General features: G+C 74.8%; 47 protein-coding genes, 4 pseudogenes and 2 riboswitches (1 of these 53 only partly in view). Of the genes and pseudogenes, 27 read left to right on the top strand and 24 right to left on the bottom strand.

All coding sequences use genetic code 11. From position 1 onward, the window contains the following. A protein-coding gene (locus tag C5N14_RS00805; RefSeq protein WP_117664856.1) for an SIS domain-containing protein crosses the window boundary here: on the bottom strand, positions 1-747 show its 5' portion. It extends 183 nt beyond the left edge of the window; only the first 747 of its 930 coding nucleotides appear in the window; it begins with the start codon at positions 745-747; its stop codon lies off the left edge, out of view. 197 nt (positions 748-944) lie between these two features. Between C5N14_RS00805 and C5N14_RS00810 the strand changes: the two genes are divergently transcribed. The 9 genes and pseudogenes from C5N14_RS00810 to gvpK form a co-directional block, all read left to right on the top strand. Continuing rightward, a complete protein-coding gene (locus C5N14_RS00810) occupies positions 945-1,730 on the top strand; it encodes a DeoR/GlpR family DNA-binding transcription regulator (protein ID WP_117664857.1) in 786 nt (261 codons plus the stop codon). Positions 1,731-1,887: 157 nt separating this feature from the next. Further along, positions 1,888-2,838 carry an ATP-binding cassette domain-containing protein gene (locus C5N14_RS00815; protein WP_371685780.1) on the top strand — a complete coding sequence of 317 codons (951 nt, stop codon included), beginning with the start codon at positions 1,888-1,890 and terminating at the stop codon, positions 2,836-2,838. After that, the gene (locus C5N14_RS00820) at positions 2,835-3,857 is read left to right on the top strand and encodes an ABC transporter permease subunit (protein WP_117664859.1); all 1,023 of its coding nucleotides are present in this window, start codon (positions 2,835-2,837) and stop codon (positions 3,855-3,857) included. The genes C5N14_RS00815 and C5N14_RS00820 overlap by 4 nt, the downstream gene beginning before the upstream one ends. A gap of 124 nt (positions 3,858-3,981) precedes the next feature. Next, positions 3,982-4,467 (top strand): DUF3263 domain-containing protein, encoded by a 486-nt coding sequence (locus C5N14_RS00825; RefSeq protein WP_117664860.1) that lies wholly within the window; start codon positions 3,982-3,984, stop codon positions 4,465-4,467. Between the two features lie 88 nt (positions 4,468-4,555). Next, positions 4,556-5,527, top strand: a complete 972-nt coding sequence (locus C5N14_RS00830; protein WP_117664861.1) for a hypothetical protein — start codon at positions 4,556-4,558, stop codon at positions 5,525-5,527. A 170-nt stretch (positions 5,528-5,697) separates the two neighbouring features. Next, the gene (locus tag C5N14_RS00835; RefSeq protein WP_117664945.1) at positions 5,698-6,207 is read left to right on the top strand and encodes a GNAT family N-acetyltransferase; all 510 of its coding nucleotides are present in this window, start codon (positions 5,698-5,700) and stop codon (positions 6,205-6,207) included. Positions 6,208-6,687: 480 nt separating this feature from the next. Then, a pseudogene (locus C5N14_RS34035) lies at positions 6,688-7,040 on the top strand (gas vesicle protein). Positions 7,041-7,184: 144 nt separating this feature from the next. Continuing rightward, the gene (locus tag C5N14_RS00845) at positions 7,185-8,042 is read left to right on the top strand and encodes a GvpL/GvpF family gas vesicle protein (RefSeq protein WP_117664862.1); all 858 of its coding nucleotides are present in this window, start codon (positions 7,185-7,187) and stop codon (positions 8,040-8,042) included. 158 nt (positions 8,043-8,200) lie between these two features. Next, positions 8,201-8,284: pseudogene (gene gvpK / locus C5N14_RS33910) on the top strand (gas vesicle protein GvpK); the annotation flags it as partial. Positions 8,285-8,361: 77 nt separating this feature from the next. Here the strand turns inward: gvpK and C5N14_RS00855 are convergent. The 6 genes from C5N14_RS00855 to C5N14_RS00880 all read right to left on the bottom strand — a co-directional run bounded on the left by C5N14_RS00855 (position 8,362) and on the right by C5N14_RS00880 (position 16,657). Continuing rightward, on the bottom strand, positions 8,362-10,674 hold the full coding sequence (locus C5N14_RS00855) for an AAA family ATPase (RefSeq protein WP_117664946.1): 2,313 nt from the start codon (positions 10,672-10,674) through the stop codon (positions 8,362-8,364). A gap of 205 nt (positions 10,675-10,879) precedes the next feature. After that, on the bottom strand, positions 10,880-11,638 hold the full coding sequence (locus tag C5N14_RS00860) for an ATP/GTP-binding protein (protein ID WP_207892570.1): 759 nt from the start codon (positions 11,636-11,638) through the stop codon (positions 10,880-10,882). Further along, a complete protein-coding gene (locus C5N14_RS00865) occupies positions 11,616-12,107 on the bottom strand; it encodes a DUF742 domain-containing protein (RefSeq protein WP_117664863.1) in 492 nt (163 codons plus the stop codon). The genes C5N14_RS00860 and C5N14_RS00865 overlap by 23 nt, the downstream gene beginning before the upstream one ends. After that, positions 12,104-12,577 carry a roadblock/LC7 domain-containing protein gene (locus tag C5N14_RS00870; protein ID WP_117664864.1) on the bottom strand — a complete coding sequence of 158 codons (474 nt, stop codon included), beginning with the start codon at positions 12,575-12,577 and terminating at the stop codon, positions 12,104-12,106. Before C5N14_RS00870 ends, C5N14_RS00865 begins: the two co-directional genes overlap by 4 nt. After that, on the bottom strand, positions 12,574-15,435 hold the full coding sequence (locus C5N14_RS00875) for a nitrate- and nitrite sensing domain-containing protein (RefSeq protein ID WP_117664865.1): 2,862 nt from the start codon (positions 15,433-15,435) through the stop codon (positions 12,574-12,576). Before C5N14_RS00875 ends, C5N14_RS00870 begins: the two co-directional genes overlap by 4 nt. Next, positions 15,422-16,657: a hypothetical protein gene (locus C5N14_RS00880; RefSeq protein ID WP_117664866.1), complete on the bottom strand. Its 1,236-nt coding sequence runs from the start codon at positions 16,655-16,657 to the stop codon at positions 15,422-15,424. Before C5N14_RS00880 ends, C5N14_RS00875 begins: the two co-directional genes overlap by 14 nt. A 373-nt stretch (positions 16,658-17,030) precedes the next feature. On the opposite strand from C5N14_RS00880, the gene C5N14_RS00885 reads away from it, so the two are divergent. Further along, positions 17,031-19,901 carry an alpha/beta fold hydrolase gene (locus C5N14_RS00885; protein ID WP_117664867.1) on the top strand — a complete coding sequence of 957 codons (2,871 nt, stop codon included), beginning with the start codon at positions 17,031-17,033 and terminating at the stop codon, positions 19,899-19,901. Beyond that, a complete protein-coding gene (locus tag C5N14_RS00890; protein WP_117664868.1) occupies positions 19,901-20,773 on the top strand; it encodes an ABC transporter permease in 873 nt (290 codons plus the stop codon). Before C5N14_RS00885 ends, C5N14_RS00890 begins: the two co-directional genes overlap by 1 nt. An 872-nt stretch (positions 20,774-21,645) precedes the next feature. Here the strand turns inward: C5N14_RS00890 and C5N14_RS00895 are convergent. Then, a complete protein-coding gene (locus C5N14_RS00895; RefSeq protein WP_117664869.1) occupies positions 21,646-22,017 on the bottom strand; it encodes a VOC family protein in 372 nt (123 codons plus the stop codon). Positions 22,018-22,104: 87 nt separating this feature from the next. Between C5N14_RS00895 and C5N14_RS00900 the strand changes: the two genes are divergently transcribed. Next, positions 22,105-23,061 carry a YafY family protein gene (locus C5N14_RS00900; RefSeq protein ID WP_117664870.1) on the top strand — a complete coding sequence of 319 codons (957 nt, stop codon included), beginning with the start codon at positions 22,105-22,107 and terminating at the stop codon, positions 23,059-23,061. Between the two features lie 79 nt (positions 23,062-23,140). Here the strand turns inward: C5N14_RS00900 and C5N14_RS00905 are convergent, their stop codons facing one another. Together C5N14_RS00905 and C5N14_RS00910 are read right to left on the bottom strand one after the other, a co-directional pair. Beyond that, positions 23,141-23,839: a hypothetical protein gene (locus C5N14_RS00905; RefSeq protein ID WP_117664871.1), complete on the bottom strand. Its 699-nt coding sequence runs from the start codon at positions 23,837-23,839 to the stop codon at positions 23,141-23,143. 85 nt (positions 23,840-23,924) lie between these two features. Continuing rightward, complete coding sequence (locus C5N14_RS00910; protein ID WP_128763499.1) at positions 23,925-24,389, bottom strand: hypothetical protein; 465 nt, start codon at positions 24,387-24,389, stop codon at positions 23,925-23,927. Between the two features lie 187 nt (positions 24,390-24,576). Beyond that, positions 24,577-24,708: riboswitch (SAM riboswitch) on the top strand. A gap of 12 nt (positions 24,709-24,720) precedes the next feature. Here C5N14_RS00910 and thrC point away from each other — a divergent pair. Both thrC and C5N14_RS00920 read left to right on the top strand, forming a co-directional pair. Continuing rightward, the gene (thrC, locus tag C5N14_RS00915; RefSeq protein WP_117664873.1) at positions 24,721-26,007 is read left to right on the top strand and encodes a threonine synthase; all 1,287 of its coding nucleotides are present in this window, start codon (positions 24,721-24,723) and stop codon (positions 26,005-26,007) included. A 371-nt stretch (positions 26,008-26,378) separates the two neighbouring features. Then, a complete protein-coding gene (locus C5N14_RS00920) occupies positions 26,379-27,398 on the top strand; it encodes a GNAT family N-acetyltransferase (protein ID WP_117664874.1) in 1,020 nt (339 codons plus the stop codon). A gap of 28 nt (positions 27,399-27,426) precedes the next feature. Here C5N14_RS00920 and C5N14_RS00925 read toward each other — a convergent pair whose 3' ends face one another. Continuing rightward, the gene (locus C5N14_RS00925) at positions 27,427-27,918 is read right to left on the bottom strand and encodes a hypothetical protein (RefSeq protein WP_117664875.1); all 492 of its coding nucleotides are present in this window, start codon (positions 27,916-27,918) and stop codon (positions 27,427-27,429) included. A gap of 88 nt (positions 27,919-28,006) precedes the next feature. Between C5N14_RS00925 and paaN the strand changes: the two genes are divergently transcribed. Next, entirely contained in the window at positions 28,007-29,680 is a 1,674-nt protein-coding gene (gene paaN / locus C5N14_RS00930) for a phenylacetic acid degradation protein PaaN (RefSeq protein ID WP_207892572.1), read from the top strand. Between the two features lie 90 nt (positions 29,681-29,770). Here the strand turns inward: paaN and C5N14_RS00935 are convergent, their stop codons facing one another. Beyond that, on the bottom strand, positions 29,771-30,364 hold the full coding sequence (locus C5N14_RS00935) for a GNAT family N-acetyltransferase (RefSeq protein WP_117664877.1): 594 nt from the start codon (positions 30,362-30,364) through the stop codon (positions 29,771-29,773). Positions 30,365-30,588: 224 nt separating this feature from the next. Here C5N14_RS00935 and C5N14_RS00940 point away from each other — a divergent pair, with 224 nt between their 5' ends. From C5N14_RS00940 to groL, 3 genes are all read left to right on the top strand, one after another. After that, positions 30,589-30,792, top strand: coding sequence for a cold-shock protein (locus C5N14_RS00940; protein ID WP_117664878.1), 204 nt, complete (start codon positions 30,589-30,591; stop codon positions 30,790-30,792). Positions 30,793-30,927: 135 nt separating this feature from the next. After that, entirely contained in the window at positions 30,928-32,025 is a 1,098-nt protein-coding gene (locus C5N14_RS00945; RefSeq protein WP_117664879.1) for a hypothetical protein, read from the top strand. Positions 32,026-32,341: 316 nt separating this feature from the next. Beyond that, positions 32,342-33,964, top strand: coding sequence for a chaperonin GroEL (gene groL / locus C5N14_RS00950; RefSeq protein ID WP_117664880.1), 1,623 nt, complete (start codon positions 32,342-32,344; stop codon positions 33,962-33,964). A 75-nt stretch (positions 33,965-34,039) separates the two neighbouring features. Here groL and C5N14_RS00955 read toward each other — a convergent pair whose 3' ends face one another. The 3 genes from C5N14_RS00955 to C5N14_RS00965 form a co-directional block, all read right to left on the bottom strand. Continuing rightward, positions 34,040-34,285 carry a hypothetical protein gene (locus tag C5N14_RS00955; protein WP_165878008.1) on the bottom strand — a complete coding sequence of 82 codons (246 nt, stop codon included), beginning with the start codon at positions 34,283-34,285 and terminating at the stop codon, positions 34,040-34,042. 101 nt (positions 34,286-34,386) lie between these two features. Continuing rightward, positions 34,387-35,325: a GNAT family N-acetyltransferase gene (locus tag C5N14_RS00960; protein ID WP_117664881.1), complete on the bottom strand. Its 939-nt coding sequence runs from the start codon at positions 35,323-35,325 to the stop codon at positions 34,387-34,389. A 111-nt stretch (positions 35,326-35,436) separates the two neighbouring features. Next, complete coding sequence (locus C5N14_RS00965) at positions 35,437-37,869, bottom strand: S8 family serine peptidase (RefSeq protein ID WP_117664882.1); 2,433 nt, start codon at positions 37,867-37,869, stop codon at positions 35,437-35,439. Between the two features lie 27 nt (positions 37,870-37,896). Here C5N14_RS00965 and C5N14_RS00970 point away from each other — a divergent pair, with 27 nt between their 5' ends. After that, complete coding sequence (locus tag C5N14_RS00970) at positions 37,897-39,765, top strand: glycerol-3-phosphate dehydrogenase/oxidase (RefSeq protein WP_117664883.1); 1,869 nt, start codon at positions 37,897-37,899, stop codon at positions 39,763-39,765. A gap of 112 nt (positions 39,766-39,877) precedes the next feature. Here C5N14_RS00970 and C5N14_RS00975 read toward each other — a convergent pair whose 3' ends face one another. Further along, on the bottom strand, positions 39,878-41,278 hold the full coding sequence (locus C5N14_RS00975; protein ID WP_117664884.1) for an FAD-binding oxidoreductase: 1,401 nt from the start codon (positions 41,276-41,278) through the stop codon (positions 39,878-39,880). 36 nt (positions 41,279-41,314) lie between these two features. Here C5N14_RS00975 and C5N14_RS00980 point away from each other — a divergent pair, with 36 nt between their 5' ends. After that, on the top strand, positions 41,315-41,581 hold the full coding sequence (locus tag C5N14_RS00980) for a DUF4031 domain-containing protein (RefSeq protein ID WP_117664885.1): 267 nt from the start codon (positions 41,315-41,317) through the stop codon (positions 41,579-41,581). A 117-nt stretch (positions 41,582-41,698) separates the two neighbouring features. On the opposite strand, the gene C5N14_RS00985 is transcribed toward C5N14_RS00980, so the two are convergent. Further along, a complete protein-coding gene (locus C5N14_RS00985; RefSeq protein ID WP_117664886.1) occupies positions 41,699-42,361 on the bottom strand; it encodes a metal-dependent phosphohydrolase in 663 nt (220 codons plus the stop codon). A 66-nt stretch (positions 42,362-42,427) separates the two neighbouring features. Here C5N14_RS00985 and C5N14_RS00990 point away from each other — a divergent pair, with 66 nt between their 5' ends. Continuing rightward, entirely contained in the window at positions 42,428-43,687 is a 1,260-nt protein-coding gene (locus C5N14_RS00990; protein WP_243639029.1) for an aromatic acid exporter family protein, read from the top strand. A 7-nt stretch (positions 43,688-43,694) separates the two neighbouring features. Here C5N14_RS00990 and C5N14_RS00995 read toward each other — a convergent pair whose 3' ends face one another. Then, positions 43,695-44,954: an aminotransferase class V-fold PLP-dependent enzyme gene (locus C5N14_RS00995; RefSeq protein WP_117664888.1), complete on the bottom strand. Its 1,260-nt coding sequence runs from the start codon at positions 44,952-44,954 to the stop codon at positions 43,695-43,697. 48 nt (positions 44,955-45,002) lie between these two features. Continuing rightward, positions 45,003-45,122: riboswitch (SAM riboswitch) on the bottom strand. 24 nt (positions 45,123-45,146) lie between these two features. On the opposite strand from C5N14_RS00995, the gene C5N14_RS01000 reads away from it, so the two are divergent. After that, positions 45,147-46,637, top strand: coding sequence for a PrsW family intramembrane metalloprotease (locus tag C5N14_RS01000; protein WP_165878009.1), 1,491 nt, complete (start codon positions 45,147-45,149; stop codon positions 46,635-46,637). 18 nt (positions 46,638-46,655) lie between these two features. Here C5N14_RS01000 and C5N14_RS31920 read toward each other — a convergent pair whose 3' ends face one another. Together C5N14_RS31920 and C5N14_RS01005 are read right to left on the bottom strand one after the other, a co-directional pair. Beyond that, positions 46,656-46,823, bottom strand: coding sequence for a hypothetical protein (locus C5N14_RS31920; RefSeq protein WP_165878010.1), 168 nt, complete (start codon positions 46,821-46,823; stop codon positions 46,656-46,658). A 134-nt stretch (positions 46,824-46,957) separates the two neighbouring features. Continuing rightward, positions 46,958-47,305, bottom strand: a complete 348-nt coding sequence (locus C5N14_RS01005; RefSeq protein ID WP_117664889.1) for a co-chaperone GroES — start codon at positions 47,303-47,305, stop codon at positions 46,958-46,960. Between the two features lie 142 nt (positions 47,306-47,447). Here C5N14_RS01005 and C5N14_RS01010 point away from each other — a divergent pair, with 142 nt between their 5' ends. Next, positions 47,448-48,806 (top strand): AI-2E family transporter, encoded by a 1,359-nt coding sequence (locus tag C5N14_RS01010; RefSeq protein WP_117664890.1) that lies wholly within the window; start codon positions 47,448-47,450, stop codon positions 48,804-48,806. Positions 48,807-48,879: 73 nt separating this feature from the next. Here C5N14_RS01010 and C5N14_RS34040 read toward each other — a convergent pair. Further along, positions 48,880-49,566, bottom strand: a pseudogene (locus C5N14_RS34040) (ATP-dependent DNA helicase); the annotation flags it as partial. 114 nt (positions 49,567-49,680) lie between these two features. Beyond that, positions 49,681-51,042: pseudogene (locus C5N14_RS34045) on the bottom strand (ATP-dependent DNA helicase); the annotation flags it as partial. 137 nt (positions 51,043-51,179) lie between these two features. Here C5N14_RS34045 and C5N14_RS01020 point away from each other — a divergent pair. After that, positions 51,180-51,686 carry a DUF402 domain-containing protein gene (locus C5N14_RS01020; protein WP_117664891.1) on the top strand — a complete coding sequence of 169 codons (507 nt, stop codon included), beginning with the start codon at positions 51,180-51,182 and terminating at the stop codon, positions 51,684-51,686. A 22-nt stretch (positions 51,687-51,708) separates the two neighbouring features. Here C5N14_RS01020 and sigJ read toward each other — a convergent pair whose 3' ends face one another. Next, positions 51,709-52,674, bottom strand: coding sequence for an RNA polymerase sigma factor SigJ (gene sigJ / locus C5N14_RS01025; RefSeq protein WP_117664892.1), 966 nt, complete (start codon positions 52,672-52,674; stop codon positions 51,709-51,711). Between the two features lie 220 nt (positions 52,675-52,894). Here sigJ and C5N14_RS01030 point away from each other — a divergent pair, with 220 nt between their 5' ends. The 3 genes from C5N14_RS01030 (at position 52,895) to C5N14_RS01040 (ending at position 55,644) form a co-directional block, all read left to right on the top strand. Further along, the gene (locus C5N14_RS01030; protein WP_117664893.1) at positions 52,895-53,851 is read left to right on the top strand and encodes a PPK2 family polyphosphate kinase; all 957 of its coding nucleotides are present in this window, start codon (positions 52,895-52,897) and stop codon (positions 53,849-53,851) included. 154 nt (positions 53,852-54,005) lie between these two features. After that, on the top strand, positions 54,006-54,632 hold the full coding sequence (locus C5N14_RS01035) for a DUF47 domain-containing protein (protein ID WP_117664894.1): 627 nt from the start codon (positions 54,006-54,008) through the stop codon (positions 54,630-54,632). Positions 54,633-54,636: 4 nt separating this feature from the next. Beyond that, complete coding sequence (locus tag C5N14_RS01040; RefSeq protein WP_117664895.1) at positions 54,637-55,644, top strand: inorganic phosphate transporter; 1,008 nt, start codon at positions 54,637-54,639, stop codon at positions 55,642-55,644. A 45-nt stretch (positions 55,645-55,689) separates the two neighbouring features. Here C5N14_RS01040 and C5N14_RS01045 read toward each other — a convergent pair whose 3' ends face one another. Beyond that, positions 55,690-56,658: a Gfo/Idh/MocA family protein gene (locus C5N14_RS01045; RefSeq protein ID WP_117664896.1), complete on the bottom strand. Its 969-nt coding sequence runs from the start codon at positions 56,656-56,658 to the stop codon at positions 55,690-55,692. Positions 56,659-56,701 lie beyond the last annotated feature (43 nt).

The following is a 56,701-nucleotide window of genomic DNA, read 5'->3' on the forward strand; positions in this document are numbered from 1 at the left end:
GGCGGCCCCGGTGGCGGCGACGTCCTCCGCCAGCCCCTCGGGGATTTCGCCGAACGCCCAGACCAGCCGGCCGGGGGCGGCGATCGAGATCGGACCGTGCCGGTAGTCCATGGCCGGGTACGCCTCGGCCCAGAAGGTGGCTGCCTCGCGGCACTTGAGTGCGGCCTCCTGGGCCAGGCCGACCGTCCAGCCCCGGCCCAGGAAGGTGACCTGCTCGACGCGGGCCGGGTCGATCGGCAGCGGGGCCCGGACGGCGACCTCGGCGTCGGCGGAGAGCGCGGCGAGGTTGTCGCCGAGGTGGGCCCGGAGCAGGGCCAGCGCGGTGGTCGCGAACCGGGTCTGCACGACCGAGCGCTCGTCGGCGAACGGCATGGTGACGGCGGCGGAGGCGAGCGCGACGGCCGGGGAGCCGGGGTCGCCGACGATGGCGGTGGTGGGGAGTTGGTCGCGCAGCGCGGCGAGCAGCTCCAGCACCTCCGTGGTGGTGCCGGACCGGGTGATGGCGATCAGCCGGTCGTAGCGGCGGCCGGTCGGGAACTCGGACGCCTGGAAGGCGTCGGTCTCGCCGTGGCCGGCGGCCTCGCGCAGCCCGGCGTACGCCGCCGCCATGAACCACGACGTGCCGCAGCCGACGACGGCCACCCGCTCCCCGGGGCGCGGCAGGTGCTCGGCGACCGTGGGGGCCAGCAGCGCCGCCTCCCGCCAACAGTCGGGTTGACTCGTGATCTCCGCGTGGACGAACGCCATGAGAACTCCTCGCCGGGGAGGCCGTGCGCAATACGGCGCATTATGGCCGTCTTTCGCGCGTTATTCTGCGTGAAACACTGCGGCCCTGGCAACCGGCTGCCCGATCGCGCAGGGTTGGGTTTTGCGCCATCGTAGTTTCGCGCACTACTGTGCACGCAATCAATCACCCTTCGTGCAGAGTCAGTGGAGGCCCCTCGGTGGACCGGTACGCCCGATGGAACGCGCTGCTGGAGATGCTCACCGACAACGGCCGGGTGAGCGTCGAGGAGGCCGCGGGGCGGCTGGACGTCTCCCAGGCCACCATCCGGCGCGACTTCGACCAACTCGCCCAGCAGCAGATGATCACCCGGACCCGGGGCGGTGCGGTGGCCAACGGCGTCTCGTACGACCTGCCGCTGCGCTACAAGACCGCCAAGCACTCGGCCGAGAAGCAGCGGATCGGCGCCGCCGCCGCCGCGCTGGTCACCCCGGGCACCGTGGTCGGCCTCAACGGCGGCACCACCAGCACGGAGGTGGCCCGGGCGTTGGCCGTCCGGCCGGACCTGAACACCAACGCCGAGGGTGCCCAGCTCACCGTGGTCACCAACGCGCTCAACATCGCCAACGAGCTGCTGGTCCGGTCCCGGATGAAGGTGGTGGTGGCCGGCGGGGTGGTCCGGCCCAAGTCGTTCGAGCTGGTCGGCCCGCTGGGTGGGGCGCTGCTGCGCGAGGTCACCCTGGACGTGGCCCTGCTCGGCGTGGACGCGATCGACCCGCAGCTCGGGGCGGCCGCCCACCACGAGGGCGAGGCGGCGATGAACAACCTGATGGTGGCCCGGGCGAAGCGGGTGGTGATCATCGCGGACTCGTCCAAGCTGGGCGGGCACGCGTTCGCCCGGATCTGCCCGGTGGACCGGGTGGAGACGCTGGTGACCGACTCCGGGGCCAATCCCGAGGTGGTCGACGCGTTCCGCGCGGCGGGCGTGCACGTGATCTGCGCCTGACCGGCCGACACGCCGGCCTGCATACCGGGTATTGCCGCCCGGTGCATACCGCGTATGGTGTGCGTCGTCACCTGCACTCATCGGGGGAGGCGCAGCTTTGCCGGCTGTCCTGGAAATCGAAGGTCTGCGTAAGACGTACAAGAGCCGACGCCGGGGCGTGCGACACGCCCTGGACGGCTTCGACATGGTTGTCGAGCAGGGCCAGGTGCACGGCTTCCTCGGCCCCAACGGTTCGGGGAAGACCACCACCCTGCGCACCCTGCTCGGCCTGATCCGGCCGAACGGCGGCCGGATGGCGATCCTCGGCCAGGAGGTGCCGGCGGCGCTGCCCGCCGTGGTCGGCCAGGTCGGCGCGATCGTGGAGAGCCCGCAGTTCTTCCCGAACTTCTCCGCCCGCGACACGCTGTCGCTGCTCGCCGGGGCCGGCGGGGTGCCGCAGACCCGGGTCGACGAGGTGCTGGAGTTGGTCGGCCTGCGGGACCGGGCCGGCGAGCGGGTCAAGACGTACTCGCTGGGCATGAAGCAGCGGCTCGCGGTCGCCTCGGCCCTGCTCAAGAACCCGAAGCTGCTCATCCTGGACGAGCCGGCCAACGGCCTCGACCCGGGCGGCATCCGGGAGATGCGCAGCCTGACCCGCGACCTCGCCGCCTCCGGGATGACCGTGCTGCTCTCCAGCCACATCCTCGGCGAGATCCAGCTCATCTGCGACTCGGTCACCATCATCTCGCTCGGCCGGCGAGTCGCGTTCGGCCCGGTCGACCAGGTGCTCGCCGAGCACTCCGGCAGCGCGGTGCGGGTCCGCCTGGAGGCGGCCACCGACCTGCCGAGGGCGGCCGACGCGCTGGCCAGGGCGGGCCTGGCGGTTACCGCCCAGCCCGACCACCTGATGCTCGCCGGGGTCGACAAGCCGGCCATGGTGAGCCGCCTGCTCGCCGAACACGGCCTCTACGTCAGCGAGCTGGCCCCGGTCACGGTCGACCTGGAGAGCGTCTTCCTGGAGCTGACCGCGACCGCCCCCGTGCCCGGGCAGCACCGCCAGGTCGACCAGTCCACGAAGGTCGGTGGCGCGGGCCAGCCCGGCGCCGCCGGAGGAGGTTGGGGCGCATGAGCCTCTATCGCACGGAACTGCGCCGGCTGGGCAAGCGGCGCTTCACCCGCTGGGCGGCGCTGCTCGGCCTGCTGGTCCTCGGAGCGGTGCTCGTCGGGGTCTTCTTCACCAACCAGAAGATCGGTCCCGACCAGCAGGCCGCCGCGCAGCGCCAGGCCGAGCAGCAGTACCAGGAGCAGGTGCGCTGGGCCGAGCAGGAGCGGACGGTCTGCGAGCAGGCCAAGGCGTCCGGGCAGGCGCAGCCGGAGGGCCGGTTCCCGGCGGACTGCAACATGATCGAGCCGCCGCCGCCGGGCAGCATCGACCCGCAGTGGTTCCTGCCGTCGACGTTCGACTTCCGCACGTTGTTCGGGGAGATGATCACCACGTTCACCGCGATCATGGCGGTGATCGGGTTCGTGGTCGGCGCCTCCTTCGTCGGCGCCGAGTGGAGCTCCGGCGGGATGATGAACCTGCTGCTCTGGCGTCCCCGTCGGCTCACCGTGCTGCTGACCAAGCTGGCGGCGCTGCTGACCGGGCTGGTAGCCGTGACCGTGGCCGCCGCGGCGGTCTGGACCGCCGGGTTCTGGCTCGTCGGCACGCTGCGCGGCAGCACCGCGAAGATGACCTCCGGGGCGTGGCAGTCGTTCGGGCTGACCGGGCTGCGCGGGCTGGTGCTGATCGTGGTCGCGGCGACCCTCGGGTTCGCGCTCGCCTCGCTCGGCCGGCACACCGCGATGGCCCTCGGTGGGGCGATCGGGCTTGCCGTGGTCGGCCAGTTCGGCGTCGGCATCCTGCTGGCGATGGCCGGAGCCCGGTTCATCGAGGCGTGGCTGCTGCCGACGTACGCGTTGGCCTGGATGCAGAAGAAGGTGACCCTGGAGGACTGGCAGTCCTGCAACAGCGTCACCTACTACGGGGAGTGCAAGCCGGACACCCTCGACCTGACCTGGCAGCACGCCTCGATCCTGCTCGCCGTCGGGCTGGTGGGGGCCCTCGGCGCGGCCCTGGTCACCATGCGTCGCCGCGACATCGCCTGACCGGGCGTTGCCGGGGTGACCCGGGCCGCGCGTCTGATGCGGTCCGGGTCGCCCCTGGTTAGGCTGGTGATCCCCTGGTCGGCGCGCCTCTGCCGGCCCTTCGCACGCCTGCGTGAGGAGCGCCATGCCGCCTGCCGACGCCTCCCCGGCCGCCACCGACCGGCCCGAGCCGGCGCACCCCGGCGACGGCGACCGGGCGACTCCGGGCGCGGCGGCTCCGGAGGGCGCGGGCGGCCGGGAGCAGGTCGTCCCGCTGCCCCGGTCCGCGCCCGAGTCCGTCGCGCCCGAGTCCGTCGCGCCCGAGTCCGTCGTGCCCGAGTCCGTCGTGCCCGAGTCCGTCGCGCCGGCGTCCGCGCCACCCGCACCGACCCCGGGTGCCGCCGGCCTCACCGAGCGCGAGCGGCACATCCTCGCCTTCGAGCAGCAGTGGTGGCGGCACGCCGGCGCGAAGGAGCAGGCGATCCGGGACGGCTTCGGCCTGTCCGCGACGCGCTACTACCAACTGCTGAACGCGTTGCTGGACAATCCGGCCGCGCTGGCCGCCGAGCCGGTGCTGATCGGCCGGCTGCGTCGGCTGCGCTCCTCGCGGGCCCGCAACCGGCGGCGCTGACCCGGCCCGGCCGGCCTCGTGGCTCGCCCCGGCCGGGAATGTCCCCGGCAGGGCCGGGTAGCCGGCGCGGTGGCGGAAGGAGTGGAGGATGACGGCAGGGCACCGGGACGTACCGGCCGGCAGGGACCGCGCCGGGCGGACGACCACGGCCGGGCGGGCGGACACCACGACGGCGGAGGCGGCGGCCGGGCCGGGGACCCGCGCCGGGTCGGCGGGACCGATAATGCGGGTACGGTCGGCGTCCGCGCCGGCCCCCGGCCGAGCGGTCAACGAGGACCTGGTCTTCCGGTTCGGTCCCCTGGTCGGGGTCCTGGACGGGGCGACCGTACCGGAGGGCTTCGACACGGGCTGCCGGCACGGGCCGGCCTGGTACGTCCGGCACCTCGCCGCCCGGCTCGGGCTGGCCATCGCCGCCCGCCCGGCGGCCACCCTGATGAGCAGCCTCGCGGCGGCGATCCTGGCGGTTCGGGCGGACCATGGCGGCGACTGCGACCTCGACCACCCCGGCACGCCCTCGTCGACGGTCTGCCTGCTGCGCGCCGGCGGGAACGAGGTCGACTGGCTGGTGCTCTGCGACAGCCCGCTGGTGCTCGACGTCGGCGGCCGGGTCGACGTGGTCGCCGACAACCGGCTGGAGACCGCGATGGCCGACCTGCGTCGGATGGTGGCCGCCCTGCCGGAACCGGCCGACGACGGCGACCGGACCGACCGGTTCCGGCGGGCTGTGGGGCTGCAACGGGAGCGGATGAACCGCACGCACGGCTACTGGGTCTCCGCCGCCGATCCCGACGCCGCGTACCACGCGCTCACCGGCACGGTGCCGCTGCGCGGGCCGGGTGGGCTGCGCCGCGCCGCCCTGCTCACCGACGGGGCCTCCTGCGCGGTGGAGCAGTTCGGGCTCTTCGACTGGGCGGGGTTGCTGGACCTGGTCACCGCCGAGGGGCCGGGCGCGCTCGTCGACCGGGTCCGCGCCGCGGAGCGCGACCGGCCCGACCGGCTGCGCCGGCACAAGCCCACCGACGACGCCTCGGCCGTCCTCTGCGAGTTCGACCCGGCGTGACGGTTCGCCGGGCGGCGGCCGATGCCCGCCCTGCCCCGCCTCGGCCGGGCCGCCGCCCCGCTGTGGGCCGGGCGCAGACCGGGCCCGACCAGGTCGTCCCCGGCGCCGGACCGGGGAGCGGGACGGCAAAGGGTGGACTCGGGCGGGTGCGGACCGGCAGACTGCGGCACGTGACGGGTGCGGTGCGGCTGGAGCCGGTGGACGAGCGGAACCTCGAACCGCTGCTCTCGGCGGCGGTCGCCGAGGCCGAGCCGGACGACGTGATGCCCCCGGTCGACGCGCCGGCCGGCTGGTCGCACGCCCGCCGGCAGGCGTTCCGCGACTACTACCGTACGGGCTTCGCGGGCCTCGCCGGCCCGTCCCGCACCGCGATGTACGCCGTGCTGTTCAGCGGCGAGGTGCTGGGGATGATCCGGATGACCCGCCGCGCCGAGCCGGGGACGGTGGAGGCGGGCGTCTGGCTCGGCCGGTCCGCCCGGGGGCAGGGCGTGGGCGCGGCGGCCCTACGCGAACTGCTCAACCTCGCGGCGGCGGCCGGAATGCACACCGTCGTGGCGGAAACCACGCCGGACAACGCCGGGGCCATTTCCGTGCTCCGCAAATGCGGCGCGAAACTGGTCGAGGACGGCGGCGCGGTGCGGGCGGAAATCAGTCTCGACGCCACCCCGCCCGCTTTCTGAGCCCACCCCGAAACGATTGTTCCCGTGGCAGGGGATCGTTCCGTCTGTCGTCTTCACCCTCTCCCGCGAGGTATCCGACCGCCCTCCTGATCCGCCGGCCGGTCGTTCCAGCGAGTGCGACCTGACGTTTCGCGGAAACGCCGACGGGTACTGCCCGCCCGTCCGCTGAAGCGGGACGTCCAGGCACAGGCCGCTGCTGCGCTGATCCCCCGTAGCTGTTTCCGGCCCTTCTCGAAATGGACGTTCCCGCCTTCCGGGGGAGCTAAGGAGAACTGATGGAAAGCGGAACGCGAATCGGGCTCGCGGGTCCCGGTGGGCTGTTGCGGCAGGGCCGGGAACTGCTCCAGTCGTCCCCCCAGTTGAGCGGCCTCAGCCGCCTCGGTGGACCCCTCGTCTCGGCCGGCTGACGCCGCCGGGCGGGCGCGGGACGAGGCGGGCCGGCAGCGGCAGGCAGAAGCGGTGACCAGGGAGGTGAGCGGGATGACCCAGGGACGGATCCGGGACGTCGGCGGGCCGGCGGACGGGCGGCCGGGGGAACGCGACTACGCACGGTACGAGGACGAGGAGTACCTAGAACCGCTGCCGGCGGCCGAGGCGGCGCGCGAGGGGCTGCGCCTGATCACCACCCTCGCCGGCCGGGAGCCGCAGGGCGTCGTCTCGCTGGAGTCCACGGACGAGGGCTGGCGGGTGGGGGTGGAGGTGGTCGAGGACCACCGGATTCCCGCCTCCACGACCTGCTCGGCCTGTACGAGATCGACATCGACGTCGACGGGGAACTGCTCGGGTACCGGCGGGTGCGCCGCTACCAGCGCGGGAAGGGCGAGGTGGGCTGAGATGACCAGTCCGCGCACCCCGTCGGTGGCTCAGCTCGCGGGCCCGCCCGCCGCTGGAGCCGGGTCCCCGGGACCCCGAGGAGGTCGAGGCCGAACGGCGGCCCCGGGTGGCCCGGCGGGCCGCCGTGTTGAGGGAGGACCGCGATGAGCTGGACGGCTGAGCCGGTTCCGGGCGACCCGGAGCCCGCCGGGGACGCCGCCGGGTGCTGGCTGCACGGGGTGGTCCGCGAGGCCACCCCGGCCACGCTGGCCGCCGTCACCGGGATGGACGGCGGGCCGCTGCGGGCCGTGCCGGCCGCCGGCCTGGTCGCCGTGGTGAGCACCGCGCCGCTGGCCGAGTACGGCGAGGAGGCGCTGCGCCGCAACCTGGAGGACCTGACCTGGCTGGAGCGGGCCGCGCGCATGCACCACGAGGTGGTGGCCGCGCTGTCCCGGGCCGGCGCGGTGGTGCCCACCCGGCTCGCCACCGTCTACCGCGACGAGCGGGGCGTCGCCCGGCTGCTCGCCGAACGCCGGGCCGAGCTGGCGGCCACCCTCGACCGGCTCACCGGCCGCGCCGAGTGGGGCGTCAAGGGGTACGCCGTGCCGGGCGCGACCGCCCGCGCCGCCGCCGGCGGCGGCGGGGCCGCGCCCGAGGGGGCCGGGGCCGCGTACCTGCGGCGGCGCCGGGCCGAGCCGACGGCCCGGGACGAGGGGCAGCGGGCCGCCGCCGAGGCCGTGCACGACGCCCTCGCCGGGTACGCCGTGGCCGCCCGCCGGCACGCCCCACAGGACCGCCGGCTCTCCGGTGCGCCCACCGCGATGGTGCTCAACGGGGCATACCTGGTGGACGTCCCCACCATCGGCGGGTTCACCGGCCTGGTCGCCGCGCTGGCCGGCCGGCATCCCGAGGTGCGCCTGGAGCTCACCGGCCCCTGGCCGGCGTACTCCTTCGCCGAGGGCCGCCCGCCGGCGACAGCGGGGGCGTCCCCGCCCGGCCTGGCCGACGGGGCGGCGCAATGACCGGGACCGACCCCGACCGGGGTGCCGGAGCCCGGCCGGACGGCACGGCCGGGCAGGGCGGGATCGCCCGGTAGGAGGAGGCGGGGGAACTGGCCGCCGCCCTCGACGAGCCGCAGTGGCGGGCGCCCCGGGTGACGCCGCTGGACCGGCGGTTCGCCGTGGACCGGGACTCCGTCGAGCGGGGGCTGGCCAGCCTCGTGCTCACCGTGATCGAGCTGCTGCGGCAGCTCACGGAACGCCAGGCGCTGCCCCGACCGGCCGACCACGCGGCGGACCGACCCCGCCGCGACCGGCCGACCGCCCCCGCGCCGGCCCGTCCTCAGCGCGCCGCCCGGGCCTGCGCGTACGCCGCCAGCCAGGCGACCTGGCCGGGGTCCAGGGACGGCCGGACCCGTCCCCGCGCGGCCTCGACGTGCCCGGCGGTGACCGTCGACGCGGTCAGCGACTCCCGCATCGCGGCGAGCGCCGCCTCCCGGACCAGCGCCGCGCAGTCGGCCGCCGAGAAGTCGTCCAGCCCGTCGGCGAGCGCGGCGAGGTCGACGTCCTCGGCCAGCGGGACGTTCCGGGCGGCGGCGCGCAGGATCTCCGCCCGGGCCGCCCCGTCCGGCGGGGGCACGTACACCAGCCGCTCCAGCCGGCCGGGCCGCAGCAGGGCCGGGTCCACCAGGTCGGGGCGGTTGGTCGCGCCGACCACCACCACGTTGCGCAGCGACTCCACCCCGTCCAGCTCGGTGAGCAGGGCGGCGACCACCCGGTCGGTGGTGCCCCCGTCGCTGGCCTGCCCGCGCACCGGGGCGAGCGCGTCCACCTCGTCGAGGAACACCAGTGTCGGGGCGGCCTCCCGGGCCCGGCGGAACAGCTCCCGGACCGCCCGCTCGCTCTCGCCGACCCACTTCGACAGCAGCTCCGCGCCCTTCACCGAGAGCACGTTCGCCCGGCCCGACCCGGCCAGCGCCGTGACCAGGTACGTCTTGCCGCAGCCGGGCGGCCCGTAGAGCAGCACCCCGCGCGGCGGCCGGACCCCGAGCCGGGCGAAGGTGTCCGGGTAGGTCAACGGCCAGAGCACCGACTCGGTGAGCGTCTCCTTGACCTCGACCATGTCCCCGACGTCGTCGAGGGTGACGTCGGCCAGCTCCAGGGTGGACCCGGCCATCGTGGTCGGCCGGACCACCTCCAGGGCGGCGGTGAAATCGGCCATCGCCACCGTCGGTGTCTCGGCCGACTTCTGCCGCAGCGCCGCCCGTACCCCCGCCTCCCGGACCAGCGCGGCCAGGTCGGCGGCGACGAACCCCGGGGTACGCCCGGCGACCTCGTCGAGCCGGACGTCCCCGGCCAGCGGCACCTGCCGGGTCAGCACGGCGAGCTGCTCCCGGCGCAGCGCCTGGTCGGGCAGGGGCACGGTGATCCGCAGCGACAGCAGGTCCGGCGCGCGCAGCGCGGGGTCGACCGCCTCGGGGCGGCTGGTCGTGCAGACCACCGCCGTCCCGGCCCGGACGGTCTCGCCGAGCACCTGCCGGAACACGGTGGACAGCGGTCCGGGGTTCTCGGCCGGGGCGAGCGCCTCCACGTCGGTGACCAGCAGCACGGCCGGGGCGTTTCCGCGTACCTCGTCTGCGGTGGCGCGCAGCCGTCGCGCCGCCGCGTCGTTGGTGAGCGCCGCCAGCTCGGGGGCCCAGAGCGGGCGGACGGTCGCCCCCACCCGGGCGGCGACGGCCCGGACCAGCGCGGACTTGCCCGATCCGGCGGGCCCGGCGACCAGCACCCCGAGCGACACGGCGGTGCCCAGCCGGCCCAGCACCTCCCGGTGGTGGAACCCGAGGTCGAGCAGTTCGGTCAGCTCCTCGGCCTGGGCCCGTAGCCCGGGCAGCTCGTCGACGCCGGGCGCGTCCTCGGGCCCGTCCGCGTCGTCCGCCGGCCCGGCGGTCCCGCCGGCCGCCGCGTCGGGCCCGGTGGCCCGGTCGGCCGCCGCCTCGTCCGGCCTGGTGCCGGGTCCGGGCGCCGCAGTGGCGGACCGGGCCGCGTCGGGTCGCCCGGCGGGCCGGCCGCCGGTCCGGGTGGTCTGGCCGTGCTCCCAGCCGACCACCGTGTCCATGGTGACCAGCGCCCCGACGTCCGGTTCGGCGGCGGTCACGGTGAGCAGGGTGCTGGTCCAGGCGTACCCGACGGTGCTGGAGAGGCTGCGCCGGGCGGCCTCGACGAGGGTGCGCACCGAGGCGTCCGGCAGCACGTCCTGGGGCAGCAGGGAGACGTCGTCCCCGGCGGTCACCACCTTGCCGAGCAGGGCGAGCCGCAGCATCTCCGGGGAGACCGCGGCGACCACCTGGACCGGCCCGGTCAGGGTCACCCGGCGGGCGGGGGTCACCGGTGCCAGGCTCACCGTCACCTGCCCGCCGTCGCGGATGCCGAGGTTGCCCAGCAGCAGGTCGTCGGCGTAGAGCAGGGCGGTGCTCGCGGCCGGTCCGGCCGGGGCGACGATGCCGGCGGTGACCCGCCGCCCGGCCAGCCGGACCGGGTCGCCGGGGCGCAGCGCCAGCGCGGTCAGCACCTCCGGGTGCAGCCGGACGACGCCGCGCCGGGCGTCCAGCGCGGCGGGTCGCAGGCTGGCGGTGAGGGTCAGGTCGGGTGCGGCCATCGCCCGAGGGTAGCCGCCGGGGAAAGGAAGGACCCCGCACAGCGCCGCCGGCCGGGACGGGACCCCCACGTCACCCCGGGTCGTCGCCCGGCGGACCGGCCGGCCGGTCCGCGTCCCCACCCGGCGGGACGCCGGTCGTCGCCGCGCTCGGGACGACGGCACCCGCCACCCTTCCGGTGAATCGGACCCCGAGGCGGGGCCCGGTTCAGTCCCGCCGTTCCTGGCTGGCCCGGTCCAGCGCCCGGTCGAGGACGACCAGCAGGGCGTCCCGCACCGAGAGCCGGTCCCGGGCGTCGAACCGCACCAGGGGCACCTGGTCGCCGATGGCCAGGGCCCACCGGATCGAGGTGAGGTCCAGGGCCAGCCGGCCGTCGAAGGCGTTCACCCCGACGACGAACGGCAGCCCGACCCGCTCGAAGAAGTCGATCGCCGGATAGCAGTCGTCCAGCCGGGCGCTGTCCACCACGACCAGCGCGCCGAGCGCTCCCCGGGCCAGGTCGTCCCACATGAACCCGAACCGGGCCTGGCCGGGGGTGCCGAAGAGGTAGAGCTTGAGGCTGCGGTCGATGGTCACGCAGCCGAAGTCCATCGCCACCGTGGTGGTGGTCTTGCCGGACCGCCCGCCCGGGTCGTCGATGCCGATCCCGGCGCTGGTCATCTCCGCCTCGGTGGTCAGCGGAGCGATCTCGGAGATGGCCCCGACCGTGGTGGTCTTGCCGACCCCGAACCCGCCGGCGATGAGGATCTTGACGGGGATCGGCGGCGCGGCCCGGCCCGTACCGGTGTCCGGCGCGGCGTGCTGCGGCCCGGCCGGCGGCGGGTAGGGCGGCGGCGGGACCGTCGGGGTGGCGCGCCCGGTGGCCGGCGCGGCGCCCGCCGGAGTGCCGTAGCGGGTGGCGGCGCTGTTGGCGGCGAGCCCGCCGAGCGGGGCCACCGGCCATTCAGGAGATCGCACGGAGTCCATCAATCACTCGCAGGATGATGTCGGGGTCAAGGGCGTCCTCGGCCGTGCCCACGTGCACGTCGAGGTGACCGGCGGCCCGCAGGTCGCCGACCAGGACCCGGGTGACGCCGAAGTGCATGCGGGCCCGGGCCGAGATCTCGGCGACCGAGATCGGCTCGCCGCAGAGCGCGATGATCGCCTGGAGCTCCGGGGCGAGCCGGGACGCGGGTGCGGCGGTCCACCCGCCGGCCTCGGCCCGGGCGGTCACCTGGGTTTCCAGCCCGATCGCCGGGTCCGCCCCGGCCACCCGGCCGGCGGTCAGCACGAACGGGCGCGGACCGGCCGGCCGCGCCGGCTCGGGGTCGGGGTCGGCGGGCCCGCCGGGGACGCCGCCCGGCCCGCCGTCGCCCGGGGACGACGCCCGCAGGTAGGGCCGGATCCGGACCACGGGTTCCGGATCCGGCCCGGTGCCGGCGACGTCCGAACTCACTGCTGGACGGCGTTCTTCAGCTCGGCGATCAGTCGCGGGGTGAGGGCGCCCCCGGCCCGCCCGGCGAAGAGGGTCATCTCGTACGCCACGGTGCCGAGGTTCGCCGACCGGTCGGCGACCACTCCGAGCACCGATCCGCTGCTGATCGCACTGATCAACAGGTAGCCCTCGGTCATGTCGACGATCACCCGGTTCAACCCGCCGAGGGCGTACCAGCTCGCCGCGCCGCCGGCGAGGCTCGTCATGCCGGAGACCACGGCGGCGAGGCGTTCGGCGTTCGACCGGTCCTTGATCGCCGACATGGCCATCAGCAACCCGTCGGAGGAGACCGCGATCGCCTCCAGCACCCCGGCGGTGCTGGAGGTGAACGAGTCCAGCAGCCAGTTGAACGTCCGGGCCTCCGGGCTGAGGTCCCCGGCGCCGGGGTGGTTCTGGTGCTCGACGTTGTCGTGCAGGAACGGGCTGGTCACCGTTTTGATCCCTCTTCGTAGCGGCGGGCTGGACGGATTTCGCGCAGAGCACGGGCGACGCCCGCCTCGAACTGGTTGATCAGGTCCCGCACCTCGGCCGGGTCACCCGGATCGGCGACCGGCTGGGGCCGGGGCGGCGGGACGGTCAGGCTGGCGCCGGGGACCCGCCGGCTCAGCAGGGGCGGGTCGGGCGCCGCGTCCGCTGCGTCCGCCTCGGCCGGGTCGCCGGGGCTCCGCAGCCCCGCCCGGCGTACCCCGGCCTCGAACTCCTCGACGAGGGCGCGGGCGGCGGCCGGGTCGGTGGTGGACGCGTCCACCGGGCCGGCCACCGGCCCGGTGCGGGGCAGGCTCGCCCCGGGGACGCGCTGCCGGATGCCCGATCCGCCGCGCAGCGCGCCGGCCACCGTTCCGACCGACCCGGCGACCGGCGGGGCCGGCCTGGCGGGCGGCGCGCCCGCCGCCGGGGGCGCCGGCCCGGTCGCTGGGGCGGGCCGGTCGGCGGGCCCGCGGAACAGCGGCCCGGCGGGGAAGGAGGTGCCCCGGGTCCGCACGGGCAGCGGCGGCGCGGCGGTGCCGGCCCCGCCGACCGCCGCGCCGTCACGGTGCGGCCCGGCCGCGCCGGGGGCCGCCGGGGGAGCGGCGGCACCGGACACGACCGGCGTGACGCGGGCGGTCGGCGGGGTGATCACGGGCGGCGGGCCGGCGGCGAGGGCTCCGGTCGGGCCCGGCCCGGCGGCCCCGGCGGTCGGGGCCGGTGCGCTGGCCCCGAAGGCGTTCCAGGGCTCGCCGGACGCCATGGACCGGGTGGCCCGGCCGAGTAGCTCGTGGTCGAGCCCGGGCGGCGCCGTCGGGTCGAGCGGGTCGGCCCCGACCGTCGGACGGGGTGACGCGGCGACGGCGGCCAGGGCCCGCCCGGGGCCGACCGGCCCCGGGCGGGCGAGGGTGGTCCGCCGCTCCCGGCCCGGCACCGCCGCCCGGGCCACCGTGGCCCCCGCCCGGTCGGCCGGCGGGACGACCAGCAGCGCCGACGGGATCTCCAGCCGGGCGGTGACCCCGCCGCCGGCGGTCGGGACGAGGTCCACGGTCCAGCCGTGCCGGCGGGCCAGCCGGCCCACCACGAACAGGCCGAGGACCTCGGTCGGGACGAGGTCGAGCCGCTCCCGGCGGGTGAGCCGGGCGTTCTCCTCGGCCAGCCGATCCTCGGTCATCCCGATGCCCCGGTCCACCACCGACAGCCGGACCCCGTCCTCGGTCGGCGCGGCGGTGACCACTACCCGGGTGTGCGGCGGCGAGAAGACGGTGGCGTTCTCCATCAGCTCCGCCGCCGCCAGCACCAGGTCGCCGACGATCGCCGGTGCCGCGGACACGCCGGGCGGGACCTGCACGTCGACCCGGGTGTAGTCCTCGATCTCGCCGAGCGCGAGGCGCACCGCGTCGGCCAGCGGCACCGGGGCGACGTGCCCGTCGGCGCCGGTAGAGCCGGAGAGCACGACGAGGCTGCCGGCGTTGCGGCGTAGCCGGCTGGAGACGTGGTCCAGGCGGTACAGGTGCTCCAGCCTGGTCGGGTCGGTCTCCTGCCGCTCCAGCCGGTCGATGAGCGCGATCTGCCGGCCCACCAGGTTCTGCGTACGCCGTCCCACGTGCCCGAACATCTGCGCCACGTTGCGCCGCCCGGCGACCTGCCGCTCCACCAGCCGCGCCGCCGTAGCCTGCACCCGCTCGAACGCGCGGGCCAGGTCGCCGACCTCGTCCCGCCCCCGGGCGTCGACCGGGTCGAGGCGGATCGGCGGGACGCTCTCGCTCTCGTCGTCGGCGACCCGGACCAGCTCGGCCTCGGCGGCCCGGGCGACCCGGTCGGCGCTGTGGGTGAGCCGGGTCAGCGGGCGGGCCACCGTCCGGGCCACCGCCACGCTGAGCAGCACCACGACCAGCAGGATGGCGAGCGCCGCGGCGCCGACCAGCCAGGCGGCGACGAGCGCCCGCCGCTGTTCGGCCCGCACCTGCGTGGTGACATCCGCGATGATCTTCTTCTCGACGAACTGGCCGAGGGTGATCATCGAGCGGACCGACGGGAAGAGCGTGTCCAGCGGGATCATGGAGATCGCGGCGACGGGGTCCTGCACGCTGTGGGCGAGGAACGTCGGGCTGGTCCGGGCGGCCACCGCCGCGTCGTCGAGCAGGGCGAGCTGGCGCTGCTCCGGCGTGATCAGGCTGCGGAACCGGTTGTTGTCCACGTTGAGCGTGGCGATGCAGGTGATGTAGCTGGCGGAGACCTTCGGGTCGCCGGTGGCCCGGACCAGGACGATCAGGGTGGCGCACGCCCCGATCGCCTCGTCGGCGCGCAGCAGCGCGTCCAGGGCCAGCACCTGCTGGCCGATCGTGGTGGTGGTGTCGACCTGCCAGGGCAGCCGCAGCGACTCGATCAGCGCCATGGAGACCGGGCCGAAGGTCTCCATGATCTGGGCCGGAGCGGCCCGGCCGGCCAGCACGGCGGTACGCAGGTCGGCCAGCCGCCGTACCCCGTCCAGCGCGGTGGCGACCCGGGCGGGAAGCTGGTCGCCCAGTTCGGCGCGCAGGTCGGCGACCCGGTCGTCCACGGTGGCCGACGCCTGGATCAGCTCGGTGCGGGTGACCCGGCCGAGCAGCAGGCCGACCGAGAGCAGGCGCTCCTGCTGGATGCCCTGCACCAGGGTGCCGACCCGGCTGGCCACCCGGACGTTCTCGGCGGTGGCTGCGGCCCGCTGGGCGGTGGCGATCCGGTCGAGCACCACCGGCACGGCGAGCCCGACCATGCTGAGCAGCGGAATGATCACCAGCAGGGCGAGCTTGCCCCGGATGCGGAGCCTACCGAGCAGCATCGAAGGGCTCCCACCGTTCGGCGTCGGTGGCGCGGCCCTGCCCGGCCGGCTGGAGCGTCCGGGGCTCGGCGGGGGCGAGCGTGCCGAGCGGGGCGGGTCCCCGGGGCTCGCCCGGCGGCTGCCAGCCGGTGCCGCCCGGCGACGCGCCAGCGTCCGCGTCGGCCCGGTGCTCCCCGACGGCCCGCCAGCCGGCCCGCCGGTACGCGGCGAGCAGCGCCGCCCCGAGCGCGGCGACCAGCAGGACGGCCGCCCCGGCCGCCGCCCCGGCCAGCCACCGCTCCCGGTCGAGCCGGTCGATCCGTTCCCGCAGCAGCACGTCCAGCTCGTCGAGGATGACCGGTTGGAGCTGCCGGGCGGCGCTCTGCGCGTTGTCCCGGGCAGTGGTGAGGTCGGCCGGTCCGCCCGCCCCCGGGGCACCCTCGGTGCCGGCCCGGCCGGTCGGGGCGGAGAGCGCGGCGAGCCGTTCGACGGCCCGCTGGTAGTTGTCGAGCGGGGTGAGCACGTTGGCGCCGAGCTTGGTGCTCTCCGTGCTGTCGACCGCCGCGCGCAGGTTGGTGACCAGCTCGGTGGCGGGGCCGAGGGCGGCCACCCGCAGGGCGGCCAGCTCGGACACGGTGCGGATCCGCTCGGCGGCCGGGCGGCGGGCGGCCAGGGTGGCCAGGTCGGCGAGGCGGCCGGCGGCCACGAGCGCCTCGGGCAGCTCGTCGCTGACGGCGTCCTGAAGAAAGAACGAGTCCGACTTCGGGTCCCGCATCAACCCGGACCCCTCCCGCACCTTGCGGTGCAGGGCCAGCAGCAGGTCGGTGACCTCGCCGTACGCGACGAAGGCGGCCTCCGGGTCGGTCAGCGTCCGGTCGGGCAGCGCCTCCAGCTTGGCCCGCAGCCCGGTCCACCGGTCATGGGCGCGTAGCTGGTCGCCGACGCGGGTGTCCACCGAGGCGGCGTCCTCCACCGCCCGGTTCAGCGCCTCGCCGGACGCGGTCCGCCCGGCGACGGCGGCGGACTGGGCGTCGATCAGGGCCAGGGTGACGGGGCCGAGGGCCCGCAGGTACTCCACGCCCATCCGCTCGCGGACCGCCAGCCCCCGGTCGTCGTCGGTGAGCCGCCGCTGCTGGACGAAGAGGAACGCCACCGGCGCGAGCAGCGTCACGACGAGCAGCAGCGGCAGCACGCGACCCGGGAGGGCGGGCCGTTGACGGACCCGCTCCGCGGGGACGGTCATGGGTGTCTCCTCCGGTGACGACGGGGGACGGTGCGGGTGTCGGGGGTCGCCGATGCAGTCCCGCTCACCGGACCGGAAAACTAACCGACCGCGCAGGGCCGGCAGAGCCGCCGGCCAGTCAGTTCTGCGTCACTTCGAGCGATGTCACGTCGCGTGCATCGCGAAGGCACCCTCGGTGTCGATAGTTCGGTTGACATGGATGGATCGGGTGCGGTTTCAGAAGGAACATCGGAATTCACGTGATCCGAATTCATCTCACTGGGCCGCGCCGGACCCTGCGCGGTCGATCCGATCCGGCCGCCGAACGGATTCACCGGACGGACGTACGGAGGATCTCAGTCAACGCTCAGGGACGGCCCCGTACCGTTGCCGCATGAGATCGCCGTTGTCGGCCGCGCCGGTCCGACGGGCCCTGGGCACCCGCCGCCGCCGGATCGTCGCCGGATCGGTGGCGGCCGTGCTGGTGGCCGCCGCCGTGGTGTGGGCGACCCGGTCCGACGAGGCCGGCTTCCGCACCGAGTCCGCGCTGGTCACCGTCCGGTCCGGGCCGGCCGGCGACGAGCCGGTGGACCTGGACACCACGTTCTACCTGCCGGACGACGCGTCGGCTGGCCGCAAGGTGCCGGCGGTGCTGCTCGCGCACGGCTTCGGCGGCACCAAGGAGTCGGTCCGGGCCGATGCCGAGGACCTGGCCGCCCAGGGGTACGCGGTGCTCGCCTGGACCGCCCGGGGCTTCGGCCGCAGCGGCGGCCAGATCCACCTGGACAGCCCGGACTACGAGGTGCGGGACGCCGAGCGGCTGCTGGACTGGCTGGCCGCCCGCCCGGAGGTGCGCACCGACGCCGCCGGTGACCCCCGGGTCGGCGTGGTGGGCGGCTCGTACGGCGGCGGCCTGGCCCTGCTGCTGGCCGCCCAGGACCGGCGGGTCGACGCGATCGTTCCCATGATCACCTGGAACGACCTGTCCCGCGCGTTCCTGCCGGAGAGCACCGGCAAGGACGCCACCTCCGGCGTGTTCAAGAAGGGCTGGGCCGGGATCTTCTTCGGCGGCGGCGGCAACGCCGGCTCCGGCCCCGCCGGGCTCTCCGGCACCTCGGCCGCCGAGCCGGAGGGCGCCCCCGCCTCGGCCGGGCCGCCCGGCCCGGCGCCGGGCTCGGGGCCGGGCACCGGCTCCGGGCGCGCCCCGGCGGGTGCGGCGGACCCGGCCTGCGGCCGGTTCGCCGCCGACGTCTGCGCCGCGTACCTGCGGATCGCCACCACCGGGCGGGCCGAACCGGCCGACGTGGACCTGCTGCGCCGGTCCAGCCCGGCCGGCGTGCTGGAGAAGATCAAGGCGCCGACCCTCCTGGTGCAGGGCGAGGCGGACAGCCTCTTCCCGCTCGCCGAGGCGGACGCCAACGCCCGTGGCATCGCCGCTGCAGGCACCCCGGTCCGGGTCGCCTGGTACACCGGCGGCCACGACGGCGGCGCGGGGCCGCGCAACGACTCCGACCGGGTGAAGTACCTGACCCTCCAGTGGCTGGACCACTACGTGCGGGGCTCCGGAGGGGCACCCGGCGACGACTTCACGTACTCCCGGATCGCCGGCTTCGACGCCCTCGACCGCGGCCTGGTCGCCACCGGCTTCCGCACCGCCGACTACCCGGGCCTGGCCGGCGACGGACGCCGCGAGGTCGCGGTGACCGGGCCGGCCCAGCCCGTCGCGAACCCGCCGAACGGTAACCCGGCGGCCATCTCCTCGGTGCCGTTCGCCGGCGCGCTCGGCTCGCTGCTGGATGGGGTGGCCGGCGACGTCCCCGGCCAGCACGCCCGGTTCGAGTCGCAGCCGCTGGCCGAGGCGGTGGACGTGGCCGGCTCGCCGACCCTCTCGATCCGGGCGGCGTCGCCCACCGGGGAGGCGGTGCTGTTCGTCAAGCTCTACGACGTCGACCCCGGGGGCGCGGCGACCCTGCCGAACGGGCTGGTCGCCCCGGTCCGGCTGACCGGGCTGCCGACGGAGATCGGGGCCGCGCCGCCGGTCACCGTGACGCTGCCGGCGATCGTCCGCCGGATCGAGGCCGGGCACCGGCTGCGGATCGTGGTGGCCACCACCGACCAGGCGTACACCACGCCGGCCGAGCCGACCGTCCACACCGTGGCGGCCGGCGACGGCCCGGTCGTGCTGCCCACGGTGGCCGGCGAGCCGATCCCCACCACGGCCACCGTCTGGCGCTGGGTGCTCGCCGGGCTGCTGGCCGCGATCGCCGTCGGGCTCGTCACGGTCGTCCTGCTGGCCCGCCGCCGGCACCGCCGCCAGGACAGCTCGGTCCACCCGCAGTACGCGGGGGTCCCGCTGGCCGTCCGGCAGCTCCGCAAGGAGTACGCCGACGGCTTCGTCGCCGTGTCGAACGTCGACTTCGAGGTGCATCCCGGCCAGGTGGTCGGCCTGCTCGGGCCCAACGGCGCGGGCAAGACCACCACGCTGCGGGTGCTGATGGGGCTGACCCAGCCGACCGCCGGGGAGATCTACGTCTTCGGCCGGCGGCTGGTGCCCGGCTCGCCGGTGCTGTCCCGGATCGGGGCGCTGGTCGAGGGGCCCGGCTTCCTGCCCCACCTGTCCGGCCTGGACAACCTCAAGGCGTACTGGCGGGCCACCGGGCGGCCGTGGGCGGAGGCGCACTTCGACGAGGCGCTGGAGATCGCCGGGCTCGGCGACTCGGTGCACCGCAGGACCCGTAAGTACAGCCACGGCATGCGGCAGCGGCTGGCCATCGCCCAGGCCATGCTCGGCCTGCCCGAGCTGCTGGTGCTCGACGAGCCGACGGACGGCCTGGACCCGCCGCAGATCGCCGAGATGCGCCGGGTGCTCCAGCGCTACGCCACCGACGGGCGGGCCGTGCTGGTCTCCAGCCACCTGCTCGCCGAGGTGGAGCAGACCTGCACGCACGCGGTGGTGGTCAACAAGGGGCGGATCGTGGCGTCCGGCCCGGTCGAGCAGATCGTCGGCGAGTCGCCGAGCGTGCTGTTCGACGTCACCGACCCGGCCGCCGCGCGCGACGTGCTGGGCCGGCTGGACGGGGTCACGGTGCTGCCGGACTCCGACGGGAACCTGGTGGTGGACACCAACGGCACCGCGCGCAGCGAGGTGGTGGCCGAGCTGGTCCGGGCCGGGATCGGGGTGGACCGGGTGGTGCCGCGCCGCCGCCTGGAGGATGCGTTCCTCGCCCTGGTGGGCGAGAACTCTCGGGGAAGCGGGGACCGGTGATGGCGCAGTCGTCCTCCACGGTGGGCGCGGCGACGGGCTACCGCCCCTCGGCCACCCTGCCGTTCGCGGCGGAGTTCCGCCGGCAGGCGTCCCGGCGGCGTACCCAGCTCGCGCTCGGGTTCATGGTGCTGCTGCCGTTGATCATCCTGGTCGCGTTCCAGTTCGACTCCGGCGAGGACGACCGCAACGGCGGGGGCGAGTTCGCCAGCCTGTCCGACCTGGCCACCTCGGGCGGGCTGAACTTCACCCTCTTCGCGCTGCTGGTCTCGGCGTCGTTCCTGCTGGTCGTGGTGGTGGCGCTGTTCTGCGGCGACACGGTCGCCAGCGAGGCGAGCTGGGGCAGCCTGCGCTACCTGCTGGCCGTCCCGGTGCCCCGGGCCCGGCTGCTCGCGGTGAAGCTGCTGGTCGCGCTCGCGTACTCGGCGCTGGCGCTGCTGCTGCTCGCCGGCACCGCCCTGCTCGCCGGCACCCTCCGGTACGGCTGGGAGCCGCTGCGCAGCCAGGTCGCGGCCCAGCTCGAACCGGGGGAGGGGCTGCTGCGGCTGCTGGCCGTGCTCGGCTACCTGGCGGTCGTGCTGCTGGCGGTGGCCGGGCTGGCGTTCCTGCTCTCGGTCGTCACGGACGCGGCGCTCGGCGCGGTCGGCGGGGCGGTGCTGCTCTGGATCCTGTCCAGCATCCTGGACCAGATCACCGCGCTCGGCGGGATCCGGGCGTTCCTGCCGACCCACTACAGCAGCGCCTGGCTGGGCCTGCTGTCCACGCCGGTGCAGACCGACGACGTGGTGCGCGGCGGCATCTCGGCGATCGGCTACGCCACCCTGTTCTGGTCCCTGGCCTTCTGGCGCTTCACCCGCAAGGACATCACGAGCTGACCGCCGAACCCGGCCGATTGCCGGCCACAAGTCGGCGCAGCACCTTGATCGTTTGATGATTAATGAGACGACACGCCGGGTGTCTTCTCCAATTTCAGCAAACGATCAAGGAGGGTGCTGACTGCCAGGCACGTTGCGCTCAAGCAGGACTTGCCGGGTCCGGCCCGCACGGGCCGTCGTGGTCGGCGTTCGCTACATGTCCTGAAACCATTGTCCGATTTGGCGGGTGGCTCGTGGCGTTCAGGTATGGAATTCAGAAGGACAATGAACTCATAGAGACTTACAACGAATGACAGAAAGATCGGCCTTGCGGCGTCGGCAGGTCATCGGGGCACTGGCACTGCTCGCAGTTTTCCTAACAGTGGCAGCTGCCGCCTTCATCTGGCCAGATGCGTCTCCACTCATTCGGGCTGTTGGCAGCGTCCTGATCGTGGTAGGGATCCTGCTACTGGGTTCGGGCGTGGTGTCGTGGCTGCGACGGCGACGAGCCGGAAGTTGAGGCTCAGCACGTAGGAAGACGGTGGGGGTGGAAGCCGAGCGGGACTTCCACCCCCACCGTCCGGCGTTGCCGGAACTAGACGCCGGTTACCGCGATCGACGCCGCCGCCCATTGGCCCGACATCGGGCACACCACCGCCACGGCCCTCCGAGCTTTTTGCCGTGTTCGGTGGCTTGGTCACGGTCACGCAGGTTGACGGCCTGAGCGCAGCCCGCCTTGCCGTCGCGCGGAGCCCCGCATCCGCGCGGCGGTGCTGGGTTTGACCGGGGCGGAGACCTTGGCCGAGGCCGCCGGACCGTTCCGGACGATCCGAAGTAGCGCCATGCATATCGCCACGATCAACGAATGGATCCGACCAGAAATGAAACGTAGCCTAGCTCTGGCCGCTCAGGCAAAGGCAGAATGGGTGGCCTTCGGGGTCGAGTAAGACCCGCCATCGTTGCCCGCCGGGCTGAAAGTCCGGCACGGTGGCGCCCAGTGCAAGACAGTTCGCCTCAGCCTCGCCCAGGTCATCAACCGCAAGGTCAAGGTGATACCGCTTGGCGTCGGTGCCCTCGGGCCAGGCCGGCGGCTTGTAGTCCGGTACGCGGCCGAACCCGATCGCCGTCGTGGTATCGGTGATCATCGCATATTCCTCCTCACTGTGCGTGACCGGCCAATTTAGTACCTGCCCGTAGAACACGGCCAACTGACGAGGATCAGAACAGTCGATGTTGAACATGATCAGCTTCGCTGCGGCAGCCATTCGAGCTCCCTTCGTTCGTTCGCTTCGCCATCACAGTGCCACCGATACCCGACAACCCTTGTCCAGTACGGATGGCAAACTGCCGTAGTGCGCGCTTCCAGGATGCTGGCCCTGCTGATGCAGCTACAGGTACGCGGTCAGCTCACCGCTCGTGAGCTCGCGCAGCGTCTAGAGGTCAACGAACGTACGGTCCAACGCGACGTGGAGGCCCTTGTGGCAGCCGGCGTGCCGGTGCGGTCGGTCCGCGGCCCTGCTGGCGGATACCGGCTGGAGGGCGGCTACCACACCCGGCTCACCGGCCTGGGCGCTGACGAGGCGACGGCGCTGGCCTTCCTCGGCCTGCATGGAGTCGCCGATGACCTCGGACTCACCGCGATGCTCGATACGGTGCGCACCAAAGTGTTGGCGTCACTGACCGGAGAGGCCCGGCAGCGAGCTCAGCGCAGCGCGGAACGGTTCCACCTCGACCCGGTCCGCTGGTACGGCCGGCGGGAACCGACGCCTCGCCTCGCGGATCTGGCCGCCGCGGTCTGGCGTGACCGTTGGATCCGCATCGGCTACGTGCGCAGTGGCACGCTCACAGAACGGACCGTCGAACCCCTTGGGCTCACACTTGCTGCTGGCGACTGGTACCTGGTAGCCCTGCGCGACGGGCAACGGCGCACTTACCGGGCATCCAGGATCCGCACGGTGGAACTCCTCGACGAATCCGTGCACCGCCCCGCCGGCTTCGTCCTCGCGGACACCTGGACCCAGTCCCGCCAGGCAATGGAGACCGAGCACGCCCTCATCGAGGTCACCGTACGGATCACGACAGCAGCCCTGCCCCGGCTGCGTCGTCTGGTTGCCGTGACGGGGCAGGACCGGATCGACCTCACCGCCACCGGCGACGACGTGGAACTGACCATCCCCTTCGAAGGTGAGAACTGGGCGTGCACGGCGCTGCTCGGGCTCGGGCCAGCGGTACAGGTGTTGGCACCAGCCACACTCCGGGCGCGGATGGCAGCTCAGACGCGGGCCGCCTCAGCCCGGTATGAGAGCTGACCGACCGGGCTAATGAAACAGCTAGGCGTAGGGAGGTGTCCGGAGTGGAGGTACACCGCCCTGCCGGCAGCGCGATCCGTTACGGCTTGTACGCCGCGTCGGTGTGGCTGACCTCGGTGAACGTGCTGCCGGAGAGCTGGTAGTACGAGGTGCGCCGGATGTCCAGCTCGGCCATGCTGCGGTCGGCGGAGCGGGTCAGCCAGACGACCTTCGCCCGGCCGCCGGACACGGCGATCGAGACGACCGGGGTCCGGTCGTCCAGTTCGGCCAGGCTGCGGTAGACCGGCTCGCCGTCGGCGTTGTGCCACACGACCAGCGTGTAGAAGGTGCCGCTGCCCCCGCCATTGAGCGCGACCGCGCCGACCGCGTCCGCCGCGCCGTCACCGTCGAGGTCGCCGATCCCGCAGGGCTTCTGGAGGGTGACCGTGTCTCCGTCCTCGCCCGACCAGACGCCCCCGGCCAGCGGGAGGTAGTCGGCGTACCCCTGGTAGGGGACCTTGGTGCTGCCGACGTGGGCGCCGGCGAGCTGCTCGCAGGTCAGCGCGGGCACCTTCTTCGGCGGCGCGGCGGTGGTGCCGGCGACGGTCGGCTCCGGCGGGGCGGTGGGACCCGTCGTCGCCGGGGTGGGCTCCGGGTCGTCCTCCGCCGGGGCGGCCGGGTCGTCGGCGGCCGGAGCGGTGGTCGTACCCGCCGAGGAGGCCGACCCCCCGGCGTCGCAACCCGCGGTCAACAGGCAGGCCAGGGCGAGGATCGCGAGGCTGGGCAGGGTCCGGCGCATCGGCCAGTTCCTCTCTCGGGGGGTGGGCTTCCCGCACCGTAACGGCCCCGCGCCACCCGGTTCACCCCCCGCTGCCGGGCCGGGGTCAGCCGGTCGGTCCTCCGCACACCCGCCACTGGTCGCCCTCCTTGACCAGGGTGATGACCTTCTCCCGGTCCGCGGTCGTGATGGTCACCTCGGCGCTGGTGTCGCCGTTGGTGGTGCTGACCTGGGTGTTGGTGACCCGGTACCCGCCCAGCGGCTGCTCGGCCTGCCAGGCCCGGGCGAACTGCGCCTCGGTCACCTGGCCGCGCAGGCGCTCGCAGAGCCGGGCGTACGCGGCCGGGTAATTGCCCGCCTTCGTGTCGTCCAGGTACGCGGTGGCGGTGTCCCGGGCCGGGGCGGTGGCGCCCTGCACGCTGCGGAACAACCAGAAGCCGCCGCCGACCGCGCCGGCGCAGCAGAGCAGCGCCACCACGGCGACCACGATGATCACAATGCGGGTCGTCCGGCTGAGCCCGCGGGACTTCGGGGGTGGCCCGGGCATGCCGGGCGGCGGGGGGTACGTCACGCCGCGAGCGTAGAAACCCCAGGCCACCCCCCTTGCGCGGACCACCGGCACCGATCTCGCCGATGGTGGCGACATCGATGCTCTCGGTGACGGTGTGATCTATTCGACGCCCCCGGAACGGCCACCCGCTGGGAACCTCGGGTGGCGGCGCCGGGAATCCGCCGTAGACTCGGGCGCACAACTGAATACCTCATCCAGAGGGGCAGAGGGACACGGCCCGACGAAGCCCCGGCAACCACCCGCGCGCTCGACGACGAGCGGTGCGGACAGGTGCCAATTCCGTCCCCGCCGCAGGGTGCGGTGTGGGGAAAGATGAGAGGACCTCCTCGACATGACGTCGACCCTCGCCGCGCCCGGCATCGACACCACCGCCAGCCCCGCCCGTGCCCTGGTCTGCCGGGCCTGCTCCGCGCGCTACCCGCTCGCCGCGCAGCACGCCTGCTACGAGTGTTTCGGCCCGTTGGAGGTCGACTACGACACCGCGGCCCTGGCCCGGGTGACCCGCGAGCAGATCGAGGCCGGCCCGCAGAACCTCTGGCGGTACGCCGCCCTCCTCCCGGCCGGCCAGGACCCCGCCACCCGGGTGACCGTCGACCCGGGGCTGACCCCGCTGGTCGCCGCGCCCAACCTCGCCGCCGAGCTGGGCATCACCGCCCCGCTCTGGGTCAAGGACGACAGCGCCAACCCCACCCACTCGTTCAAGGACCGGGTGGTCTCGGTGGCGCTCACCGCCGCCCGGGCGCTCGGCTTCACCCGGTTCGCCTGCGCCTCGACCGGCAACCTGGCCAACTCGGTCGCCGCGCACGCGGCCCGTGCCGGGGTCCCCTCGATCGTGTTCATCCCCGGCGACCTGGAGGCGGGCAAGGTGGTCACCACCGCCGTCTACGGGGGCGAGCTGGTCGCCATCGACGGCTCGTACGACGACGTGAACCGGCTGTGCGGCGAACTGGTGGAGACCGACGAGTTCGAGGACACGGCGTTCGTCAACGTCAACGTCCGTCCGTACTACGCCGAGGGCTCCAAGACCCTCGGGTACGAGGTGGCGGAGCAACTCGGCTGGCGCATCCCGGCCCAGGTGGTCATCCCGATGGCCAGCGGTGAGCTGCTCACCAAGATTGACAAGGCGTTCAGCGAGCTGGTCGAGATCGGCCTGGTCGAGGCCCCCGTCGGCGGCTGGAAGGTCTTCGGGGCCCAGTCGGCCGGCTGCAACCCGATCGCCACCGCCCTGCACGCCGACAGCGACATCATCACCCCGGTCCGGCCGACCGGCATCGCCAAGTCGCTCAACATCGGCGATCCGGCCGCCGGCCTGTACGCCCTGGAGGCGGTACGGCGCACCGGCGGCTGGATGGAGTACGTCGACGACGACGAGATCCGCGCCGGCATCCGGCTGCTGGCCCGGACCACCGGGGTCTTCGCCGAGACGGCCGGCGGGGTGACCGTGGCCGTGCTGCGCAAACTGGTCGAGTCCGGCCGGCTCGACCCGGCGGCGGAGACCGTGGTGTTCAACACCGGCGAGGGGCTGAAGACCATCGACGCCGTCGCCGGTCAGGTCGGCCCGACCCACCGGATCAGGCCCTCGCTGCGCGCCGCCCGGGACGCCGGCCTGCTCGGCTGACCCGGCCCCGATCGAGACGGTGTGTGGCATGTCGCATCCTCCCGTGCCTCAGGGGACGCGACATGCCGCACCCGGAGAAGATTGCCTGGCCATCCGGTCGGTGGACAGGCGGATCAGCCGGACGGGGGATGGGGCGGATCCGCCGGGTAACCGACTTTTTGCCCTCGGTGAGAGAAACCCGCCGCCGAGGACTTGACGGCAGGAACCGGACGGCGCAAGATGCTCCGTGCGGGAGGGCGTTTCGCCGAAGACTTTCAGTTCTTGCGACCCAACGCCGGAGGCGTTGTGCGATCGTCCCTCCCGACCACGTCCGATCGGGCCGGCGATTAATTCGCTGGCCCGATCGTCTTTTCCGGGTCACCCTCGGCTCCATGGGCATCACGATCACGCCGGTCGACCCGGCAGACCAGGGCGCGGTCGACGCGGCGTACCGGATCAGGGCGGCGGCCGACGCGGCGGACGTCCCCGACTTCCCCCCGCCGTGCCGGCGGCGGCTCGAGGCCGCGCTCCGCCACCCGATGCCGGGCTGCGTGCCGGTCTGGGCGCTCGCCCACCGCGACGGCGTGCCGGCCGGTTACCTCGGCCTGGAGCTGCCGCAGCTCGACAACACCGACAACGCCACCGTGGAACTGTTCGTGGACCCCGCGCACCGCCGGCACGGCGTCGGCCGGGCGCTGCACGAGCACTGCCTGCGGGTGCTGCGCGGGCAGGGGCGCAAGCGGGTGGTCGGGATGGCCGTCTCGGCCCTGCCCGACGGGCCGGGACGCGACGGGGCCGGCGGCGCGTTCGCCGCCGCGATGGGCGCGCGACCGGCGCTCGCCGAGGTCCGCCGCCGGCTCGACGCCGCCCGGGTCGACCCGGCAGCGCTCGACACCCTGCTCGCCGACGCCCGGCCGCACGCCGCCGGCTACCGCACCGTCGGCTGGCAGGGGCACGCCCCCGAGGAGTACGTCGCCGAGGTGGCCCACCTCGACGGCCGGCTGATGGCCGACGCCCCGATCGGGGACCTGGAGTGGGAGCCCGAGCGGATCGACGTGAAGCGGGTGCGCGGCATCGAGCGGGCGCTCGATGCCCGGGGGCGCCGCCGCTACCACCACGGGGCGGTGCACGTGGCGTCCGGCCGGCTGGTCGCCTGGACGGTGCTCGACGTCGGCCCCGACCTGTCGTGGCACGCGTTCCAGCAGATCACCATCGTCGACCCGGCGCACCGGGGACACCGGCTCGGGCTGCTGACGAAGGTGGAGAACCTGCGGTACGCCCTCGGCCACGAGCCGGCGCTGCGCGCCGTGGACACCTTCAACGCGGCGGCCAACGGGCACATGATCGCGATCAACGAGCGGCTCGGCTTCCGCCCCGTCGACGCCTGGACCGACTGGCAGCTCACCCTCTGACCGGGCCGCCGGTGCGACGCCCGGCGGTTCAGCGCCGCGCCGACCCCGGTGGCGGCCCGCCACGCCGAGGGTGGTCGCGGCCCGCGCGCCGGGCCACCAGCCGGGCCGCCCAGGGGCGCAGTACCGGCTCGGGGTAGCCGCCGGCGGCCAGGCCGGCCCGGCGCTCGAAGACGTTGCCCCGGCCGTAGCTGCCGGTCAGCGCGTACGACCAGGCGCAGGCCAGCCAGTACGCGGGCCAGAACAATGGCCCGAGCAGCGCGTACTGGCGGGCGTGCCGGGTCTCGTGGCCCAGCAGGTCGGCCCGGTCGGGGTGCAGCAGCCACTCGGCGGGGCGCCGGGTCAGGATCACCGAGCCGACCGTGAAGCACTCCTGCCTCGGCACCGGCAGCCGGTACCCGCCGGCCACCACCAACCCGTCCGGGGTGCGTACCCGGGCCGTGCGGGCCAGGACGGCCAGCGCCAGCCCGGCCGGGGTGGTGCCATTCAGCCAGGTGGCCCGGGTGCAGGCGCGTTGCCGCATCACTCCAGCATGCGGCGGCCGGGCCGGGGTCACCAGCCCTGGTGCCGGCCCCTACTGTCCGGTTCGCGGCTGGGGCATGATGGCGGGCATGACGGAGACCCCGCATCCCCTGTACGACAGGCACGCCGACACCCTCAGCCGTGCGCTGACCGCGATCGCGGAGCGCGGGTACTGGTCCGCCTATCCGGAATCACCCAGCCCCCGGGTGTACGGCGAGACCGCCGCCGCCGACGGCAAGGCGGCCTTCGAGGCGTACCTGGGCGGTGACTTCCCGCTCGACCAGCCGGGCGACGGCGACCGGGTCGCCACCGAGGCGAGCCCGTTCGGGCTGGAGTTGAACGTCCGCTACCCGCACGCCGGCGTCGACGAGCTGGTCGCCGCCGCCTCCGCCGCGCTGCCGGCCTGGCGCGACGCCGGCCCGCAGGCCCGGGCGGGGGTCTGCCTGGAGATCCTCGACCGGCTGCACAAGCACGTCTTCGAGTTGGCCAACGCGGTGCAGTTCACCAGCGGCCAGGCGTTCGTGATGGCCTTCCAGGCCGGCGGGACGCACGCGCTGGACCGGGCGCTGGAGGCGATCGCCTACGCGTACGCGGAGATGACCCGGCACCCGGGGACGGCCGGCTGGGAGAAGGCCGCCGGCAAGGGCGACCCGCTGCGGATGACCAAGACGTTCCACGTGGTGCCGCGCGGGGTGGCTCTGGTCATCGGCTGCAACACCTTCCCGACCTGGAACTCGTACCCCGGGCTGTTCGCCTCGCTGGTCACCGGCAACCCGGTGGTCGTCAAGCCGCACCCGCGCGCGGTGCTGCCGCTGGCCATCACCGTGCGGTACGCCCGGGAGGTGCTCGCCGAGGCCGGCTTCGACCCCGACCTGGTGCTGCTCGCCCCCGAGGCCCCCGGCGAGAAGCTCGCCTCGACGCTCGCCCTGCACCCGGCCGTGAAGATCGTCGACTTCACCGGCTCCACCGAGTACGGCGACTGGCTGGAAGCCAACGCCCGGCAGGCGACGGTCTACACCGAGAAGGCCGGCCTGAACACGGTGGTGGTCGACTCCACCGACGACTTCGCCGGGATGTGCCGCAACCTGGGCTTCACGCTGACGCTGTACAGCGGCCAGATGTGCACCACCTCGCAGAACCTGCTGATCCCGGCGGGTGGGATCGCCACCGACCAGGGGCACAAGAGCTTCGACGAGGTGGCCGCCGGGATCGCCGCATCCGTCGCCAAGATCACCGCCGACCCGGCCCGGGGCGTCGAGCTGACCGGCGCGATCGTCAACGACGGGGTGCTGGAGCGCCTCGACGAGGTCACCGCAGTCGGTGAGGCCGTGCTCAAGTCGCGCGCCGTCGAGCACCCGTCCTACCCCGGCGCGGTGGTCCGCACCCCGACGATCGTGAAGCTGGCGGCCGGCGACACCGGGACGTACTCGCGGGAGTGGTTCGGGCCGATCTCGTTCGTGATCGCCACCGACTCCACCGCGCACAGCCTGGAGATCCTGCGGTCGACGGTGGGGGAGAAGGGCGCGCTGACCGCGGCCGTCTACTCGACGGACGAGGCGGTGCTGGACGCGGCTGAGGCGGCGGCGATCGACGCCGGGGTGCACCTGTCGTGCAACCTGACCGGGGGCGTGTTCGTCAACCAGTCGGCGGCGTTCTCCGACTTCCACGGCAGCGGCGCGAACCCGGCCGCCAACGCGGCCCTGACCGACGGCGCGTACGTGGCGAACCGGTTCCGCGTCGTGCAGAGCCGCCGCCCCGCCTGACGGGTGGGCAGGGGCCCTGCCCGGCGCGGGACGTCGGGCTGGGCCCCTCCGTACCGCCCCCTCCGTACCGCCCGCTGCGGGCCGGGGCGCTCAGGCCGGCCGGCGCATCTGGAGTTCGCGCAGGGCGGGAATCCTCGGGTGGGGGACCCGGACGCCCGTGTCGACGAAACCCAGCCGCTGGTACGCCCGGTAGGCGCGGTCGTTGCCGACCACCACCTCCAGCATCAGCTCCGGCCGGCCGCACTCGCGGGACCAGGCGGCCACCGCGTCGACCAGTTCCGCGAGCAGGCCGGTGCCCCGTCGCCGCGGCGTGACGTAGACGGCGTACACCACGGTCAGGCCCGGCTCGTCCGGGGCGACCGTGCCGCCGGCGTGCCCCAGGAACCGGCCGGCGGGACCGCCGGAGCGGTCGGTGCCCGGGTCGGCGACGAACTGCGCGGTGTGCCGGCCGACGGCGACCGAGGCGATCCGGGCGGCGTAGTCGGCGTGCGGGCGGGCGGCGGCGTCCGCCAGGGTCTCCAGGAAGGCCAGCGGGGCGTCGGCGAGCATCTCCAGCCGCAGCGCGCGCATCCGGGCCGCGTCCCACGGGGTCACCCGGCGGACGACGGCCGCCCGCCTGGCCGGGGCGGCCGTCCCGCCCGACCCGAGAGGCCCGGCAACCGAAGGGCGGGGACCTGCTGTCATCCCGCATGCTTACCGCAGTGACGTACGCCTATGTAGCTCCGGGTGGAGGTCGGTCCGATATAGCCCCTTTTGCGGTCGTGCGCTGCCGTGACGGCTCGTGTACCGTGCGATTTCGGTCACTGTTTTCGGGGTCGTCGTCGACCCCGGAGCAGGTGGTCCGGGGCCGCCGGTTCCCGCCGGCGTCCCGCCGGTTTGGCAGGCCGCGCGACGTGAGGAAGTGCACCGTGGCACAGGGCACCGTGAAGTGGTTCAACGCCGAAAAGGGTTACGGCTTCATCGCCGTCGACGGGGGACAGGACGTCTTCGTCCACTTCTCCGCGATCGAGATGGACGGCTACAAGGCGCTGGACGACGGACAGCGGGTGGAGTTCGAGATCGCCCAGGGGCAGAAGGGCCCGCAGGCCGAGCGGGTCCGCGTCGTCGTCTGACCGCTCCACCGGTTCGGGGCCTGCGAGCCCCTGCACCGGCGGCCGGTCGTCGAACCACCCGGTGGCGGGGCAGCGGCGCGGAGCCGCGCCAGGGAAGATCATGAGCCGTTCCGGCGTCGCCGCTGAGGAGGGCTCATGTCCCAGGCACCCCCACCCGATCCGTCCCAGCCGGACATCGGTGCGCCCGGCTCCCCGCCGGGCTGGGGGCCCGCCGCGCCCGAACAGCGGGGCGGGTCCGCCGGGTGGGCGTACCCGCAGCAGCCGACCGCTCCCGGCGCCTACGCCGGGCTGCCGGCCTACCCGGGCCAGCAGCCGTACCTCGGGCCGGCGGTGCCGCCGGGCTACCCACCCGGCTATCCGTCGCGGGCCGCGCCCTGGCCGCCGCCCGGCTACGACCCGACCGACCCCCTGGTCACCCTGCCCGGGGAGGGCCTGAGCGGCTGGTTCTCCCGGTGCGCCGGCGCGCTGCGGCGCGGCTGGCGGGTGCTCGTGCCGGTCCTGGCGCTCGCCCATGCCCTGCCCACGCTCGTGCTGATGCTGGTGATCGTGCCGCTGTACCCGGTGCCGTCGCTGGAGCCCGCGGTGCCCGGCGGGCCGCCGCCCCCGCTGCCCGACGGCTACCTCGCCGACCTCGGCGTCTTCTTCACGGCGCTGCTCGGCTTCGGCTGCCTGCTCGGCTTCGTCCAGGCGGTCGGCTGGGCGGCCGGCACCTGGGTGGTGACCCGGCAGGCCGCCGGCGAGCCGGTGTCGGTCGGCGCCGCCCTCGCGTACGGCCTGCGCCGGGCACCGGCGGTGTGGGGCTGGACGCTGCTCTACGGCCTGCTGGTGCTGCTCGGTCTCCTGTTCTGCTACCTGCCCGGCCTGTACGTGATGGCCGCGCTGAGCCTGTTCGGCCCGGTGCTGCTCTTCGAGCGGGGTGCCCCGCTCGGCCGGGCCCGCCAGCTCTTCCACGCCCGGCTCGGGCCGGTGCTCGGGCGGATCACCCTGGTCGCGCTGGTCGCGTCCCTGATCTCCCTGGTCGTGGCCCCGGTGCAGGTTGCCGCCGGGCTGGTGGCCGACCCCGCCGACACGGCCTCGCTGGACGCCTGGAACATCGCGTATGCCGTCGGCGCGGCCCTGGTGGCCGTCCCGAGCGGCCTGGCGTACCTGATCGGCCTGGTCGTCACGTACGCCGAGCAGCGCGCGTACGAGGGTCCGGTGACCGCCGCCCGGCTGGCGGGTGAACTCGGCTGAACCGGCCGGCGGGCCGTGCTGGTCAGGACGCGTGGGTCGGGCCCGGACACGGCATCGTGCTTGCACTCGGCAAGGCAGAGTGCTAAACAAGTCATTGGCACTCGCATACCGTGAGTGCCAGCGGTCGGGGCGGTGGGGCCACGGCCTCCCGGCGGGCAACCGTCGGGTGGCACATGGCCGGTCGTCGCGGGCTATCCGGCCCGGCCGAGGAGACGTCGTCGTCGCCAGGTGGCGACGTCTCAAGGTGCGTACACCAGGCGGCCCATCCGGGACACACACTCGGGTGGCCCGTGAGTGTCCAGGAGGACAACGCCGTATGGCCAAGATGATCGCGTTCGACGAAGAGGCTCGCCGCGGCCTCGAGCGGGGCATGAACCAGCTCGCCGACGCCGTGAAGGTGACCCTCGGCCCCAAGGGCCGCAACGTGGTGCTCGAGAAGAAGTGGGGTGCCCCCACCATCACCAACGATGGTGTGAGCATCGCCAAGGAGATCGAACTCGAGGACCCGTACGAGAAGATCGGCGCCGAGCTGGTCAAGGAGGTCGCGAAGAAGACCGACGACGTCGCCGGTGACGGCACGACGACGGCGACCGTCCTGGCCCAGGCCCTGGTTCGCGAGGGCCTGCGCAACGTGGCTGCCGGCGCCAACCCGATGGCCCTGAAGCGGGGCATCGAGGCCGCCGTGGCCAGCGTCTCGGAGGAGCTGTCCAAGCTCGCCAAGGACGTCGAGACCAAGGAGCAGATCGCCTCCACCGCCTCCATCTCCGCCGGTGACAGCACCGTCGGCGAGATCATCGCCGAGGCGATGGACAAGGTCGGCAAGGAAGGCGTCATCACCGTCGAGGAGAGCAACACCTTCGGCCTGGAGCTTGAGCTCACCGAGGGTATGCGCTTCGACAAGGGCTACATCTCCGCGTACTTCATGACCGACCCGGAGCGTATGGAGGCCGTCTTCGACGACCCGTACCTCCTGATCGTCAACAGCAAGATCTCCTCGGTGAAGGACCTGCTCCCGATCCTGGAGAAGGTCATGCAGTCGGGCAAGTCGCTGCTGATCATCGCCGAGGACATCGAGGGCGAGGCGCTCGCCACCCTCGTGGTCAACAAGGTCCGTGGCACCTTCAAGTCGGTCGCCGTCAAGGCGCCGGGCTTCGGTGACCGCCGCAAGGCCATGCTGGCCGACATCGCCATCCTCACCGGTGGCCAGGTCATCAGCGAGGAGGTCGGCCTCAAGCTGGACGCCGTCGGCCTCGACATGCTGGGCCGCGCCCGCAAGGTCGTGGTGACCAAGGACGAGACCACCATCGTCGACGGTGCCGGCGACGCCGAGCAGATCCAGGGCCGGGTCAACCAGATCCGGGCCGAGATCGACAAGAGCGACTCCGACTACGACCGCGAGAAGCTGCAGGAGCGCCTGGCCAAGCTGGCCGGCGGTGTTGCGGTGATCAAGGTCGGCGCGGCCACCGAGGTCGAGCTCAAGGAGCGCAAGCACCGCATCGAGGACGCCGTCCGCAACGCGAAGGCCGCCGTCGAGGAGGGCATCGTCCCGGGTGGTGGCGTCGCGCTGGTGCAGGCCGGCAAGAGCGCCTTCGACAAGCTGGACCTGACCGGCGACGAGGCGACCGGCGCGCAGATCGTCAAGATCGCGCTGGACGCCCCGCTGCGGCAGATCGCCGTCAACGCCGGCCTTGAGGGCGGCGTGGTCGTCGAGCGCGTCCGCAACCTCGACGCGGGTCACGGCCTGAACGCCGCGACCGGCGAGTACGTCGACCTGCTGGCCGCGGGCATCATCGACCCGGCCAAGGTGACCCGGTCGGCGCTGCAGAACGCCTCGTCGATCGCGGCGCTCTTCCTCACCACCGAGGCCGTCGTCGCGGACAAGCCGGAGAAGACCCCGGCTGCCCCGGCTGGCCCGGGCGGCGGGGACATGGACTTCTGAGTCCAGCTCCACCGAACGCCGAAGGGGCGGGCCGCCGACACGGCCCGCCCCTTCCGTCGTCTGCCGGCCCGCCGGTCACGTCGGCAGGGGCCGCTGGTTGCGTCGCTTCCGGGGCCGGTCGTACGGCGGGTGGATGCGGATCGGCTCGTCCACCAGGACCACCGGCTCCTCGGCCGGGGGCTCCTCGGCCTCCGTCATCTCCGCGAGCTGCTCGGCGTCGCCGTAGTCCAGCCGGTCGAACGGCAGTTGTCCCGGGATCTCCTCGACCGGCACCCAGGTGACCGGCTGCGCGTCGTCGGTCTGCTCGTCGTCCGTGCTCATGACCGCCTCCTCTACCCAGACGGTAGGGGCCGTCGATGGGCCCACGCGGCCGAACGGCGCTATACAGGCCCATGCCCGATTCGCGGGCCGGGGCGTCCCGCTCAGCCGGCGGCCGGCAGCGACTTCCGGTACAGGAAGAAGACCCGCTCGATGCGGGCCCCCGCGCTGCCCGAATAGAAGGGCACCGGGCCCACCCAGCCGATCTGGGCGGACTGCACCCCCTCGGCCCGCTGGTCGCGCAGGCACCGGCGCAGCAGCACCCCGCCGATCCCCGTGCCCTCCGCCTCCGGGGCGGTGCCCATCGGGCCGAACCAGCTCGGCCGGGACGAGCCCCAGGCTGCGAAGCCGAGGACCCTGCCGTCCCGTTCCGCCAGGTGCGCTCCGGCGCCGGGCCGCCCCAGCGAACCGGCCAGCTCGCCGTCCCACGCGCCGCCGAAGGTGGACCGGGCGAACGCGGCCAGCGCCGGCAGGTCAGCCGGGTCCGCGCGCCGCACCGTGACGCCCCGCCCGGCCAGCCGCCGCTCCGCCGGCTCCGTCGTCCGCAGCGCGGGCGACCCGTCGTACGACAGGTCGGCCGTCATGTTCCAGGCCGTACGGTCCTGGGCGTAGCCCAGCGCCAGCGCGGCGCAGACCGCCGGGGTGTACCGCACGTCGATCCCCGGCCAGGCGTAGTACGGCGGGTTGCCGGCCAGCAGCACCTCGGTCGCGCCCCGCCCGGCGAGGTCGCGCTCGGCCCTGGTCAGCAGGGCCCGCCCGACGCCCCGGCGGCGCCGCTCGGGGGCCACCGCAACCAGGTCGACGTGCCCGACCCGGGGCTGCCCGCCGGAGAGCGAGGCGATCAGCACGCCGACCAGCTCCGTCCCGTGGTACGCGCCCAGCCCCAGCACCGTCCGGTCCGCCCTGGCGCGGGTGTGCAGGGCGTCCACCACGGCCGCCGCCTCGGCGGCGTCCTCCGGCAGGTCCAGCGCGCGCCGGCACAGGTCCACCACGACGGGCAGCGCGTCCGGGGTCAGCTCGGCCAGGGTGGTCTCCGCGTCCATGGTCGCCGACCCTAGATCACCGACGGCCCCGGCGCACCTGCCGGCGGCCTGCCGCCCCGGCGGAGCGGCGGCGGTGGCGAGGACGCCTCCGCCGGCGAGCGGCCCCCGCGGTCACCCGCCGCGGGCGGCGCGGACGGCCGCGTACGCGTCGACGAGGCCGGCGCCGGTGATGTTCGCGTCGCCGCCGCAGGCGTCGGCCGGGTTGCGGGAGCGGTACGTCGCTCCGGCCGGGGTGGCGGTGTCCCGCAGGATCCGCCGGGTCCGGTCCAGGTCGCCCACCAGGGCCGGGTTCGCCGACCACATCAACGCCACCACCCCGGCCACCTGCGGCGTGGCCATCGAGGTGCCGTCCAGGGTGGCGTACGTGCCGCCCGGCATCGCGGAGAGCACCCCCACGCCCGGGGCGACCAGGTCGGGCTTGGTCGTGCCGGGCACCGGGCCCCGGCTGGAGAAGGCGGCGACCTCCCGGTCCCGGTCCACCGCCCCGACGGTGAACACGTCCGGATACGTTGCCGGCGGATCCTCGATCGACCCGCAGTACGGCCCGGTGTTGCCGGCCGCAGCGACGACGAAGATGCCGGCCGCGTCCAGGGCCGCCGTCGCCGGCCGCAGCGCCGCCGGGTCGCAGCCCTCGATGGGCGGGCAGCCCCACGAGTTCGTCAGCACCTGCGGGGCCCGCTCGGGCCGCCCGTCGGTGAACGGGTCGCCGCCGGTCGGGAACGGGGCCAGCATGAACTGGAGGCAGTCGAGGTAGCGGGCCGGGTTGCCGAGGTTGCGGTCCAGGTTCACGCAGCCGACCCAGCTCGCCCCCGGGGCCACCCCGATGCCGCCGCGCCCCACCGCGCTGCCCGCCGTGTGGGTGCCGTGCCCGCCCTGGTCGGTCGGTGCGGTCGTGTGGTCCCACGGGTCGTACCAGGAGTCGTCGCCGCCCCGGAAGCCGGCGGCCAGCGCGGGGTGCCGGCCGTCCACCCCGGAGTCCGAGCTGCCCACCACCACGCCGGTGCCGGTCACCCCCAGCCCGGACCACACCCGGTCCGCGCCGATCAGGGACACGTTCCAGGCCGGCCCGGCCGGCGCCGGCGCGTCGCCCCGGCTGGTCGGCGCGGCGGCCGGCAGCGGGCGCAACCGCTGGCTGACCAGCACCCGCGCCACCTCGGGCCGGCCGGACAGCCAGGTCCGCACGGCCGGGCCGCCGTCCACCTCGATCGCGTTGACCAGGTAGTAAGGCGTCGGGTCGAGCCGCAGCCGGGCCAGGTCGCGGCGCAGGCCGGGCTGGCTGCGCTCGGCTGTGGCGACGAGCCGGCGGTAGACCTCCCGGGCCCGGGCGTCCCGGCCGTCCCGCCCGGGCGCGCCGGCCGCGATCCCGCTCAGGTCGGCCTGCTCGCGCAGGACCACCAGCAGCCGCTCGCCGTGCAGGCCGGGCTGGCCGGGCCCGAGGTACACCGCCGCCGCCCCGGCCAGCAGGACCGCGGCGGTCGCCGCCGCCACCGGCCGGCTGGGCGTCCGGCCGCCCGGGCGGGCCAGCAGCACGCCGTACGCGACGGACAGCACCGCGGCCACCGCGAGCCCGGCGGCGGCGGTGACCGCCACCCAGTACGGCACGTCGCGGGTGGCCGCCAGGATGAGGGTGATCTCCTCCGGGTCGGCGAAGGCCAGCGGCCCGAACACGCCGAGCCCGACGAGCCAGCGCGCCGGGCCGGGCCCGGCGGGCCCGCCCGCGCGGGCGGCGGGGACCTGGAGGGCGGCCAGCACGAAGCCCAGCGGCGGCAGGGTCAGCAGGGCGGGCAGTTGCGCCCCGGACTGCCCGGTCCCGGCGGCGACGAGCAGCAGCGCCACCCCGGCGACCAGGCCGCCGACCAGCACCAGCCGGGCCGGCCGGGGCGGGCGGCCGACCGCGAAACGCGCCCAGAACCGGGCGTCGAGCAGCGCCCCGGCGAGGACGCCGACCGCCACCGCGGCGACCGCCGCGAGGACGGTCTCCAGCAGTCCTCCGAGCGCCCCGAGCCACGCCCAGGGCAGCACCGTAGCCACCCCGGCGGCCACCGCCAGCAGCGTCGCCGTCCCGTCCCCACCGGTGCCCGGCGGCGCCGGGACACGGCCCCGGGCGAGCCGGCCGAGCAGGGCGGCGAGCAGGCCGGCCGCCACGGCCAGGGCGGCGAGGTACGCCTCGTGGTGCACCGGCGGCAGGGCGCGCAGCAGGGCGAGCGCGCCGAAGGCCAGCAGCCCGGCGAGCCAGGCCCGGCCGGTGGCCCGGACCGCCCCGGCGCGCGGCAGCAGGGCGAGCAGCAGCACCGGCAGGCCGGCCAGCAGGACGGTGCCGCCGGCGACCACCGGCCAGAGCCAGACCGCCCGGTCCAGCCCGCTGGCCAGCAGAACCTGGTCGGTCAGCCAGCCGACCAGCTCGGCGGGGACGGTGACCGCGACCGTCCAGCAGCCGACCAGCACCGCGGACACCACGGGCCACGGGCCGGGGCGGGGCGGCGGCGGGCCCGGCACGGCCGGGGGGAAGGGCTGACCTGCGAACGGTGGGGGGCCGACCTCCATCCCCAGACAGTACGGCGTGATCACGACATGCCGCCGGACCGCCGGGACGGTTACCGTGGACGGGTGCGTGACCCCAACGTCTCCCGAACCCTCGCCGGTCAGCTCTCCCCGGCCCGCCGCGCGACCGACCTGCGCCGGCTGCGTGCCGAGCGGTTCGACGTCCTGGTCATCGGCGGCGGCGTCACCGGTGCCGGGGCGGCGCTGGACGCCGCCTCCCGGGGGCTGAAGGTGGCCCTGGTGGAGGCGCGCGACTACGCGGCCGGCACCTCCAGCCGGTCCAGCAAGCTGATCCACGGCGGCCTGCGCTACCTGGAGCAGTTGGAGTTCCACCTGGTCCACGAGGCGCTCACCGAGCGGGGGCTGCTCGCCACCCGGCTCGCCCCGCACCTGGTCCGGCCGGTGCCGATCCTGGTCCCGCTCCCCGCCGGCCGGGGCGTACGGGACATGCCGGCCCGCACCTTCCGCCGGTCCTACTACGGCCTCGGGGTGGCCGCGTACGACGCGTTCGCCGGGATCTTCGGGGGCGGCCGGGGGATGCCGCTGCACCGGCACCTCACCCGGGAGGGGGCGCGGCGGATCTTCCCCAGCCTGCGCGCCGACGCCCTGGCCGGGGCGATCCGCTACTACGACGGGCAGGTCGACGACGCACGGCTGGTGGTCACCCTGGCCCGCACCGCGGCCAGCCTCGGCGCGACCGTGGTCAACAGCACCCGCGCGGTCGGCCTGATCCGGCAGGCCCGCGAGGTGACCGGCGTCCGGGTCCGGGACCTGGAGGCCCCGCCCGGCTCGCCCGACGCCGAGTTCGAGGTGCGCGCCCGCACGGTCATCGCCGCCACCGGCGTGTGGAGCGACGACATGTCCCGGATGCTCAACGACGTCGGGCTGCGCCCCGGGTTCCGGGTCCGGGCGTCCAAGGGGGTGCACCTCGTGGTGCCCCGCTCGGCGATCACCGGCGAGACGGGGCTGATCCTGCGCACCGCCACCAGCGTCCTGTTCGTGATCCCCTGGGGCGGGCACTGGATCATCGGCACCACCGACACCGACTGGCGGCTGGACCGGTCCCACCCGGCCGCCTCGGCCCGCGACATCGCGTACCTGCTGGACCAGGTCAACACGGTGCTGGACCGGCCGCTCAGCACCGCCGACATCGAGGGCGTCTACGCCGGGCTGCGGCCGTTGCTGTCCGGCGAGGCGGACTCCACCTCGAAGCTGTCCCGCGAGCACGCGGTGGTCGAACCGATGCTCGGGCTGTTGCTGGTCGCCGGGGGCAAGTACACGACGTACCGGGTGATGGCCTCCGACGTGGTGGACCGCGCGGCCCGCCGGCTCGGCGGGGTGCGTCCGTCGCGCACCGCCGACCTGCCGCTGCTCGGCGCGGACGGGTACGCCGCGATGTGGCGGGACCGGGCCGACCTGGCCCGCCGGCACGGGGTGCCGGTCGGGGTGGTCGAGCACCTGCTGGAGCGGTACGGCACCCTCGCCCTCGACCTGCTCGCCCTGGTCGACGCCGATCCGCTGCTGGCGTCCCCGCTGGCCGGGGCCCCGGAGTACCTGGCGGCCGAGGTGACGTACGCGGCCCGCGCCGAGGGGGCGCTGCACCTGGAGGACGTGCTGACCCGGCGTACCCGGATCTCCTTCGAGACCACCCACCGCGGCCTGGAGTCCGCCGAGCACGCCGCGGAGCTGATGGGCGCGGTGCTGGGCTGGGACGCCGTGACCCGGGAGCGCGAGGTCACGCACTACCGGGCCCGGGTGGAGGCGGAGCGGCAGTCCCAGCTGATGCCGGACGACGCGACCGCCGACGCGGCCCGGCTCGGCGCTCCGGACGTGCGGGGCTTCGCGGCGGACCGGGGCGCCGACGGCGATCCCGTCGAGCTTCCGTCGTCCCCCCGGTAGCCGGCCCCCTTCCGTCGTCCCCCGGGAGCCGGCCCCTGACGGTGGCCGGGCCACCCCGGACCGGCGCCACCCCGGCCGGCAGGCGGCCGGGTCGGCCGTCGTGGACCGGGGCTCAGAGCACCTTGCCGGGGTTGAACATCCCGTCCGGGTCCAGCGCCGCCTTGATCGCCTGGTGCACCCGGACGCCCACCGGGCCGATCTCCCGGGCCAGCCAGTCCCGCTTGAGCAGCCCCACCCCGTGCTCGCCGGTGCAGGTGCCGCCCAGCTCCAGGCCGAGCCGCATGATCTCGTCGAAGGCCCGCCGGCCCCGGTCCAGGCTGGCCGGGTCGGCGCGGTCGACCACGATGTTCGGGTGCAGGTTGCCGTCGCCGGCGTGCCCCACCACGCCGATCGGGACGTCGCACTCCCCGGCGATCCGGGCCACCCCGTCCAGCAGCGCGGCGAGCGAGCCCCGGGGGACGGCCACGTCGTCGATGATCAGCCCGCCGTTCCCGCCCGGGTACGCGTCGGCGGCGAACCTCTCCATCGCCGGGTGGGCCAGCCGGCGGGCCTGCAACAGCGCCGCCGCCTCCACCGCGTCGGTGGCCGCGTACACCTCGTCGGCCCCGGCGGCCCCGCACACCTCGGCGATCCGGGCCAGGTCGTCGGCGGCCCGCGACCCGGTGTCCACGGCGGCGAGCAGCAGCGCCTGCGCGTCGGTGCGCAGCCCCATCGGCTGGTACGCCTCGATCGCCCCCAGGTGGGTCCGGTCGAGCAGCTCCAGCAGGCTCGGGGTGAGCCCCTTCGCGGCGATCTCCGCCACCGCCGCGCCGGCCTCCGCCGTCGAGTCGAAGACGGCGACGAGGGTGAGCGACTCCTCCGGGGCTGGCCGCAGCGCGACGGTCACCTCGGTGACCACGCCGAGGGTGCCCTCCGAACCGACGAAGAGCCGGGTCAGGTCGTACCCGGCGACACCCTTGGCGGTGCGCCGGCCGGTGCGCAGCACCTCGCCGGAGGCGAGCACCACCTCCAGGCCGAGCACGTACTCGGTGGTCACGCCGTACTTGACGCAGCACATGCCGCCCGCGTTGGTGGAGACGTTGCCGCCGATGGTGGACGACTCCCAGGAGCCCGGGTCCGGCGGGTAGTACAGCCCCTCCCGGCGTACCGCGCCGGCCAGCGTCGCGTTCACCACGCCGGGCTGGACCACGGCGATCCGGCTCACCGGGTCGATCTCCAGGATCCGGTCCATCGCCACGGTGCTCAGCACGATCGCGCCGTCCACGGCGTTCGCCGCGCCGGCCAGCCCGGTGCGCGCCCCCTGCGGCACCACCGGTACGCCGTGCCGGGCCGCCGCCCGGACCACGCCGACCACCTCGTCCGTGCCGCGCGGGCGGACCACCACCAGCGGCGTCCCGGCGGCGCACAGGTCGGCCTCGTCCCGCTCGTGCATCCGGAGCAGGTCCGGGTCGGTCAGGACGGCGTCGTCGCCGAGCACGGTGCGCAGGTCGGCGAGGAGGGGGGAGGCAGCCATGCAGCAGAGGCTAACTCCCGGCTAGTTTTGGTGACCATGCTGTACCTGGACCGGCCTGCCTGGCCGGCGCGCGGGCGGCTCTGGTCCCATCTGATCAGCGACGTCTCGCCCGCCGAGCTGCACACCTTCGCCGAGGCGCTCGGCGTGCCCCGCCGCGCGTTCGACCGCGACCACTACGACATCCCCGCCGAGCGGTACGCCATGGCGGTGTACCTCGGGGCCCGGGTCGTCCCCAGCCGTGAACTGGTCCGCCTCCTCCGCGCCGCCAACCTCCGTCGCCCCAAACACCTCTCCCGCCCCTGACCCCCGCCCACCACCCCCGTCGATCTTGGACTTCGGGTGCCCGTTGCAGGACCCTTCGCGCCTTTTGTTAGGCACCGCAACTCCATGATCGCGGGGGTCGGCGGGGGTCGGCGGGGGTCAGCGGAGGGTGGCGAGTTCGCGGCGGAGGTTGGCCCGGGCCGGGTGTTCCCAGCGGGCCGCCAGGGCGGGCAGCCGGTAGAGGGTGGGCAGGACCAGCAGGCCGTCGAGCACCCGGGCCCGTCCGGCCCGGAAGTCCGGCTCCGGCACGTGTGCGTACTCCCGGCGGACGGCGGCGGCGTACCGGTCGTACTCGTCGGGCGGGCCGGCCAGCACGGCCAGGTCGGCGTCGCAGAGCAGCGCGCCGTCGCGGTCCCCGGCCGCCACCGCGTGCCCGGCGGTGAGCAGCACCAGCCGCCGCACCTCCGCCACCGCCCCGGCCGGCACCCCGGACCCGGTCAGCAGCGCGTCGGCGAGGTCGGCGCTGGCCCGCTCGTTGCCGTCCCCGCCGACGCGCGGATCGTAGACCGCGTCGTGGCACCAGGCGGCGAGCCGGACCAGGTCGGGGCTGCTGGCCAGTTCGGCGTGCGCGTCGACGACGTCGAGGACGGCGGCCAGGTGCCGGACGGTGTGGTAGTGCCGGTGCGGTTCCCGCCAGCGGGCCAGCAGCCCCGCCCCGGCGTCGGCCAGCGCCGGTGAGTCCCCGGCCCCGGCACCCCGGGCCGCCGCCCGCCACCTGTCGATCAGCTCCGCCGCTCCCCGGCGGCCGTCCGAGTCCGTCACCCGATCGAGTCTGCCGGAACGGGCGAGGATTCACCGCCCCCGCGGCGGGTAGTCCCCGCCATGGCCGTGGCCCGGGACCGCCGACCGTCGCTGCTGCGGCGTGCCGGCCTGCGCCGTGGCGGGGCCGACATCGACTCGGCGCGCATCGCGGCGGCGATGGAGCAGCTTCGCCACCGCGGCAGGGCCACCCTGCACGACCGGCTGCACCGGGTCCGGATGGCGACGGGCCTGGCCGTGCAGGCCGGGCTGGCCGCCGCGCTGGCCTGGATCGTCTCCCACCACCTGCTGGGCAACCCGCAGCCGGTCTTCGCGCCGATCTCGGCGGTCGGCACCCTGGCCGCGTCGGTCGGCCAGCGGCTGCGCCGGACCGTCGAGCTGATCGTCGGGGTGGCGGTCGGGGTGTTCCTCGGCGACGTGCTGATCTACTTCGTCGGCACCGGGGGCTGGCAGCTCGGGCTGGTGGTGACGGCGGCCATCCTGCTGACCATCTTCTTCGGCGCGAGCGTGGCGGTCGTCATCCAGGCCGCCGCCACCGCCGTGCTGATCGTCACGCTCAGCCCGTCCACCAAGGACCTGGAGATACCGCGCTTCATCGACGCCTTCATCGGCGGCGGGATCGCGCTGGTGGTGACGGCGGTGCTGTTGCCGCTGAACCCGCTGCGGGTGATCAACCGGGCCGCCCGGCCCGCGCTGGACCTGCTCGCCGACCAGCTCGACGTCGCCGCCGAGGCGCTGCGCAGGCGCGACCGGGACAGCGCCCAGCGGGCGCTGGAACGGCTCCGGGAGAACAAGGAGGAGCTGAGCACCTTCACCGAGGCGATCGAGGGCGCGAAGGAGACCAGCACCCTCTCGCCGGCGCGCTGGCACCGGCGCAGCGAGCTGACCCACTACGCCGAGGCGGCCGAGCCGATCGACCGGGCGATGCGCAACAGCGGCACCCTGATCCGGCGCTCCGTGACGATGATCGAGGACGAGGAGCCGGTGCCGGAGCCGATGCCGGATGCGGTCGGCCACCTCGCCGAGTCGGTCCGCCTGCTCCGCCACGAGTTCGCCGCCGGGGCGGAGACGGAGAAGGCCCGGGAGCGGTCGCTGCGCGCGGTCAGCGAGGCCGGCCGGGCGTACGCGCAGGGGGTCGGGTTCTCCGGCAGCGTGGTGATCGCGCAGGTGCGTACCACCGCCAGCGACCTGCTGGTCGCCTCCGGCATCGACCAGGCGGAGGCCAACCGGCTGATCCGGGAGTCCTTCGGCGAGCAGGAGAAACCGAACGCCGGCCCGGCCGAGAGCGGCGCCGCCCCGAAGCCGCCGATGGCCCCGCCGCTGGGTTGAGGGGCGCTCAGCCCAGCTCGGCGAGGGCGGTGAGCAGGCGATCGACGTGCTCCGGTGGGCTACCCAGGCCGATGCTGGCCCGCAGGGCGGTCGGCGGCAGGTCCCGGTGACCACTGCGCGCGGCGGCCTCGGCGAGCAGCCGGCGGGCCAGCGGGTGGGCGCAGAACAGCCCGTCGCGCACCCCGATGCCGTACCGGGTGGCCAGCTCGGCCGCGACCTCGGCCGAGTCCCGGCCGGCCAGCACGAACGAGACGATGCCCACCCGGGGCGCGTCCGGGCCGAAGGCGCGCAACTCCACCACGTGTGGCAGGGCGGTCAGGCCGTCCCGCAGCCGCGCCAGCAGCGCCTGCTCGCGGGCGTGCAGCGCCGCCCGGTCCGCGTCGGCCAGCGCCGCGCAGACCGCCGCGAGCGCGACCGCGCCGAGCAGGTTGGGCGTGCCGGCCTCGTGCCGGGCCGGGCCGGTGGCCCACCGTACGTCGTGGGTGGCGGCCCCGACGTGACTGGTGGCGCCGCCACCGGCCAGGTACGGCGGGGCCGCGTCCAGCCAGTCGCCCCGCCCGAGCAGCACCCCCGCGCCGAAGGGCGCGTACAGCTTGTGCCCGGAGACGGCCAGGTAGTCCACGTCCAGCGCGGCCACGTCCACCGGGGCGTGCGGGGCGAGCTGGGCGGCGTCCACCGCGATCCGGGCGGCGTGCCGGCGGGCCACCCGGGCCAGCTCGGCCACCGGCCAGCGCTCCCCGGTCACGTTGCTCGCCCCGGTCACCGCCACCAGCACCGGCGGGCCGGCGGTGGCCCCGCGACGCAGCTCGGTCAGCGCCGCGTCCAGCGCCCGGACCGCCTCGGCGGGGTCGGCCGGCATCGGCAGCCGCACCGAGCCGCGCGGCCAGGGCAGCAGGTTGGCGTGGTGCTCCCCGGCGAACGTCACCACCGTGGTCCCGGCGGGCAGGGCCCGGGCCAACAGGTTCAGCGCGTCGGTGGTGTTGCGGGTGAACACCACGTGGTCGTCGGCGCGGGCGCCGAAGAAGTCGCCGATCGTCTGCCGGGCCCGCTCGTACGCCAGCGTGCAGCGGCGCGACAGCGCGCCGGCGCCGCGGTGCACGCTGGCGTACCAGGGCAGCAGCTCGGTCACCGCGTCGGCCGCGGCCCGCGCGCACGGCGCGGTGGCGGCGTAGTCCAGGTTGAGCTGGCCCGGCACGCCGAGCACGTCGAGCGGTCGCGGCGTCGCCGGTGCGGTCGACGCGAGCGGGGGTACGAGGGTGACGGTCATGGCCCGACCTCCGGGGTTCGGGACCCCGGGTGACACCCACCGGGACGGGGTCCGCGCTTGCCCAGCGCCGGACGGGGCTGGGCCCGGTCATCACCCGGGGCACCCCACCGCGAACTCGACGAGGGTTGCCGGCCAGCAAGCCGGGGCTTGACGCTGGCGCTCGTGACCTGATGACAGGATAACGGTCGACCGATGCGGCCGGAACGGCCGGCGGGGGGTGACTACGCTGACGGGATGGCCGACACCCCGCCCGGCGGCGCCGCGTCGTCGTGGACCGCGCCCGACGTCCCTCCGCCGCCCGGTGGAGCCGCCCCCCGGATGCCGCTGCGCCGGCTGGGCTGGCGGCGGTTCCTGGTGCTGGCCCTGGTGGTGCTGCTGATCGCGGCGTGCGCGGTCTACATGCTCTTCGTGCTCGGCTCGAACCTGGGGCCGCAGGCGCTGCTGATCGGCGTGGTCGCCGCGATCCTGCCGGTGCCGGTGCTGGTCTCCTGCTTCCTGTGGCTGGACCGGTACGAGCCCGAGCCGTTGAAGTACCTGATCTTCTGCTTCGCGTGGGGCGCCTTCGTCTCCACGGCCGCCTCGCTGACCGTCAACGAGTTCTTCGCCGCCCGGTTCGCCGACTGGGAGCTGCCCAACGCGCTGACCGGGGTGCTGGTCGCCCCGTTCATCGAGGAGCTGACCAAGGCGCTCGGCCCGATCCTGCTGCTGGTCTTCCGCCGCCGGGAATGGTCCGGCATCACCGACGGCCTGGTCTACTGCGGGCTGTCGGCGGTCGGCTTCGCCATGGTGGAGAACATCCTCTACCTGGGCGGCTACGGCTACGCCTCCGGCGTCGACGAGTACGGCCCGGCGACCGGGGCCCAGCAGGTCATCGCGATCTTCATCGTCCGGATCCTGCTGTTCGGCTTCGCCCACCCGCTGTTCACCTCGATGACCGGCGTGGGCCTCGGCATCGCCGCCCGGACCGCCGACCGTCGGGTGCGCTTCCTCGCCCCGGTCGCGGGCCTGCTGCTGGCGATGATGCTGCACGGCACCTGGAACCTGCTGCCGTCGCTGGCCCAGGCCACCGGGCAGGCGATGATCGCCCTGTACGGCTACCTCGGGGTGATGGTGCCGATCTTCTTCGGCATGGTCGGGTTGGCGGTCTGGCTGCGTGGCTGGGAGGGGCGGCTGACCGAGCGCACCCTGCCCGACTACGTGCGGGCCGGGTGGCTGACCCCGCCGGAGGTGGCGGCGCTGGGCAGCCTGGGCCGGCGGCACGCCGCCCGGAGCTGGGCCCGGCGGGTGGCCGGCGACGGGGGGCTCAAGGCGATGCGCGGGTACCAGTTCTCCGCCACCCGGCTGGCGCTGCTGCGCGACGGGATGCGCCGGGGGCTGGACCGCAGGCCGGCCGACCGGGAACGGACCGCGCGGGAGGAACGGGAGCTGCTGGACGCGATCACCGCGTACCGGTCGTTCTTCGTCGGCCGGGACCCGCAGGCGCCGGTCGGGAGCTGGGACGGCCACCGCTACCACCTGCGGTTCCCCGACGGCTCGCACCGGCCGGTCGACGCCCCGGACGAGCCGGTGGTGCCGATCCCGGTGGTGCTCGCCCCGCCGCCCCCGGCCCACCCCGGGCCCTACGGCCCGCCGGGCTGGTACGGTCCCGGCCCGGCCGCCCCCTGGCCGCCGGGCGCCGCCTGACGGGGGCGGGTCGGCCGGTCAGGTCATCACGCCGGTGAGGAAGTCACCGATGCCCGTGGCCATCGCCATCAGGCCCGCCCCGATCGACTTGCACATCTGCGCCGCGCTGTCCGGCCGGAACGCCACGAAGTAGATCAGGAACGCGACGCTTCCCCAGAGGAACACCTTCTTCACGAACACCGGCACGATCCCTCCCCAGGGCGCTGGACGTGCCTGGCTTCCCGTCGCCGGCAGCCGCAAACGACGCGCCGTCGGGGTGGACGACGGTGGGAGCCGGGACGAACCGGGGGGAGGGGAGCGGGAAGGGCCGGCCGGGGGCGTTACAGGTACAGGCCGGTCGAGCCGGTCGCCTCCGCCTCGACCCGCTCGGCGGCGACGGCGTGCACGTCCCGCTCGCGCAGCAGGACGTACCCCCGGCCGTGCAGCTCTACCTCGGAGCGGTCGTCGGGGTCGAAGAGCACCCGGTCGCCGGAGACGATCGAGCGGACGTGCGGCCCCACGCCCACGGCGGTCGCCCAGGCCAGTCGCTTGCCCACGGCGGCGGTCGCGGGGATCACGATGCCGGCGGTGGAGCGGCGCTCACCCTCGCTGCCGTCCACCTTCACGAGCACGCGGTCGTGCAGCAGACGGATCGGCAGGCCGGAGTCGAGGTTCTGGTCGGCGGTCACGACCGGAACGGTACCGTGTCCGGCCGGGCCGCCCGCCGGTGGTTACGCCGATGGCGGCCGGGGCAATGTGTGGCGGAACCGGCCTAGGCTGGGGCAGACGGACGTATCCTGTCCCCCCTGTCCTCCGGGCGGGTTGATTCTGATGCGGGAGGTGCGCTTGAGCCGCTTCGAGCGGGTACGCGGACGGCTCCGCCGCGCGTACGAGGCGGGCCGGCAGTCGGTGCGGCAGGCCCGCGCCGACCCGACCGGCCAGGCCGGCCCGACGGGCCACACTGCGGCGACGGACGGCGCCGACGCCCCGGGGGAACCCGGGGTGGCGTCCCCCACCGCGCCGGGCCCGGTGGCCCCGTCGTCGGCGACGGTGGTCGGCGTCGGGCCGCCCGCCGCGACGCACCACTCCACCGCCAGCCGCGACGACGCGGACGTGCCGCACGCCCTGCGGATCGCCGCCGCCTGGTCGTGGCGGCTGATCGTCGTCGGCGTCGTGTTCTGGGCGCTGCTGAAGATCGTCGCCACCATCAGCATCGTGATCATTCCGCTGGCCATCGCGCTGCTGCTCTCGGCGCTGCTGGCGCCGGCCGTCGGCTGGCTGCTCCGGGCGCGTTTCCCCCGCTCGCTGGCGACCGCGGTGGTGCTGGTCGGCGGCCTGGCCGCCGTCATCGGCACGCTGACGCTCGTGGTGAACGAGTTCATCAAGGGCGTGCCGGAGCTGAGCAAGAAGTCGTCCGAAGGCGTCCGGCAGATCCAGGACTGGCTGAAGACCGGCCCGCTGCACCTGTCCGACAGCCAGCTCACCCGGTACATCGACGAGGCGCAGGCCTGGATCAACAACAACACCGAGAAGTTCACCAGCGGGGCCGTCTCCACCGCGGCGACCCTGGCCGAGGTGCTGACCGGCATCGTGCTGGTGCTCTTCGCCACCTTCTTCTTCCTGCGCGACGGCAGCCGGATCTGGCGCTTCCTGGTCCGGCTGCTGCCGGTGGCCGCCCGGTGGAAGGTCGACGACGCCGGCCGGGCATCCTGGGAGACCCTGGGCGCCTACGTCCGGGCCACCGTGCTGGTCGCGTTCATCGACGCCGTCGGCATCGGCATCTTCCTGGTCATCTTCGACATCCCGTTCGCGTTCCCGCTGGCCGCGCTGGTCTTCCTCGGAGCGTTCATCCCGATCGTCGGGGCGGCGCTCTCCGGCGGGGTCGCGGTGCTGGTCGCGCTGGTCGACAGCGGCCCGGTCACCGCGCTGATCATCCTCGGCGTGGTGATCGGCGTGCAGCAGGTCGAGGGGCACATCCTCCAGCCGTTGATCATGGGCCGGGCGGTGGCCATCCACCCGCTCGCGGTGATCATCGGCATCGCGGCGGGCGTGGTGCTCGCCGGGATCACCGGGGCGCTGGTCTCGGTGCCGCTGATCGCGGTGCTCAACACCGCGGTCCGCCGGCTCGCCGCGCGTACCGTGCCGGACACCCCGCCGGACGCCGTGGTGGTCGCCGCGAAGGCGCCCTGACCGTGCCGTCGAGCCACCGGGCCCGTCCCCGCCGCTGCGCGGGGGCGGGCCCGTCTCTCCTCGAACGCGGGCGTCAGGATTTGCCGAGGCGTTCCAGGGCGCCCCGGGCGATCTCCGGGCGGGTGGTGTACCAGAACGGGGGCAGCGAGCGGCGCAGGAACGGGCCGTAGCCCCGCGCCGTCTCCAGCCGCGAGTCGAGCACCGCGACCACCCCCCGGTCCCCGGTGGCCCGGATCAGCCGGCCGACCCCCTGGGCCAACCGGACGGCGGCGATCGGCACGCTCACCGCCGCGAAGCCGGACCCGCCGCCCGCGTCCACGGCGGCGGCGCGGGCCGCCGCGAGCGGCTCGTCCGGACGGGGAAAGGGCAGCCGGTCGATCACCACGAGCTGGCAGGAGTCGCCCGGCACGTCCACCCCCTGCCACAGCGACATCACCCCGAACAGGCAGCTCGACCGCTCCTCGCGGAACCTCCGGACCAGCAGCGGCAGGGCCTCCTCGCCCTGGAGCAGCACCGGCAGGTCGGTCCGCGCCCGCAGCAGCTCCGCCGCCTGCTGCGCGGCCCGCCGCGAGGAGAAGAGCCCGAGGGTACGCCCACCGAGCGCGCCGACAAGCGCCAGCAGCTCCTCGCCGGCCGCCTCGGGCAGCCCGGAGACGCTGGGGCGGGGCAGGTGCGCGGCGACGTACAGGATGCCCTGCCGGGCGTAGTCGAAGGGCGAGCCGACGTCGAGCGAGCGCCAGCCCGGCCCCTCGGTCGCCGGGACGGTCCCGGTGGTGGGCCGGCTGCCCGGCGCGGCGGCGACCGGGACGGTGCCGGGCGGGGCGTCACCGCGGGCCGTGGCGACGGCCAGCGCGGCGGCGGCCGGGGACGGCGGGGCGGGCGGTGGCGCGTCCAGCCCCAGCGCCCGGGCCACCGTGTCGAACCGGCCGCCCAGCGCCAGGGTCGCCGAGGTGGCGACGACGGTGCGCTCGTCGTACAGGTGGGTGGCGAGGGTGCCGGCGACCGAGAGCGGGGCCACCACCAGCGCCCGGCGGCTGCCGTTGTCCGGCTTCTCCACCCAGGCCACGTCGTGCTCGGCCTCCTCCAGCAGCCGCTGGGCGGTGCCGGACAGCTCGTCCAGCACCGCCTTGGCCTGCTGCTTGCGGACCGGGTCCGGGTCGTCGGACTTGACGTCGCCGATCGCGTCCAGGGCGGCCCGGGTGGCCGCGTCGAGCAGCGTGCACGCCTCGCGCAGCGGCCCCGGCAGCCCGGCGGTGAGCCGGCCCGCCGGCACCTCGGCCAGGCCGACGGCGAGGGCGTCGCCGGCCTCGGTGAGCCGCTCGGCGACCTCCGGCCGGAGCAGCGGGCGGGCCCGCCGGGTGGACCGGTCGATCAGCTCCGGCACCAGCTCGGCCTGGGCGGCGGAGGAGACCCGGTCGGCCAGCTCGTGCGCCTCGTCCACGATGAGCAGCTTGTGCGGCGGGACGATGTGCCGCCCGGCGAGCATGTCGACGGCGAGCAGGCTGTGGTTGGTGACCACGACGTCGGCCTCGCGGGCCCGGGCCCGGGACGCCTCGGCGAAGCACTCGGCCCCGAACGGGCAGCGGGACGCCCCGACGCACTCCCGGGCCGGCATGGAGACCAGCCGCCACGTCTGGTCGTCGACGCCCGGGTCCAGCTCGTCCCGGTCGCCGGTGTCGGTCTCCAGCGCCCAGTCCCGCAGCCGCTGGACCTGCTTGCCGATCCGGCCGGCCTCGCCGAGCCATCTTCCGCCCCCGCCCCCGGCCCGCGGCTCCACCGCGTCGAACAGCGTGTCCGTCGGCTCGTCCTCGGTCGAGTTGTCCAGCCGGGCCAGGCAGAGGTAGTGGTGCCGCCCCTTGAGCACCGCGAAGGTCGGCCGGCGGCCGAGCAGCGGCTCCACCGCGTCGGCGAGCCGGGGCAGGTCGTGCTCGACGAGCTGGGACTGCAACGCCAGGGTCGCGGTGGAGACCACCACCGGACCGTCCACTGTCAGCGCCGGGGCCAGGTACGCCAGCGACTTGCCGGTGCCGGTGCCGGCCTGCACCAGCAGGTGCTCGCGGGAGGTCACGCACTCCTCGATGGCGGTGGCCATCTCCTGCTGGCCGGGGCGGGCCGCCCCGCCGGGGACCGCGCCGACCGCCACCGCGAGCAGCTCCCCGGCGCTCGCCCGCTTCCCGCGCCGCCGGGACGCGCTGCGGGGGAGGGCGGAACCGGGAGCGGTGCGCGGCGGAGTCACCGTGCGACGGTACCCGCCGCCGCCGACGCCGGGCACGCCCCGCCCCGCGTGGCGGCCTCACCCTACGGAATCCCACGGGCCGCATCCGGTTACTTCTCCCGCGCGACCGATGGGCGGTATCGACTAGGGTGCGACTCATGCCGAGCGACGTGGTCCGCGTGATCTACCGCAAGTACGACGGCAGCGCCCACCGCGACTACCCGGCCCGCCGCCTGGCCGAGGACGACCTCGGCGTCTGGCTCGGCGTGCCGGCCGGGACGGAGTCGGTCTACCACGGCCGGCCCTCGGTGGAGCAGATCCCCTTCGTGCTGCTGGTGCCGCGGCACGCCTGGTGGACGGGGATGTTCAACCCGCCGCCGCGGACCAGCGAGGTCTACTGCGACATCACCACCCCGGCCCGGTGGGAGGGCGGGGACACGGTCCACCTGTTCGACCTCGACCTGGACGTGGTGCGCCGCCGGGGCACCGGGCTGGTCGAGCTGCGCGACGAGGACGAGTTCGCCGAGCACCGGGAGCGCTTCGGCTACCCGGCCGACCTGGTCGCCGAGGCCGAGGCCGCGTCCCGCCGACTGCTGGTCGCGCTCGGCGACGGCAGCGAGCCGTTCGCCACGTCGTACCGCAAGTGGCTGGCGCTGGTGGTCTGAGTCCCGCGCCGCCGGCGGCGGGTCACCAGCGCGGCGGCCATTCGGCCCCGGCCCCGAGGTCGGGCAGCCGGGTGAGCTTGTCCGGGTTGAGCTGGTTGAAGATGCCGGTGATCCGCCCGTCGTGCACGGCGAACGCGGTGACCAGGCGCTGCCGCCGGCCGTCGGGGTGCGCGATCTCGAACTGCAACCCGAGCGACCCGTCCACCAGCACCGGCCGGGCCCGCACCCGCCCGCCGTAGCGGCCGGCCTGGCCGAACAGGCCCAGGGTGAACCGGCCCACCGCGTCGGCGCCGGTGACCGGCCGGCGGGCGGCCGGGAAGTGCCCGCCGCCGTCGCCGATCAGCACCACGTCGGGGGCGAGTACCCGGACCAGTTCGGCCAGCTCGCCCGACTGGGTCGCCGCGACGAACGCGGCGACCACCCGCCGCTGCTCGGCCAGGTCGGCGGTGTGCCGGGGAGCATCCGGGGCGGTGATCGCCCGGCGGGCCCGGGAGGCGAGCTGCCGGGCGGCCACCACCGTGACGCCGAGCATCCCGGCGATCTCGTCGAACGGCACCGCGAACACGTCGTGCAGCACCAGGGCGACCCGCTGCTCGGGGCTGAGCCGTTCCAGCACCACCAGCAGGGCGGTGCCGAGCCGGTCGGCGCGGACCGCCCGCTCGGCGGGGTCGGGGGCGAACCCGTCCGGGGCCGGCCCGGGGTGGTACGGGCCGACGAGCGGCTCGGGCAGCCACTGCCCCGGGTACGACTCCCGGCGTACCCGGGCCGAGCGGAGCACGTCGAGGCAGATCCGCCCGCAGGTGGTGGCCAGCCAGGCGGCGAGGTTGCGGACCTTCGCCCGTTCGGCCGGGTCGCCGAGCGCCCCGGCACAGCGCAGCCAGGTCTCCTGGACCGCGTCCTCGGCCTCGCTCCGGCTACCCAGCATCCGGTAAGCCGCGGCGGTCAGCCGCCCCCGCTCCGCCTCGAACTCGTCAACCAACTCCCCCACCCCACCCACCCCCTCCGTCCCCCCATCCTCCCCTCCCCACCCACCCACCCCCACCCACCCCACCCTCGATCATGGACTTGTGGTGCCCCGCAAAGTTCGCGTGAAGGGGCACGTCGGGCACCACCGCTCCATGATCGGCGGAGGGAGGGGCGGGGAGGGGGCGGGGGAGGGGGCGGGGAGTTGGCGAGCGGGTTGGGGCGACGTGGGTGATGATCCGGTGATGGAACTGTTCGGTGGGACGGAGGTCGTGGCGCCGGAGGGCGGCACGATGAGGGGGCTGCTGCGGGTGGGGGACGGCTTCGCGGACCTGGGGACCGTCGATCCCCGGTCGACGCCGGGGCTGCCCGGCGCGGCGGGCCACGGCGGTGACCGCAAGGCGTGGGCGCGGCGGCAGGTGGGACTGCTCGGCGTGGGGCTGGGGCGGCAGCAGGAGATGCTGTACGCCGCCGCGACGGGCGCGGCCGGCCCGGACGCGCCCACCAGCGCCCCGACGACCGCTGACACGGGCCTGGAACGGGGTCGCCCCGGGCGGGTGCTGCTGGTGCTCCAGGCCATGGACTGCGGCGGCAAGGACGGCACGATCAAGCGGGTGGCCGGCGCGATGAATCCGCTCGGGCTGCACATCCGCTCGTTCGGCCCGCCGACCGCACAGGAGCGGCGGCACGGCTTCCTGTGGCGGATCCGGCGCGCGCTGCCGCCGCCCGGGTACGTCGGGATCTTCAACCGCTCGCACTACGAGGACGTGCTGATCGCCCGGGTGGAGTCGCTGGTGCCGGAGGCCACCTGGCGGGCCCGGTACGACGAGATCAACGCCTTCGAGCGGGAGTTGACCGACGCCGGGGTGGGGCTGGTCAAGGTGCTGCTGCACATCTCGTACGCCGAGCAGGGGCAGCGGCTGCTGGAGCGGCTGACCGACCCGGCCAAGCACTGGAAGTACCGCCCGAGCGACCTGGACTCCCGGGCTCGCTGGGACGACTACCAGGCCGCGTACGCCGAGGCCCTGGCCCGGTGCGACACGGACGCCGCGCCCTGGTACGTGGTGCCGGCCGACCGTAAGTGGTACCGGGACTGGGCGGTGGCCCACCTGCTCCGGGAGACGTTCGACGACTTGGATCTGGGGTACCCGGCGGCGGACTTCGACGTGGCGGCGGAGCGCAGGCGGTTGTGCGGCGATTGACCGGATCAAGGTGAACAGCAGGTGAACGACCAATGAATGGCGGCTGGCCGGGGGTGGGCCGGCGAATTGGCGGTTCTGCCGTTTCCTAGCATTCCCACTGCAGGCACCCCCGGGGCGTCCGCCACCCTTCCACCGACACGACGAGGTCCAGGCTGTGAAGTTTTCCTTCCGCCCCACCGAGGGCGCCTTCTACGAGCTCTTCACCAGGGCCGCGCAGAACCTGGTGCGGGGTACCGAGCTGCTGAACGAGCTGGCGCTGCCCGGCGTGGACGTCCAGTCGGTCAGCGAGCGGCTCACCGAGGTCGAGCACGACAGCGACCAGATCACCCACGACCTGTACAAGAAGATCAACTCTACCTTCATCACCCCGTTCGATCGCGAGGACATCTACCGGCTGGGTTCGCTGCTCGACGACGTGATGGACCACCTGGAGGCGGTGGGCAACCTCCTCTACCTGTACGGCCTGACCAAGCTGCCGGCGCTGCCCCGCGAGCTGCACGAGCTGGTCAACGTGCTGGACCAGCAGGCCAAGCTGACCGCCGAGGCGATGCCCCGGCTGAAGTCGATGAAGGACCTTGAGGACTACTGGATCGAGTGCAACCGGCTTGAGAACGACGGCGACCAGATGTACCGGATGCTGCTGGTCCGCCTCTTCTCCGGCGAGTACGACGCCCTGACCGTGCTCAAGATGAAGGAGGTCGCCGACGAGTTGGAGGCCGCCTGCGACGCCTTCGAGCACGTGGCCAACACCGTCGAGACCATCGCGGTCAAGGAGTCCTGATCCTGTGAGTCCCGAACTCATCGCCGTGCTGGCGGTGATCGCGGTGGCCCTGGCGTTCGACTACACCAACGGCTTCCACGACGCCGCCAACGCGATCGCCACCAGCGTCTCGACCCGCGCCCTGACCCCCCGGGTCGCGCTCGCCCTCGCTGCGGTCGGCAACTTCGTCGGCGCCCACTTCGGCGCCGGCGTCGCCAAGACCGTGGGTGACGGCCTGGTCACCCTGCCCACCGGGGTCGCCAGCCTGGGAGTGGTCTTCGCCGGGGTGCTCGGCGCGATCGCCTGGAACCTGATCACCTGGTACTTCGGCCTGCCGTCGTCGTCCTCGCACGCGCTGTTCGGCGGCCTGGTCGGGGCGACCCTGCTGGCCGCCGACGGCGTGGTGCAGTGGGCCACGATCGGCGAGAAGGTCCTCCTGCCGATGGTGCTCTCGCCTATCGTCGGCCTGACCCTGGGCTACCTGTTGATGCTGGCGATCCTGTGGATCTTCCGCAACGGGCAGCCGGGCAAGCTCAACCGGGGCTTCCGCTGGGCGCAGACCGCGTCCGCGGCGGCCATGTCGGTCGGCCACGGCATGCAGGACGCCGCGAAGACCATGGGCATCGTGGTCCTCGCCCTCTACACCGGTGGCTTCCAGAGCGACAAGACCCACATCCCGGGCTGGGTGTTCTGGACCTCGGCGGCCATGCTGGCGGCCGGCACGTACGCCGGTGGCTGGCGGATCATCCGGACCCTGGGTCGCAAGATCATCGACCTGGGCCCGCCGGAGGGCTTCGCCGCCGAGACGGTGGCCAGCGCGGTGCTCTACTTCAACGCCCTGGTGCTCAAGGCCCCGATCTCCACCACCCACACGATCACCTCGGCGATCATGGGCGTGGGCGCCACCAAGCGGCTCTCCGCCGTGCGCTGGAACGTCGCCGGCAACATCGTGCTTGCCTGGATCATCACGTTCCCGGCCGCGGCGCTGATCGCCTGCATCACGTACCTGCTGGTCCGCCCGCTCTTCGGCTGACGGGCGTCCGGAGGGGCCCCTGCTTCGGCGGGGGCCCCTCCCTCCTCACTTGTAGTGCACGCCGATCTGCTCCCGGACGGCGTCCAGCAGGGCCATCACCTCAAGGGTGGTGGCGTGCGGGACCAGCGGGCTCTCGGTCAGCCCCTCGGCGAGGCAGCGCTGCACCTCGGCGGCCTCGTACTGGTAGCCGCCGCCGGTCAGGTCGGCGGGAATCGTCTCCGGGTCGGCCCCGGCCCGGTGCAGGGTCGCCGACGGCGGCCGGAAGAACGGGTCGGGCAGGTCGATCCGGCCGGTGGTGCCGGTGATCGAGGCGACCAGGGGGGTGACCCCGATCATGCCGCAGCTCAGCGTCGCCACCGCCCCGGAGTCGTAGCCGAGGACAATGCCGGTGTTCTCGTCCACCCCCTCCGGGCCGAGCTTCGCCCACGCTCGGACGTGCTGCGGGACGCCGAGCAGCAGGTGGGCCAGGCTGACCGGGTAGACGCCCAGGTCGAGCAGGGCGCCGCCGCCGAGCGCCCGGGCCCGCATCCGGCTCTCCGGGGCGAACGGCCCGGCCGCCCCGAAGTCCGCCCGCACGCTGGTGACCTGCCCGATCGCCCCGTCGGCGATCAGCTCCACCACCCGCAGGATCAGCGGGTTCGTCCGCATCCACATGGCCTCCATCAGGAAGACCCCACGGGCGCGGGCCGCCTCGACAAGCTCGGTGCTGTCCGCCAGGTCGAGGGTGAACGGCTTCTCCACCAGCACCGCCCGACCGGCGGCCAGGCAGGTCATGGTGGCCTCGTGGTGCGCCGCGTGCGGGGTGGCCACGTAGATCGCGTCCACCTCGTCGTCGGCGGCCAGCTCCGCCCAGGAGCCGTACGCCCGCTCCGCGCCGTGCTTGTCGGCGAACCGCCGGGCGCCCTCCGGCGTCCGCGAGCCGACCGCCACCAACTCGGCCCCCGGCACCAGCCGGAGGTCCTCGGCGAAGCGGCCGGCGATGTGGCCGGTGGCCAGAATCCCCCAACGTGTCATGCGTTCACGCTAGTCGGGGGCGGTCCGGCCCCACGGCCGCCGG

This window comes from Micromonospora sp. MW-13 (genome assembly GCF_003434305.1).
Taxonomy (GTDB): domain Bacteria; phylum Actinomycetota; class Actinomycetes; order Mycobacteriales; family Micromonosporaceae; genus Micromonospora.

What these genes read in the sequence shown, in the direction of transcription:
- C5N14_RS00820 (WP_117664859.1), top strand. Translation starts at nt 2,835, where the DNA reads ATGAGCCTCTATCGCACGGAACTGCGCCGGCTGGGCAAGCGGCGCTTC.
- thrC (WP_117664873.1), top strand. Translation starts at nt 24,721, where the DNA reads ATGACGTCGACCCTCGCCGCGCCCGGCATCGACACCACCGCCAGCCCC.
- C5N14_RS00970 (WP_117664883.1), top strand. Translation starts at nt 37,897, where the DNA reads ATGCCGCCGGACCGCCGGGACGGTTACCGTGGACGGGTGCGTGACCCC.
- C5N14_RS00825 (WP_117664860.1), top strand. Translation starts at nt 3,982, where the DNA reads ATGCCGCCTGCCGACGCCTCCCCGGCCGCCACCGACCGGCCCGAGCCG.
- C5N14_RS00975 (WP_117664884.1), bottom strand. Translation starts at nt 41,278, where the DNA reads ATGGCTGCCTCCCCCCTCCTCGCCGACCTGCGCACCGTGCTCGGCGAC.
- C5N14_RS00995 (WP_117664888.1), bottom strand. Translation starts at nt 44,954, where the DNA reads ATGACCGTCACCCTCGTACCCCCGCTCGCGTCGACCGCACCGGCGACG.
- C5N14_RS00855 (WP_117664946.1), bottom strand. Translation starts at nt 10,674, where the DNA reads ATGGCCGCACCCGACCTGACCCTCACCGCCAGCCTGCGACCCGCCGCG.
- C5N14_RS00905 (WP_117664871.1), bottom strand. Translation starts at nt 23,839, where the DNA reads ATGCGCCGGACCCTGCCCAGCCTCGCGATCCTCGCCCTGGCCTGCCTG.
- paaN (WP_207892572.1), top strand. Translation starts at nt 28,007, where the DNA reads ATGACGGAGACCCCGCATCCCCTGTACGACAGGCACGCCGACACCCTC.
- C5N14_RS00935 (WP_117664877.1), bottom strand. Translation starts at nt 30,364, where the DNA reads ATGACAGCAGGTCCCCGCCCTTCGGTTGCCGGGCCTCTCGGGTCGGGC.
- C5N14_RS00980 (WP_117664885.1), top strand. Translation starts at nt 41,315, where the DNA reads ATGCTGTACCTGGACCGGCCTGCCTGGCCGGCGCGCGGGCGGCTCTGG.
- C5N14_RS00960 (WP_117664881.1), bottom strand. Translation starts at nt 35,325, where the DNA reads ATGGACGCGGAGACCACCCTGGCCGAGCTGACCCCGGACGCGCTGCCC.
- C5N14_RS01000 (WP_165878009.1), top strand. Translation starts at nt 45,147, where the DNA reads ATGCGGCCGGAACGGCCGGCGGGGGGTGACTACGCTGACGGGATGGCC.
- C5N14_RS00920 (WP_117664874.1), top strand. Translation starts at nt 26,379, where the DNA reads ATGGGCATCACGATCACGCCGGTCGACCCGGCAGACCAGGGCGCGGTC.
- C5N14_RS00845 (WP_117664862.1), top strand. Translation starts at nt 7,185, where the DNA reads ATGAGCTGGACGGCTGAGCCGGTTCCGGGCGACCCGGAGCCCGCCGGG.
- C5N14_RS00890 (WP_117664868.1), top strand. Translation starts at nt 19,901, where the DNA reads ATGGCGCAGTCGTCCTCCACGGTGGGCGCGGCGACGGGCTACCGCCCC.
- C5N14_RS00955 (WP_165878008.1), bottom strand. Translation starts at nt 34,285, where the DNA reads ATGAGCACGGACGACGAGCAGACCGACGACGCGCAGCCGGTCACCTGG.
- C5N14_RS00860 (WP_207892570.1), bottom strand. Translation starts at nt 11,638, where the DNA reads ATGGACTCCGTGCGATCTCCTGAATGGCCGGTGGCCCCGCTCGGCGGG.
- C5N14_RS01020 (WP_117664891.1), top strand. Translation starts at nt 51,180, where the DNA reads ATGCCGAGCGACGTGGTCCGCGTGATCTACCGCAAGTACGACGGCAGC.
- C5N14_RS00945 (WP_117664879.1), top strand. Translation starts at nt 30,928, where the DNA reads ATGTCCCAGGCACCCCCACCCGATCCGTCCCAGCCGGACATCGGTGCG.
- C5N14_RS00875 (WP_117664865.1), bottom strand. Translation starts at nt 15,435, where the DNA reads ATGCTGCTCGGTAGGCTCCGCATCCGGGGCAAGCTCGCCCTGCTGGTG.
- groL (WP_117664880.1), top strand. Translation starts at nt 32,342, where the DNA reads ATGGCCAAGATGATCGCGTTCGACGAAGAGGCTCGCCGCGGCCTCGAG.
- C5N14_RS00885 (WP_117664867.1), top strand. Translation starts at nt 17,031, where the DNA reads ATGAGATCGCCGTTGTCGGCCGCGCCGGTCCGACGGGCCCTGGGCACC.
- C5N14_RS00965 (WP_117664882.1), bottom strand. Translation starts at nt 37,869, where the DNA reads ATGGAGGTCGGCCCCCCACCGTTCGCAGGTCAGCCCTTCCCCCCGGCC.
- C5N14_RS00830 (WP_117664861.1), top strand. Translation starts at nt 4,556, where the DNA reads ATGACGGCAGGGCACCGGGACGTACCGGCCGGCAGGGACCGCGCCGGG.
- C5N14_RS01030 (WP_117664893.1), top strand. Translation starts at nt 52,895, where the DNA reads ATGGAACTGTTCGGTGGGACGGAGGTCGTGGCGCCGGAGGGCGGCACG.
- C5N14_RS00880 (WP_117664866.1), bottom strand. Translation starts at nt 16,657, where the DNA reads ATGACCGTCCCCGCGGAGCGGGTCCGTCAACGGCCCGCCCTCCCGGGT.
- C5N14_RS01045 (WP_117664896.1), bottom strand. Translation starts at nt 56,658, where the DNA reads ATGACACGTTGGGGGATTCTGGCCACCGGCCACATCGCCGGCCGCTTC.
- C5N14_RS00925 (WP_117664875.1), bottom strand. Translation starts at nt 27,918, where the DNA reads ATGCGGCAACGCGCCTGCACCCGGGCCACCTGGCTGAATGGCACCACC.
- C5N14_RS00895 (WP_117664869.1), bottom strand. Translation starts at nt 22,017, where the DNA reads ATGGCTGCCGCAGCGAAGCTGATCATGTTCAACATCGACTGTTCTGAT.
- C5N14_RS01010 (WP_117664890.1), top strand. Translation starts at nt 47,448, where the DNA reads ATGCGGGAGGTGCGCTTGAGCCGCTTCGAGCGGGTACGCGGACGGCTC.